This is a genomic window from Fructilactobacillus sp. X7R4C1 (assembly GCF_059901115.1).
Window position 1 is genome coordinate 115344 of record NZ_JBWXVD010000003.1, and the last position, 57671, is coordinate 173014.

The window sequence follows — 57671 nt, forward strand, 5'->3', positions numbered from 1 at the left end:
CTTTATTGGTGAAACTCATCCATTAAGCGAAGATTATGTCAGAATGCAAGTCAGCGCTGACATTCACGGTGAAAATGGGATTGGCGACGTTGACCTTCCCGAACCAAGCGGTGCGGTCCAAAGTAAAAACGGGGTCGACTTCATGATTGAATCCGCTAAAAAGTACGGTAACGATCTAACGATTGTGCCAACTGGTCCTCTTACTAACTTAGCCAAAGCAATCAAACAAGCTCCAAAAACCATGGAGAAGGTTGGCAATGTGACTTTAATGGGTGGTGCTTTAACCGTTCCGGGCAATGTCACCCCCGTCGCCGAGGCCAACATCAACCAAGATGCCATTTCAGCAAACGAAGTTTTTACCAGTAACCTCCATATCAACATGGTCGGCCTTGACGTTACGTTACGAACCCTTTTGACCAAGCAAGAAACCCAAAAGTGGCGTGAATCTGGGACAATGGCTGGAAAGAAAATGGCTGACATCGTGGATTTCTACATCAACATCTACGCTGATATGTATCCTGAACTTGGCGGCTGTTCCTTACACGACCCACTCGCCGTTGGTGTAGCGGTCGACCCCAGTTTCGTAAAATTCATTGATATGAATATGATCGTTACCACCAAACCCGACGCATACTATGCTAGAACAATCGGTGATAAGAATCGATTAGATGATCCTAACACCAACGTTAAGGTGGCTGTAGCGGTTGACTCCAAACGCTACTTAAAAGAATTTATGAAAAATATGAATAATGCGTTTGAGACCATGTAAAAAACCATATAAAAATGAGCTAAACATAATTGTTTAGCTCATTTTTATTTGATTGTATTTATATTTATTGATCAGCTTTAAAATACTGCTTTAAAAAAACTGCCACGCCATCATCGTCATTAGATTTAGTCACATCCGTCGCAATTTTCTTGATTGGTTTCTGAGCATTCGCCATCGCAACTCCAACCTTGGCCTTCTTAATCATTCCGGCATCGTTTTCAGCATCACCAAATGCCATTAGATTAGAAAAATCATCACCATAGTGACTAAGCAATGCTCCTAATCCATAGGCTTTATCAACACTGGGTGCCAAGAATTCTAGGATTTGGGGTTGCGAACGAACAATGTGATACTGCTTTTTCACATCTTCAGGCATGTCACTAACAACTTTATCAAGAACGTCTGGTTCGGCTGCGATAACAGCTTTAGAGTAGCTTTTGTCTGGCATCTCAGAAAATTTAGTTGGTACAAACTGCATGTCAGCATTCAACATTTGTTGATAAATCGATGGTTTTAAATCGGAGATTGGATAGACCTGGGTAAAATCAAGAATATCTAACGGGAGGCCGTTTCTTTGAGCGTATTCATAAAGTAATTTGAACGCATCTCGATTCATCCCACGCTTAAATAATTCATACTTATCGGCATTTCGAACCACGAGCCCACCATTAAAGGTGATGGTATAGTCATCTGGCTCATCAAGGTCTAGTTGTTTAATGTACTTCCAAATGGCATTGATTGGCCGTCCAGTACAGAGCACCACTTTGATTCCCTGTCGGTGTAACTTTTTTAACTCGTCTTCGTTTACTTTACTGATCTTCTTATCACCTGTAAGCAGTGTGTTGTCAAGATCGAGTGCGATCATTTTAATCATATTAATTCCTCATCATTTAAATTATTCATAAAAAAACGCCCATACCGGGCGTTTTCATATCTTAAGAAGTTAACTTCGACTCTAATTGTCTCAATTCTGCTTCACGAACATCTCGCGGTAAGAACCGTCTAATTTCTTCTTCGTTATAGCCAACTTCAAGACGTTTGTCATCAAAAATGATCGGACGCTTGATTAGGTCAGGGTACTTTACTAATAGGTCAACTAACTCGGTTAAAGATAAGTCATCTAAGTTCAAGTGCAGTTTCTTAAAAACATTTGATCTTGTTGAAATAATATCCTCACTGCCATTTTCGGTTAAACGAAGAATTTGTTTTACTTCGTCAGCGTTAAGTGGGTTTGAATTGATGTTTCGTTCCTTAAATGGAATATTATGGTCTTTCAACCAAGCACGTGCTTTACGACTTGATGCGCTGCTTGGTGCAACATATAAATTCAACATGTAATAACCTCCTCATGTCTAACATTTAACATGACTTGTTTAAATTAGTACGAATGTACTTATTAAACAACTAAATTGTATCATATATTATTACTTCGTCAACGTTATTTTAAACTTAAATAAAGCCTGATTTCTAGCTTTTATTTACACTTTCCTTAATAAATATTATAATTTGTACTATATAAGAGGGAGAGGCCAAACTATGAAACTCAAAATACTATGTACGAGCGATATTCACGGTTATTTAGCGCCAACAAATTACGTTAAACCAAATGAAAACATGCCCTTTGGTTTAGAAAAGGCAGCAACCACAATTAAGCACGAACAGGAAGGCTTCGACCACACCTTAATTTTAGATAATGGTGATTTTTTAGAGGGGTCTCCTCTCGCCTACTACACGGCCGAAGTTTTAAAGCTTCCGAGTGCTAAGGCGATTAATAAAGCATACGATACGATTGACTATGACTTTGGATCACTCGGGAATCACGAATTTAACTACGGACAAAGTTACTTAAAAAATACCATCAAAAACACCAAGCGCCAGTTTATCTGCGCCAACATCCTAAACGAAAAAGATGAGCCAGCCTTTGGGTCGGCCTATGCCATTAAAGACTTTGGGGATCTAAAGGTGGGAGTATTAGGTCTTACCACTCAGGCCATTAACCAGTGGGAGAATAAGGCCAACGTTAAGGGGCTTAAGTTTAAATCTGGCTTAGAAACGGCCAAAAAATATGTCCCAATTCTTCGCCAAAAAGCTGACGTGGTGGTTATTTTGTATCACGGGGGGTTTGAAAGAGACAAAGTAGGTAAACTTAGTGAAAAATTCACTGGTGAAAACGAAAGTTATCAAATTTTAAAAGAAGTTCCCGGAATTGACGCTTTAGTGACGGGTCACCAGCACCGAAAGCTCGCTAACCATCTCTTTGGCGTTCCGTACGTTCAACCCGGACATCGTGGTGATTACGTAGGCCAAATTACCCTTGATATTAATGATAACGATAAAACGGTGGTCAACAGTAACGCCAAACTAATCTCAACGGCTCAAAATAAGCCATTTCAACCGACCAAAAACGTCGTTGATCCAGTCGACCAAGATGTTGAAAAATGGCTCTCAAAACCACTCTCAAAGATTAAAGGTAATCTCAAATATAAAGATCCCTTCGAAGTTCGAACCCATGGATCGGCCTTTATCAATTTTATTCAAAGGGTCCAAATGGAAACAATGGGAGTTGATATTTCGGCAACCGCGCTCTTTACCGACGAAGCCCATGGATTCGAAAATCCAATCACCATGAGAAACATCATCACCAACTACGTCTATCCAAACACATTAGCAGTCTTAAACATTACTGGAGCGGACTTAAAAGCTGCCCTTGAAAAAACTGCTGATTATTTTGCCTTAAAGGATAATAAAATCATTGTCAACCCCGTATATACTTATCCGAAACACCGGGACTATAACTATGACATGTACGCGGGCATTGATTACACTATTGACGTCTCCCGGCCGATTGGTTCCAGAATCGTTAACTTAACCTATCACGGTCGCCCAGTTCTGGACCATCAGCCCTTGAAGATCGTCTTAAACGCATACCGCGCCGTTGGTGGTGGCCACTACCCCATGTACGATGAAAGTAAAATTATTTCCTATAACACCATTACCATGAGTAATTTGATTGCGAAGTACCTTCAAGATCATCCCGTAGTCGACGCTAACAACCAGCAAAACTTCAAAGTCATTAAATAAAAAAGTTCCTCACCACGTAAATACCAATGGTGAAGAACTTTTTTTATCCAGCTTTTTTCTTTTTATTGTTTTTCGGTTTACCGCCCACGTACTGAACGGCTTGCAACTGTCGAATTGTAGTAACCTTAATTTTACCAGGATAGGTCAATTCGTTTTCAATTTGGTCCTTTACTTCATTGGTTAACTCACTACTTTGCGTATCGTTAACCTTCTTTGGATCAACCATGATTCGAATCTCACGACCGGCCTGAATGGCGTAACTATCCTTAACGCCGGGATGTTCATTCGCAATTTTTTCCAAACTCTTTAATCGATTGATGTACTCTTCGACCGATTCGCTTCTGGCACCTGGTCGAGCTCCTGACATTCCGTCAGCCACTGCGACCAAAATAGCGTATGGGTTATCTGGTTCAACGTCGCCATGATGAGACGCAATCGAGTTTATGACAATTGGATCTTCACCATAAGCCTCAGCTAACTTCACTCCCAGTTCAACGTGTGTTCCGGAAACTTCTCTGTCAATCGCTTTACCAATGTCATGGAATAATCCAGTCCGTTTAGCCATCCGAACATCTAAACCAAGTTCAGCAGCCATCACAGCTGATAGTTCGGCAACTTCAATGGAATGCTCTAAGACATTTTGACCATACGACGTTCGAAACTTTAAGCGTCCCACCGTCTTCATTAGGTCCGGATGAACCCAACCAAGGTGCAAGTGACTAACGGTCATCTCACCAGTCTTTCTTAATTCATCCAAAACTTCCTGTTGGGTTTGATTGATTTCATTTTCAATTACACCATTATTAACCTGCTTAACGGCCAACAGATCGTTAATGGAATTGCGCGCAATCTCTCTTCTAACCGGATCACTGGTACTAATGATTAACGTTTCCGGGTGTTCTGGATCAAAAATTAAATCAACCCCGGTAAGGGTCTCAATCAATCGTAATCGTTGGTCATCTTTGCCAGCAATCTTGGCGCGCATTCCAGCATCCGGAATAATCACTGAGCGCTCAATGTGGTCACGAGGAACATCAACTGGCCCATCTTGAACTGCCTCAATCATAAGATTACGGGCCTGTTTGGCAGCATTAAATGCCATTAAGTCATTATTTTCCTTAACGGTAGTATCAAAGTCACGTTTTAAATCAGCTTCAAGAGTGGCCAAAACGAGCTGTTTGGCTTGACCTTCAGTTAATTCACCCCGATCGTGGATGATTTGTTTTCTTTGCTTCTCAAGTTCTAAGACGTCATTACGAGCCTTTTTGAGGTTTTCAACTAGAAGGTGATTACTGTTCTTTTTAGTTGTTAGAGCGTCCTCTGATTTGTCCAAGCGGGCAACGGAAGTCTCCAAGCTTTTTTCTCTATGATCAATTCGCAGTTTGCGGCTCTCGTTTTCTTGAACTTGGGCATCGAGTTCAATTTCTTCTTCTTTACGATAATTTTCAGCTGCTGTTTTACTTTTATCTTCAAGTTTTCTTTTAGTATCATTAATCTTAACTTGGTTATTATCTTTAATCTTACTAGCAGCAGTCCTGGCGGCTGTCAGTCCCTTGTCGACGTGGTTTTTTCGTACGTAGTAGCCACATGCTGCTCCAAGTAAGAGTGCAATAATAATTGCAATGGAAGCTATCAATTTGACACTTCCTTTCTTTTCAATTCATTTTAATCTATTTAAATAATAACATTTAAATCTTTATTTTAAAATAAGTCACTCGTGCTTTTTGATGATATCATGAAGTATAATGGTATTAAGGAGTGATTCTATGTTTCCTGAAAGACTCAGAGCTTTACGAACTGGTCAGAAAATCACATTGACTGACCTTGCAAACGGATTAAACACAATGTTTCCCACTGACAAAGAGCATGAGAATACCGCCTCACAGATCGGCAATTGGGAACGTGGAATCCGTAATCCTTCTTACATTGAAGTCAAAAAATTAGCTGAATTTTTTGGGGTGTCAATGGACTATTTGAGTGGCCGAGTTGACCATGAAGAATCCGATCTTTCCAAGTTATTTATCTCTGGAAAGCAACTCTTCTTCAACGGCGAAGCCATTAATAACAACGATCGGTACGAGATTTTTCAACTTATCAACGGCTACCTTCACGGTAAACAAAACAGAGACGATGACCACAAAAATCACCAAGAATCGCTTGACTTACACTACTAAGGACATCAAATGGATAAACGTAAACTCAGAAAAAAACTCAAAAAACGTCATCAGTTGAAACAGGCGACTCCACCTTACATTCATCAAATGGAACAGTATCGTGACGAGTATCGGGAGTATCCTGAGATTAAATACTTAATTAACAACGTCTTAGCAGCCAATCAATTACTTACGGCTGGTAGACTTCCGCAGGATTTGCCCAAGCTGATTCTTCCTGATGACATTCAGGACCAGATTTATCAAAAAATCAATTCCAAGTACGCCATGAATGATAGTAGCGGTGATTCCGAATGGAACCGGCTTTCAGGCGATCTTTCTGACCTTGACAAGCACTTGCGTGACTTTCGTGATTATCTCGAAAATCAATACGGGATGTGGGCATACATCTCCTCATCGTTTACCTACCATCTTGCAAAATACTTAGATGGTCATGCTGCCCTTGAAGTAATGGCGGGTAACGGCTACATCTCAAAGGGACTCCGTGATAACCACGCAAACGTCATCGCAACTGACAGTTTAGATTGGCAAAACGAGAACGAAACTGGCAGACATCCCGTCACTAACGTGGAAAAGTTATCAGCTCTCGACGCATTTCACAAGTATCAGGACCAGATTGACTATGTAATTATGTCGTGGTCTCCAGATGGCATTCCAATCGATAATGAACTTCTTGAAGCAATCAGAAAGTCAAATCGTGATATCAAATTAATCGTCATTGGTGAGAAAGACGGGGCCACCGACTCCAAAGAGTTCTGGCAAAACGCACAACTTTACGATGACGAGGGCATTAAGAACCTGAATCAACACTATTCAAACTTCGATTTAATCCAAGATCACGTTTATTTAGCAAAATAAAAAAGCTTCCAACAAAAGTTGGAAGCTCTTTTTGGCATCTGAACAAGTCAGACGGACTAACTAGGTGTTCACATCACCTGCTAATCAAACCATCTGCAATCCGGCAGATAAACATGGTTCCCACAATCAGACTAAAAAGTCTGCTCGGCTCTTCGCATGCTTATATTTTACCATAATTTGCAATTAAAAGCTATTTGGAACTTGCATCATCCTGTTCATTAGCCGCAATCTGATCTAATTTATCCTGAGTCCAGTCAACGAACTGCGCCAAATAAGTTCCATCGGGCTCTTTTTCAAAACTAGTTGAATCCGCCAACTCATCAATTCGCATTTTAGAACGGTTGACGTTGGGAGAAGCAATGATCATGTACACATTGACTGATTTTATCCCGTCTCCCACCGTTATTTTAGCAATGTTTTTAGCGTAGTCTAGCGGTAAATTAATGACCGAGGTCTGCAGTTTCAGCTGAATGTCATGATCAGAAACGGTGATTTCCGCGCTGGCAATCCTGTCTTCTTTCAGATTACTTGCGATAAAATCAGTCATCTTCTTCAAGTTTCCCTTTAAGTCAGATTGCAACTTTTTAAGGGACATTTCCGACACCTGTTTCTGAAAATCATCATTTCCAGCTGCTTCAACAAACTCTTTTTCATCAATTTTCATTTCATTCACCTAACTTTATTTTCTAAACTTCATATAATGAGCCACACGTTCTTTCGTCGTTGCCTTTCGGACCTGATAAGCAATCATGAACCAGTAAATATTTACACCAATGGAACCAATTACCAGCACAATGACGGCAATTCGAAGTGGCCATGTTGCATGACTAATGGTAATCATCGCAATAATCGCTGCGATTAACCCAATCGTGTAAATAACCTGAACGGCTGCCAACAAATAATATCCTAAACGACTTTTAAACGCAACCAGAATCATCGGAATCAAATACATAATGGCTGCAATGGCTGACGTGCGAACTAGGCCACTGACACTCGACTTGACCGTTAATTTCATGATTGGCATCGTCATAACAATGTTTACAATCCAGAACAATATCAGTGAAATAAACGCCCACGTTAACGTCTGTTTTCTTTTCATTTTACTCATCCTTTTAGCTTCAGTATAACGAACTTCTCAATTTGATACCAACAATTTTTGTTTTAGCTAAATTCGTTACGTAAATTCTTAAAACATGGTATAGTTAGTGTATAAGAAAACAAATGAGGTGAGCTAAATGGCCAAGAATTACAAGAGGATTTTAGCACCGGTGGATGGTGCTGAAGATACAATGCCTGTTATGAGTCGTGCAATCACAATGGCTAAACAAAATGACAGTCACTTAGATATTTTAAATGTAATTGAAGTTAACCAATTCAACCGTAGTTACGGGGATGCAATTACCGCCGACGCTGTTTACCAGTTAACTGACAAGACAAAGAAGATTCTTGAAACTTTGAAACAACAAGCAATTGACGCTGGGGTAACCGACGTATCAATTCATATGCGTTTTGGTAATCCCAAGAAAGTCATTGCCAAGGAATTTCCAAGCGATCACCATGATGACCTGATCATCATCGGTGCTACTGGTCTTTCAGCCGTTGAACGTTTGATGGTTGGCTCGGTCACTAGCTACGTCACACGTGCTGCTACTCAAGACGTCTTAGTAGTCAAATAGTCACAAAATCTCTACCCACTTATTGAGTGGGTTTTTTATTTTGAGGAATTTTATGAAGAAATGGAAATATGAATTAACCGTCCCCAAATCATTTGATCAACAAACCGTTCGGGAGTATCTGCACGAATATCTTTTAATTCCCAAGCATTTGATTTTCTCACTAAGAAAAAATCATCGCGTGTTAATTAACGGTCAGTACCTGCCCATGAACTTTCTGGTTAAGCAAAATGATCGAGTCACACTCGAGTTTATTGCTGCCGATTTTAAAGTCCCGTTCCCACACGTTCCATCAGATTCATCGAAACCACTAAACGTTGTCTACGAAAACTCTGACTTTTTAATTGTTAACAAGAATCGCGGCGACAAGACTCATGCCAATCAACCTCACGAAATGGGATCCACCCTTAATTTTGCTGCCAACTACCTTCAACCCCAAAACGACGCTTACATGGTTCATCGCTTAGATCAACAAACCAGTGGTGCACTTATCATCGGCAAGAATCCATCCGTGGTCCCCATCTTAGTCAAAATGATTGAAATTAAAGCAGTCAAGCGAACTTACTTGGCCTGGGTTCATGGTCATTTTAAAAATCAATTGGGAGTAATCAATCAGCCAATTGGTTTTGATCCTTACGACCAGCGTAAACGCAAAATTAACGGACCAAATTCTAAATCAGCGATCACAAATTACAAGGTCATAAAAACGGATCCAGACAAAACCCTCGTGGCCCTTCAACTTCAGACCGGTCGAACCCATCAAATCAGGGTGCACTTGGCTTCCACTGGTCATCCGATTATTGACGATCCCTTGTACGACCCGAACGGTTATCCTAATCATCCCATGCTGCTTCATTCTTGGCGGGTCCAAATGATGACACCGTTCTACCATCAACCACTTGAAGTTATTGCCCCACTACCGCCTGAATTCAATATGTAAACAAAAAGAGTGAACTCATATGAGTTCACTCTTTTCTAATTAATTAGTTACATTAATTATTTCTTAGCTGGTTTTTTAAGTGGTTCCCATTTCCAGTTTTCAACTTCTGGCAAGTCAGTACCGTACTCTCTAATGTAGTGGTCGTGCTTGTCGAGCATGTTGTTCATTTCTTGGATAAATCCAGTACCCTTAAGGGCGTATTCTGGAATATCAGAAACAACTTCCTTAGACAAATTGAATCGGTCTAATTGGTTCAAGACACGCATGTCAAATGGTGTAGTAATGTCACCATTTTCACGGTATCCATGAACGTGAACGTTCTTATTGTGACGATCAAAGAAGATGGTTCTGATAATATCTTCGAAACCGTGGAATGCGAATACAACCGGTTTGTCCTTAGTAAAGAGTTGATCGAATTCCTTGTCACTAATACCACGAGGGTCTAGTTCTGGGTTACGTAACTTAAGCAAATCAACAACGTTGATGTATCTAATCTTCATTTCAGGGAAACGCTTGTGCAAGATTGAAATTGCAGCAAGGGTTTCAAGAGTTGATTCAACACCAGCAGATGCCATAACAACGTCAGGTTCTTCACCATTGTCAGTTGAAGCCCAGTCAATGTAGCCAAGACCGTTCTTAACAAGGTTTGAAGCTTCGTCAATGTTAAACCATTGTGGACGTGGGTGCTTTGAAGTAGTAATCAAGTTAATTCTTTCGTAACTATCAAATGCTTCGTTACCTACAGCCAATAATGTGTTTGCATCAGCTGGGAAGTATTCACGGATAAACTCAGGTTTCTTTTCAGACAAGTGGGTAATCATACCTGGATCTTGGTGAGTGTAACCATTGTGATCTTGTTGGAATACAGTTGATGAATCGATGAAGTTCAATGCAGGATACTTGTTTCTCCATTCGAGTTCAGAAGCTTTTCTCAACCACTTGAAGTATTGAGTAAGCATTGAATCTACAACTCGACCGAAGGCTTCGTAAGTTGCGAAGAATCCATGACGACCAGTAAGGGTGTATCCTTCAAGCCAACCTTCGTCTTGGTGTTCTGATAGTTGTGAATCAATCAAACGACCATAGTGAGCCATGTACTCATCATATGGTGGGTTGATATTTGGCAACCATTGACGACGAGTAACATCGAATAAGTGCCATAATCTGTTAGACCATGTTTCATCAGGGCCGAATCCACGGAAGTTATTAGGATTTCTCTTAGTAACGTCACGTAGCCATTCGGACCAAACAACCATGTCTTCGTTTTCAGTAGCACCTGGAGTCTTGATATCAAGAGCGTAATCACGGTAGTCAGGTAAGTCTAATGGCTTAGGATCGATACCACCGTTAGTGATTGGGTTCGTTGACATCCGTTTGTCACCCTTAGGAGCTAATTCTCTAAGGTATGGCTTTAAAGTACCATTTTCATCAAATGATTCTTCAGGTTTGTAACTCTTCATCCATTCTACGAATTCATCAGCAGTACCCATGTCATCTGCTGATAGTGGAATTGGAACTTGGTGAGCTCTAAATGATCCTTCAATTGGAAGACCTTCAGCGTTCTTCTTAGGGCCAGTCCAACCCTTAGGTGAACGGAAGATGATCATTGGCCATTTTGGTTCTGTAGCAGTTTCTGCAGTTTGGTTCTCACGAGCGTTCTTTTGAATGGCTTTAATTTCTTCAATTGAAGCATCCATAACTTTAGCAAGCTTTTCGTGAGTTTCCATTTGGTCGGTACCGTAAGGCATGTTGGTTTCAACGAAACGAGGCTTCCAGCCCATACCTTCAAAGTATTTAGTAATGTCTTCGTCAGTCATACGAGCTAAGACAGTTGGGTTAGCAATTTTGTATCCGTTTAAGTTAATGATTGGTAAAACAGCACCATCAGTAACAGGGTTGATGAACTTACTTGACATCCATGAACCAGCCAAAGGACCAGTTTCTGATTCACCGTCACCGATTTCAACGGCAGCGATAACGTCAGGATTATCAAAGATTGCACCAACACCATGTGAAAGTGAATAACCTAATTCTCCACCTTCATGAATTGAACCTGGAGTTTCAGGTGCAGCATGTGATGCAATTCCACCAGGGAATGAAAATTGCTTGAACAGGCGAGCCATTCCGGCTTCATCTTGAGAAATCTTAGGATAGATTTCTGAGTAGCTTCCATCCATGTAAGAATTTGAAACCATAACTTGGCCACCGTGACCTGAACCTTCAATATAGAACATATTAAGATCATACTTGTTGATGACACGGTTCAAATGGGTGTAAACAAAGTTTTGTGAGGCAATTGTTCCCCAATGTCCAATTGGCTTAACCTTTACATCTTCAGAAGTCAAAGGCTTCTTAAGCAAAGGATTAGCACGTAAAAATAGCTGACCTACTGACAAGTAATTTGCAGTATTCCAGTATTGTTGCATTTTTTCAAAATATGATTTGGAATCATAATCTACTGCCATGCTATAACACTCCTTTTAAATAATCGGCAGCTCGTTTTCGAGCTGGATCTAATCTGTTTTTGAAAGCGCCAAACTTATTGGCTTACCTACAACAACTATGATAAAGACTTTTGGTGAAATGTCAACCATTTCGACAATTGATACGAACCAATTTTAAGCCCTTAAAAACCCTAATTTCAAGCAATTTTAAGCACTAAAAAAGTCTCCAATTTTTCAATTGGAGACTTAAAATATTTTATTCAATTCCACGAAGTGCTTTATTAATTAATGCACTGATAACTGACGGTGAAAATAGTCCCATAATCTGCGCAACTTGGGGAGCAGATGTGTCACCAGTAAAGATGACGTTTAGTGGGAAGTAAAGCTGTTTACCCTTCATCCCCGTTTCTTTGCCAACCTCATTAACAATTGGACCATAATCAAGTCCTTTATTTTGACCGTTTTCACTGGCCTCATGAATCTTGTCTTCTAAAGCATTGAATAACTTTTCCAAATCATCGTGTGAAAAGTCGCTGAGTTTTGAGTAATCAATGTTTTGACCCAAAATATTGTAATAGAAATCCATGTATTCCATGATTTCAGTCAACTTAAACACACTGTGTTTGTAAATATCAATCACCTGTTCAGCGTAATCGTGCAGGTTGGGAATGTCATCTTCTTGAATCTTCTTGGCAATGTCAGTCTGCCCTTCATCAACGAGTTCGACCACCCGATCGGCAAGTTCACTTGATGGCATGCTTTTTACGTATTGCGAGTTAATCCAGTCTAATTTGTGTTGGTCAAAGAAAGCTGGCGATTTTGACATTCGCTTTGGATCATACGCCTTAATCAGTTCGTCCTTTGAAAAGATTTCCTTTTCACCAACCGGTGACCACCCAAGAAAGGCAATGAAGTTAAAGATTGCTTCACGTAAGTATCCTTCACGCTTATACTCACTGATGAACTGCAAAGTATCCTTGTCACGTTTACTTAACTTCTTACCAGTCTTCGGATTATAAATCAATGAGATGTGACCAAAGTTAGGGTGCTGCCATCCTAATGCATCATAAACGGCCATTTGCTTAGGGGTGTTAGCGATGTGATCGTCACCCCTTAAAACATCAGTAATGTCCATTAAGTGATCATCGACCACCACAGCAAAGTTATAGGTTGGTAATCCATCACTCTTTTGAATGATAAAATCGCCACCTAAATTGTCAGAATTAAATTCAACCTTACCTCTCACAATGTCGTCCCATTCGTAGGTATGATCCTTTGGTAAATGTAAACGAATTGTGTAAGGTAATCCCTTATCTTCAGCGGCTTGAATATCAGCTTCAGAAGCACCATACCAACGTCCATCGTAATGTGGAGCCTCTTTATTTGCCCGTTGCTTTTCCCGCATCTCTTTTAGTTCGTCTTCAGTGGCAAAGTCCTTGTATGCCAGACCCTTGTCCATTAATTCACTGATGTATTTATCATACAAAGCTCTTCGCTCCGTTTGATGATAGGGAGCATACTTCGGATTAGGCTTATCAGGGCCTTCATCCCAGTCAATCCCTAACCAGCGTAAGTTGTCCATCTGGCTTTTTTCACCACTGTCAACGTTACGCTTTAAATCAGTATCTTCGATTCGAAGAACCATCGTTCCGCCGAAATGTTTTGCAAACAGATAATTAAATAAAGCAGACTGTGCATTTCCGATGTGTAAAAAACCAGTTGGGCTTGGTGCATATCTAACTCTAACGTTCTTTTTCGCCATCTTAATACTTCCTTTTTTGCCAGCATTGGCACTCTTTTAAATCTCTTCGTACATTCTTACATTACGTTAATTCCGAACCAATGTACGTGCTTACAACAATTCCATTATATCACTTTTAAACTAACTCAAAAAATTGAGTAAAAGTCGATTCTAGTTATTCAAATCAACAAACGTGTTGTAATTAAAGTACTTATAATGAATGCGCATGTTGGAAATTTCAAACGGGGTTCCATCGTCTAAAAAGAAAATCCCACCCATGACCACGACTGGTTCATCAGGCTTTAAGTTCAATAGTCTTTGATCATCAATCGTGGACGGTTGGGCTTCAATCGACATGTAGGATTTGGTTCCCGTCTTGTTTAGCTTTTCCTCTAAGTAGTTAAAAATCGAACCCTTAACCACTCGCTTACTCATCTTGGGCGCCACTTTAACCGGAATATAACCAGACTCGATAATAATAGGTGTCGAATCAACCGAGCGGAGCCGTTTAATCTCATACACTTCATCACCTTGATTTAGAAACAGATCTTCTAAAATCTCAGGGGTGGGGGCAACAACTTTAAATTCCAGTAAATCAATCTTTGGATCGTACCCCTCAACCTTCAGATTATTGGTAATTCCAAGGTTAGATCCCTCGTAACTAAAAATAGATTTATTCTTCAAATAAAGTGGATTAATAAAGGTCCCAGAGCCACGTTTCTTGAAAATAATTCCCTGTTCCGCTAGGATACCTAAAGCTTGCTTAACCGAGCTCCGACTGACGTGATACTTTGAACTTAAAGTCCGTTCATCCGGTAAACGATTATTATTGAAATAGTTGGAATCAATCTTCTTTTTTAAATCATCCATTACCCGTTTATAAACTAGATCAGCCATTCAATACTCCTTATTAGACGTTTCTTACCCATCATTTTAACATATTAAAAATAATAAATTTTGGCTAAAAAAATAGAGCTCCGATCAAATCGAAGTTCTATTTTTCTAATTAATTATTCGTACTGATCGACTTCTTTTTTCGCGTTCTTATGTTCCTCCATGAACCGTTTATTACTCTTGTACAAGTCCCAAACGACCCAAGTCAAGAGGGCCAGAACTAAAACAATCAAGATGTAGGCAATCCAGTTCCCCATATCAGTTTGAGCTGGAGTTGGATTATCACCAAAGAAGCTGACAATCTGACTTGGCAAACCATACAGATTCAAGAAAGTCAAAGCAATCACAGATGCCCAACCAGCAATTTTAACCCAAAGGGCATTAACGAACCGTTTTCCACGCATTTCAAACTTACTATCGGTAAAGATCAGAAGCGGCAACATGGAGAATGGTAAAGCAAACGCCAAGAAGACCTGTGAGTTGTTCATCAGAGTATTAAGCGCTTCATGCTCTTCAATGGCCGGTTTTCCACTACTCAAAAGGACACAAATAACAACTGGGATGATTGAAATGACACGGGTTACCAAACGACGAGCCCACAAAGGCATTCTCATATGGATGAAACCTTCCATAACAACCTGACCAGTCAAAGTACCAGTGATAGTGGAGTTTTGACCAGAAGCAAGCAAGGCCACGGCAAACAGGATTGAAAGGACTCCGGTTTTGGCAACACTTGCTAGTAATGGGTTGGTCATAAAATCAGGATTCTTTAAGGCAGCAAACAAACCAAAGAATGATGGGTCTTTAACGGCACCAGACTTGAAGACCGCCACCCCCATAATCAATAACAATGCGTTAACAAAGAACGCCATTGTCAATTGGATGTTGGAATCCCAAGCTGAAAATTTAACTGAGCGTGCCACTGAATCCTCGTCGTTATTATCAGTCTTACGGGTTTGCGAAATGGCAGAATGTAAGTATAGATTATGCGGCATAACGGTGGCTCCGATGATACCTAAGGCACCACTTAATGGAGTTTGACCACCTACAAATGGATGGGTTTGAACGGTTTTGATGTTTGGAACTAAGTTTAAGAAAACCTTTGACCACTGTGGGTTTGAAAGAGTTACTTCGTAGGCAAATACCAAGAAAATAACACAAATCAAACAAACAACAATGGCTTCAATCTTTCTAAATCCAATACTTGTAAGTAGTAACAGTACCAAAACATCAAGAACCGTAATTAAAACGGCAATCAACAATGGAATATGGAATAGCAAGTACAACGCAATCGCTGCCCCGATAACTTCCGCGATATCGGTCGCCATAATTGCTAACTCAGTTGTTATCCAAAGGATAACCCCTAATGTCTTACTACTTCTTGCACGAATCGCCTGCGCTAAATCCATTTGTGTCACGATACCAAGTTTAGCCGCCATGTATTGAAGTAACATCGCGATCAAACTTGAAATCAAGATAATTGACATCAGCAAGTATCCAAAGTTCTGACCACCGGTAATTGAAGTTGACCAATTTCCGGGATCCATGTACCCCACCGCAACTAACGCTCCTGGTCCTGAATACATGAATAATGTTTTCCAAAATCCTAATCCTTCAGGGACATCAACGCTTCCGTTAATTTCTTGGAGGGATTTACCATTCGCATACTCAATTAGGGCATGCTTTTTCTTTGGTGCTTTTTTTTCATCTTTCTCACTCATTTTCCTTTGCATCTCCTTCCACGTTGATTCTACATAAATAAGAATTAAAAGTAAATGAAATTTTTACTTATATTTTATTAATATGATAAAATACCTTCGAGAGGTGAGCCATTTGTCAAAGAAAAAAAAGAATCAAGTCCACAAAACCTTAGTCGAACAAATCCTTGAAAAACACCAAATTCCTTTTCAACAGATGATTTTTGCCACCCATCAAGAGGGAGACGTTCAACAGATTACCACGAACGAAGCTGACGTTGATCAACATTTAATCTATAAAACGTTAGCACTGACTGGAAAAACAACTGGTCCCGTCATTGGAGTGGTTCCTTTAGATGAACGCTTAAGTTACAAAAAGTTAGCCAAAGCTTCTGGCAACAAAAAAGTGGGCATGGTTCCCCTAAAAGACTTAGTTAATACGACCGGATATGAGCACGGTGCAAATACCCCCATCGGAATTTATGAACAAAAGGGTTATCCCATCTACATCGATGAAGAAGCCCAAAAACAGGGTGACATCATTGTGTCATCCGGTCAGATTGGTCGTTCTGTTAAAGTAAATGCTGAAGACGTCAAACAATTAGTCAACGGAACCTTTGCTGATATTACCGAATAAACTAAAAACGTCGATCCCTTCGGATCGGCGTTTTTTATCCATCCCATTCGTTTTTAAATTCAGCAACAAATTCACGCATGTACTGAGTTCTCTTCTTTCCAATTTGTTTAGCAGCATCGGTATTTAAATCGGAAGCAATCTTAAACAACTTTTCGTAAAAATGATTAATGGTAGTATCGTCAGTTGCGTTGCGATAATCTGCTTTAGTAGTTAAAGTCCGTGGCTTAATCATCGGATCATAAATGGTCCGATTATGTGCCCCGCCATACTGAAAGGCCCGCGCAATTCCAATCGCACCCAGAGCATCTAATCGATCAGCATCTTGAACGATTTGACCCTCTTTTGATAACGGTTGTTTGTGTTCAATGTTGTCACTAAAAGACATGTGGTTGATGATGTCCATCACCTGCAAAATCTCATCAGGACTAAATCCAAATTCTGCTAACCGCTCTTTGACTTCCTCCCTTTTAGCGTCCGGATCATCCACCAATTTATCGTCAAAAACGTCGTGTAAATAAGCAGCTGAAAGGGCAATCTCACCGTTAGCTGGTTCGGTCCCCATCAATTGTAAGACCATGTTTGCGACCCGTTGGATGTGGTCAAATCCGTGTCCACTCTTATCCTTACTCATGTTCTCTTTGGCGTATTCTTTTACCCTTGCAATTTTATCGTTCAAGTCTCTCACTCCTACTAAAATAATTTCCCACATTATAAATATATAACTAAAAAAGAAGCCATCCAATAGCTTCTTTTACTTACATAATAAAATTAATAATTTCCATCAGGATCGGAACCACGATAACAAACAACACGGTGCTGGTTACCACTAAATTAGTGGCGTAGTCCACGTCCCCGTGGGATTGACTAACTAAAATCGGCAAAACCGCTAGTTCGGGTGTTGCCGACTGAATTACCAACGTCCCAAACTCTGGAAGGGCCATGTTCACGCCAAAATGCATAAACGCTAAGAGGGTTCCAATCATGATTGCTGGCGCAACCACAAATCTTCCTACCAGTCCGGCAATGGTATCCTTATCAAAATGAATTGAAGATAAGCCGGCATCGGCTAAAATGATTCCAATGTAGATCAATGCTAACGGTGTCACTAATCCACCAATCATGTTGCAGGTCTTATCAATCCAAGCTGGCAATTTGACGTTCACGATCAAAATCCACGCCAAACCTAAGATAAATCCAACCAGTGGCGGCGGTAAAATCTGTTTGAGGGTAACCTTCTTTTTCTTTTTTCCCCTTTGTTTCGTTGGGTCATCTCCTGAAATGAAGAAGATTCCGATCGCCCAGGTTGAGACGGTGTTCATCACATAGTAGACCAAGAAATACGTCATCCCGGCGTTTCCAAACAACGCAATGTTTAAGGGTAATCCCATAAAAATCGTGTTGGCGTTGACCGACATGTTGATAAAGGCCCCTCTTCGACCCCTTCTGATCCTTAAAACAAAAACCAATGCGATTGCGATTACATAACCCAGGGTAAAACTAATCAACGTGTATAGTAGTCCGCCAACTAGTCCAACTAATTTTCCCCGATTCAAATTATCCAAAACGGAAATAAAAATCGAAACTGGTAAGGCAATGTTCATAATTAAGAACGAAACATTTCCCTTAAAACCATCCGTCATTTTGTTGGAACGACGAAGAAAATACCCTAAAGCAATAATAATAACAATCTCAGCGACACTCTCTAGTGAGGCAATAAATGCGGTCACTGTTTAATCCCTCCAATTAATTAATAAATGAAATTGTGCATACTTCTACGTTACCACTTTCAAACCGGGACCGTGGCATGGCACACAAAAAAGAAGCCAGATTGAACGTCTGACTTCTTTATTAATTACTTATCTATACGATAAAGTTGATAATGGCCATCAAGATTGGAACCACGATCACGAACAGAATCGTGCTGGTTACGACCAAGTTAGTAGCGTAATCAACGTCACCATGGGACTGACTAACCAGAATTGGAAGCACAGCCAAACCAGGGGTGGCAGATTGAATTACTAAGGTGCCAAATTCGATGTTTGGAATCCCAGCGCCGGTGTGCATGAAGACCAGTAAGGTTCCGATCATAATTGCCGGAGCAATCACGAAACGAGCAAGTAGTGCGGCAATGGAATCTTTATCAAAGTGAATTGATGAAAGACCAGCATCGGCCAAAATAATCCCAATGTAGATTAAGGATAATGGTGTTACAAGACCACCAATCATGTTACAGGTCTTGTCGATCCACATTGGCAACTTAACGTTAACAATCAGAATCCAAACTAACGCAACCAAGAAACCAATCAGTGGAGCTGGAAGCAACTTCTTCCAGTTAAAGTTCCCCTTGCTTTCACCCTTCTTCTTGGTGGGATCGTCTCCTGAGATGAAGAAGATTCCGATGGCCCAAGTTGAGATGGTGTTCATTACATAGTAAATCAGGAAGTAAGTCATCCCAGAAGTTCCAAACAGTGCCAAGTTCAAAGGCAGCCCAATGAAGATGGTGTTGGCGTTCACCGCCATGTTAATGAAAGTTCCCCTACGACCCTTTCTAATTTTTAGGATGTAGACTAGGGCAATTGCGACAATGTAACCTAACGCAAAACTAATTACGGTGTATAACAGTCCGCCAGCTAGCCCAACTAACTTTCCGCGGGTCAAATTATCTAATACTGATACGAAGATTGAAATAGGCAAAGCCACATTCATGATTAAGAATGAGATGTTTCCCTTAAAACTGTCGGCAAACTTGCCTGACTTTCTCAAGAAATATCCCAGTGCAATGACAATGACAATCTCAGCGACACTTTCTAGTGAAGTAATAAACGCTGCCAATGTAACATTCCTCCAATTATTTGTTTAAATTAGTTAAATCTGGGTATTTTGGATACCATTTTTCGTCATCAACGGCTGACTTAACGTCCGTAATCTTTTCTATAGTAATGTTTTGATCAACTGCGCTTTGAGCAACAGCAATCGCAACGGTCTCAGAGAATTCAGTTAACTGGTCAACTGGTGGCAAAATGGCAGCCCCAGGAACCGTTGAATCCACAATGCCACCAAGGGAATGAGCAGCAGCACTAATCATGTCGTCGTTAAGTTTAGTGGCGGTGGCAGCAATGGCACCTAACCCAATTCCTGGGTAGACTAAGGCGTTGTTAGCCTGTCCAATCTCATACTTAACTCCGTTGTATTCAACGGGTGCACTTGGAACACCGGTAGCGACTAAGGCACGACCATTAGTCCATTTGATCAAATCGGAAGCAGTTGCTTCAGCCAACTTAGTTGGGTTTGAGATTGGCATGATGATTGGACGGTCAGTATGAGCGGCCATTTCCTTAATAACATCTTCAGTAAATGCGCCGTGTTGAGTAGAAGTTCCAACCATGATTGATGGATGAACAGCCTTCACAATTGAGAGTAAGTCGGTCAGGTTTTCTGAGTCAGAGAATTCAGAACGACTTCTCGCAAACTCTTTTTGTCCAGGAGTTAGGTCGGACATGTCGTCAAACAAGAGGCCTTGCTTATCAACCATGTAGAAATGCTTCTTAGCTTCTTCCTCGGATAAGCCAGCTTGCACCATCTCTTCACAAACCCGCTCAGCAATTCCGACGCCGGCAGTTCCGGCACCAAAGCACAGGTACTTCTGATCGGTCATCTTTTCACCAGAAATCTTAAGGCCACCTAAGACACCAGCGAGGACGATAATTCCAGTTCCCTGGATGTCATCGTTAAAGACCAAGTAGTCATCCTTGTACTTATCAAGGATGTTTGAAGCGTTGGCACGCCCAAAGTCTTCAAAGTGCAAGTATAAATTAGGAAATAAGTCTTCTGCTTCTTTTACAAACTTGTCAACGAAGTCGTAGTACTTTTGACCGTAGTCGCGATCCTGGTGATTACCAAGGTAGAGTGGATTGTCGAGTAAACTCTTGTTAGTAGTTCCAACGTCTAAGACCACTGGTAGGACCTCAGATGGGTCAATGCCAGCAGCGGCACTGTAAACCATTAATTTACCAACTGGGATATCAATTCCTTGAGTTCCCCAGTCACCAATTCCAAGGATTCCTTCGCCATCAGTTACAACGATCAACTTGATGCTGCGTCCAGAAGCAGTGTTCTTCAAACTTTCACGGATCGTTTCAGGGTCATCGTGATTGATTGATAAAAACGCCGCGTTTTGTGGGTTAACGTACAGTCTGGAGTAATTTTCAATTGAGTCAGCGATCGTTGGGTCGTAAACGACTGGCATGAATTCAGTGACATGTTTAGCGAAGGTTGCATAGAATAGAACCCGGTTTTCGTTAAAAATACTCATCAAGTAGATGCGTTTTTCAAGGTCACTACCCTTGTGTTGGTATTCGTCATAAACGTTTTCAACCTGTTCGTCCAAAGTTTGAACGTTTGGTGGAAGCATCCCCACTAGTCCTAATGTCTTTCGTTCATCATCAGTAAATGCAGTCCCTTTATTGATAAAGGGATTGTTCAATATTTCTTCACCTTTAGCCATATTTTAAGACTCCTTTTTGTAGTAAAATAGTCTGTAATTGATTCTTTTAAATACTAATTCACTATCAAAAAGATAGTCAAACGCGATTTATTCATAAATTTAATTTATATGAGGCCATCATGAAGCTAAAAGATTTAATGTACTTCAACAAATTAACCGAGCTTAAAAATTACACCGACGTTTCCAAGTATTATCACGTTAAACAACCCACAATTACCATGGCCATTAAACGCCTAGAGGATAACTTCAACGTCGAATTAATTAATCGAAATCAGGCCCACCACCAAATTAAACTCACTAAGGCCGGCGTCGACCTTGAAAAACACGTCCAGGTAATTATGAAGGAAGTAGACAAAATTAACAACGAAATGGGCAACATCAGTGACCATGTCATTCGCTTTGGTCTTCCACCAATCATTGGGAACTACTATTTTCCCAAGCTGGCGTCTAAACTATTTTCACTTGGAATCCTAAATGATCTTGATAACTCAGAGAGTGGTTCCAAAAAGCTTTTAGGGGAATTAAAAGACGGTCGAATCGACTTAGCACTTCTAGGATCATCCAAACCGCTTGAAAGTAATGAGATCGACGCGACGATTTTAACCAAAGACCACTTCATGCTGGTCGTTAATCGACAGTCACCACTGGCAGACGCTCACTCCGTTAAATTTGCCGACCTCAAAAACGAAGAGTTTGTGGGCCTCTCCAGTGACTTCGTTCACACTCAGGTCTTTTCGGATCTGTCTAAGCTTCACGCCATTCACCCCAAAATTAAGTATCGTACGTCTGACATTGAGCTAGCCAAACAATTAGTCTCTGAAGACGTGGGGATCACCTTTCTGGTTAGTAAAGCCATTAAACCTTCTGACAACCTCGTTTCTATCCCCATTGACGATGAAGATTTACCCCCGTTTTATGTTTCGGTGGCCTTTCGTAAAAGTCACGTTCTTTCACCCGAAGAGCAAGAATTAATCAACGTTTTAACCAAATCAATTGCACAAAAAAAGTAGGAATTCCGTTTGGAATTCCTACTTTTAATTTTTTAATGACTTAGAAACTAAACTTCTTTGTCAGTTTGAGTCTCAACCCCAACACCTTCGTATTCGTCAAGAATCATCTTCTTGAGATCTGCGATTAGTGGTTCTTTCGGGTTAGCAGTTGTACATTGATCCGCATATGCCAGTTCGGCAAGATGATCGGCAGCTGCTTCTAACTCTTGTTTGCTTACACCTTGTGACTTCAGATCAAGTTCAACTCCAACCGAGTGAGCTAATTCGATGAAGCGGTGAACCAAGGCTTCCTTCAATTCTTCATTGGAGTTTCCAGGAAGACCAAGGTAGCGAGCGATGTTAGCGTAATCGTCGTCGGCTCTAAATGATTCGTACTTAGGCCATGTGGCAATCTTCTTTGGTTTCTTGAAGTTATATCTGATAACGTGTGGCAAAGTAATGGCGATGGCAAGCCCGTGGGTGATCCCAAATTGTCCACCAATCTTATGAGCAATTGAGTGGGTAATTCCAAGGAAGGCGTTCGCAAATGCCATTCCGGCGATCGTTGAGGCGGTATGCATCTTGTCTCGAGCTTCCATGTTACCGTTGTACGAGTCAGTCAAGTTATCAAAAATCATCTTGATGGCCTGAAGTGACATTGGACGAGTGTAATCTGACGCCATGGTTGAGACGTATGACTCAATCGCGTGAGTTAAGGCATCAAGTCCTGAGGCAGCAATGGTGCCCTTTGGTACCGTCTTAACAAACTGTGGATCAACAATGGCAACGTCAGGTGTCAAAGCGTAGTCAGCTAATGGATACTTAACGTGAAGCTTTGAATCAGTAATAACTGAGAATGGCGTTACTTCTGAACCAGTTCCAGAAGTACTTGGAATGGCAACCATTTGTGATTTTTCTGGTTTGTTGTATCTGTAAGCACGTTTTCTGATATCTAAGAACTTCTGTTTTGCACCGAAGAAGTCAGTCTCAGGGTTCTCGTAAATTAACCACATCATCTTAGCGGCATCAAGTGGTGATCCTCCACCAAGGGCGATGATGGTGTCAGGCTTAAAGGCGTTCATTTGGGTAACCCCAGCATTCACCATGTCAGTTGTTGGTTCACCATGAATGTCATCGAAGATGTAGTATTGGACGTCATCTTCTCTTCGGTTCAATTCATCTAAGACTTTGTCAACGTAGTGATATTTAACCATAGAAGGACTAGTAACAATAAAGGCCTTCTTAATACCAGGCATGTCGTGGAGGTAGCGAACTGAGTTCTTTTCGAAGTAGATTCGAGGTAGTTTAATCCATTGCATATTATTTCTTCTCTTTGCGATAGTTTTAATGTTCAACAAGTCATAATCAGTAACGTTATGGGAGATTGAGTTTTTACCCCATGATCCAGTTCCAAGCGTAAGTGATGGGGTCATGTTGTTGTACAAGTTACCAACTCCAGCAAGACCAGATGGTGAGTTAACGATCACTCTCGAAGCCTTAACGGCCACCCCAAAGTCAACGGCCAATTGATCATCTGAGGTTTGAATTGCTGCGGTATGGCCTAATCCACCGTAGTTTAGAAGCTCAGCACAAATTCTGAAAGCATCCTTGTGGTCTTTTGACTTGTAGACCGAAAGAACTGGTGATAATTTTTCCCCTGACATTGGGTACTTAGGACCAATTCCGGTCATCTCAACGGCAAGCACTTGAGTGTCTTCTGGGATCTTGATCTTAGCCATGTCAGCAATTTGTTGCGCAGTGGCACCAGCAATTGGACCCTTAACACTAAGACGCTTGCTGTCAAACATGGCGTCAGTTAATTTTTGTTTTTCTTTTTCTGGAACAAAGTAAACCCGGTTTAATTCGAGTTGTTCTTTTACATCTTTATAGATATCGGCATCGATTACCGCACTATTTTCAGTGGCACAGATCATCCCGTTATCAAAGGTCTTTGATAAAACGATATCGTTAACGGCACGTGGGATGTTGGCGGTTTTTTCAACGTAAACGGGACCATTACCAGGACCAACTCCTAAAGCTGGTTTCCCAGCGGAGTATGCGGCCTTAACTAATCCAGGACCACCAGTTGCAAGGGTAATGTCAACGCCAGGGTTCTGAATCAAAGCGTTCGTAGCTTCTCGACTAGGCTTTTCAATCCATTGAATGGCGTCCTTAGGTGCACCAGCTTTAACCGCAGCATCACGCACGATTCGAGCAGCTTCAATTGACGATTGAAGGGCTTGTGGGTGCAAACTAAAGATGATGGCGTTTCTAGTCTTCATTGAAATAATTGCCTTGAATAAAGTAGTTGAGGTTGGGTTAGTAACTGGAGTGATTCCAGCAATAACACCGAGTGGTTCAGCAACTTTAATCAGGTCATTTTCAGAATCTTCTGAGATGATCCCAACGGTTTTATCATTACGAATATCGTGCCAAATTTCTTCGGTGGCAAACAAGTTCTTAATGGCCTTGTCTTCTTCAACACCACGTCCGGTTTCTTCATAAGCCATCTTAGCTAATTTTTGGTGGGCGTTAACCCCAGCAAGTACCATGGCGTGGGTAATCTTATCAACCTTATCCTGGTCGAAATTACTCATCTCATCTACGGCAATGCGTGCTTTTTGAACTTTGGCATCAATATTCTTATCGATCTCTTCAACATTGGGTTGTTGCTTTGCATCTGTCATACTTCCAGCCTCCAATATTTTCTTGTTATTTTCTTCACAACTAATATCATATCATCATCTTTTTCAAAAAGCAATGGTTCATTGTTATTTTTATCACTTATTATTCTGACGGTTATTAAACTCTTAAAAAATAATTAATTAATTTGACGAATGCTATTGTTAAATAATGCACTAACTGTTAATTAAAAAGACAAATAACGCCCTCATGACGCTATCTGTCTAAATCCTTATTTGTTAAAAGTTTATGTCTAACTAATCTGACACACTTTTGCACCCCAACAAATGTGAAATCAGTTGTAAGAGCTAATAATAATCCAATTCCTCCGACTGACCACGTAAAGATCGTGACCAACGAGAAAATTTTACCAAGAAAGATGAACACCGCCAAAAAGAGTGTGATACTCAAAACGACGATGGTTAGTTTGTAGCGGTTAAATGGTCGACAAACCATTGTCAAAGCCAACCAACAAATGACCCCAGTAATCAAAACACTCAGTGATGAAGTAATTGAGGTGAATAGTCCAAAAATATCGCCAATCACACCAATCACTAAAATGTAGAAAACGACACTTAGTGCGGCTGGAAGTGAAATTTCATAAATGTTAGAAGCAAAGCGGTCCTTTAAAGCTCGATAATTCGGTTCAAGCGCCAAGAGAAACGATGGGATTCCGACCATTAAGTCATTAATCGGAGTGAGTTGAATTGGTTGAAACGGATAGTTTCTGGCAAAAAACAGAAAGAGCACGCTGAGCATGACCGAGAACATGGTCTTAATCAGGTACAGGCAGGCGATGCTATCAATGTTGTTAATAACCCTCCGACCTTCGTTTAACACTTTAATAAGGGCGTCGAAGTTGGAATCAATAATCACAAAATCGGCAATACTCTTGACACTTTCAGATCCTGATGCCATTGCGATTCCACAGTCTGACTGCTTTAAGGCCAGTAAGTCGTTGACCCCATCACCAGTCATGGCAACCGTCCGACCGTTTTCTTGTAGCGCCTTAATTAGCCGTTGTTTCTGGTCGGGTTTGACCCGTCCAAACACCACGTACTGCTTGACCAAATCACGATAGTTGGCGTCGTCTTCAATCGTCGTCATGTCAATGTAATCGTAGGCATTGTGAATGCCGACCCGATTGGCAATGCTTGAAACGGTGACCGGATCATCGCCAGAGATGACCTTTAAGTCCACCCCCTGGTTATAGAAAAACTGCAGGGTTTCAGAAGCGTTCGGTCGAATGACGTCTGTAATCAAGATTAAGGCAATCAGTTCACTACCAGCGATACTATCCTCGTTTAATTGGTCCACTTTTGCGAGCGCAATGACCCGAAAACCCTGTTCGGCGTAATGCTTAACTTCTTGTTGTTGCTTGTCAGTTAGATCCAAAATGAACTGAGGTGCTCCGAAGACGTATTTGCCTTTGTCGTCTAACTCGGCCCCACTCCACTTTCTCGCTGAAGAGAACGGCACGATCATACTAGCAGCGTACGGGTGCTGCTTGAACTCATTTTTAAGCGCTGAAGCGGTCTCGTTATTGTCATCAATTTCATGGACCAAAGAGCCCATGATTTCGGCAATTTGTTGATCAGTGTAATTAGGAGCTTCTTTCACCATCTGTTTAAATTTCAATTCGCCACTGGTAATCGTCCCGGTTTTATCCAGGCAGATCGTGTTCACCCGTGCCAGAGTTTCAATGGAAGAAAGGTCTCTGACTAAGACCCGTTTTTTTGCCAGGTGATAGGCAGAAATTGCGAGGGTCACTGACGTCAAAAGAACCAACCCTTCCGGAATCATCCCAATCATGGCCGCCACGGTTCCCAGAATGGCATTATTAACGCTCACCCCGTGCATCAAACGGGAAACAAAAAGTGCTACTCCAAGTGGAATGATAATAAAAGTCAGAATTTTGATGATTTTTTTAATCAGCGAGATTAAGACACTGTTCTTACTCTTGTCGGTCTTAGCCTGGTTTGTAATCGTGTTAACAAAGGTCTCATCGCCAACTTTAGTTGCAAGCATGAAGGCTTTTCCACTAACCAGAAAACTGCCAGACGTCAGTTCATCTCCGGTGGTTTTCTCAATTGGATTGGATTCACCGGTGATTTGAGACTCATCAACCTCAATCCCCTTGGTTTGTTTTACGACTCCGTCAACTGGTACCTGGTCCCCACGATCCAGTTCAACGATGTCTCCTAAAACAATCTGGTCCGGTTGAATAAGTTCAATTTTTCCGTTCCGTCGAACTTTGATCTTGTTCTGAGACAACAACGCCATTTTGTCAACCTGGCGCTTAGAACGAATCTCCTGAAAGATTCCGATGGTAGTGTTCGCTATGGCAATCACCAAGAACAACATGTTGATATAGCTACCAGTATAGAATACTAGCGCACCAAGAACTACGTTGATTACGTTAAACAGCGTAAAGATGTTTTCCACCAAGATCTGTTTCACAGACTTCGTTAGTGGTTTAGGCGCCGTATTCTTATAACCGTCTGCCACCTGTTGTTTAACTTCCGTACTCGTTAGTCCCTCACTCGGATTCACGTTATTAATATCGATCTGGTCACTTGCCACAGTTACACCTCCTTATGTAATTAATTCATTTCTAATTAATATTGTATAAGAAGGAATTAAATTTTGCACCACTAATGAAAGAAAAGCGCAAAGCTTTAAAAATAGTTAAAAAAAGAGATGGTCCAACCGGATCATCTCTTAACACTTAGTCTAAATTAAATTAGTCAATTTCAACGTGATGGTTTTGGGTTTCATCATCTTGTGATTTTGGCAAAGTAATGGTCAAAACACCGCCATCGTAATCAGCTGAAATCTTGGTCTCATCAACATCAGGGATGTAAAACGAACGGTTAACGTCACTTGATGAACGTTCTCTACTTAAGATCCGACCATTGTCACCCTTATTTTCCTTGTCAATGTCATGAACAGCATGAATTGATAGGGTATCGTTATCATAACTAATGTCAATATCATTTTTTCTAAAGCCAGGTAATTCTGCCTTTACGACGTAGTCATCGCCTTGGTCTAAAACATCAGTTTTCATTCTGTTGCTTCCAGCAACTGAGTTTAATAAACTCTTGCCAAAGTCGCCAAAAAAGTCATCCATTGGATCATAACTAGCTTTTCTTAAATCGTTTGCCATAACTAAAACCCCTTTTTATTATTTTATTTGCTAATCTCTTAGCACCCTCTATACTAGGATGGATCGTCCCTTTCACACAAGAAATTAGCTCATAATTGGGGGAAAAAGTGCTACTTACAAAATAACTTTCGTATTAACCGTTAATTTTTCCTCGAAACCGTAAAATCAAACATTTTTCGTAACATAATAAGGAATTTATTTTAATAAATTGCTTCCATTCAAACGGCTTTATGATAAAATCAATTAATTATGCCGCTCATCTTAAATACTTAAAAAAATGGATAAGTACGTTATAATATATTTATTGTTTAAAATTTTGAAATGAGGAATGAAATTTGAATACCGGTCAGATAATACTTGATCTAATAATTATTTTAATAACGTTCTTCTTTGCTGCATTCTTTGTCGCGTGTGAGTTCTCACTGGTCCAATCAAGGCCAAGTGCCCTCCAAGAAAAACTGGATGATGAAGATATCAGTGACAAAAAGAAGAAAAAAGTTAATCGTGAAATGAAAATGGTAACCAACCTTAATGAGTATCTTTCGACAACCCAAGTAGGTGTTTCACTTGCGGGAATCATTCTTGGTTGGATTGGTGAATCATTCGTGATTGAAATCCTGGTTTCCATCATGGAATTAAAGGATTTCAGTGTTAATCCTGCTACCGCTCACAGTGTTGGTGCGATTGTTGGGGTACTTTTACTTACCTATTTAGAAGTGGTCTTTACCGAAATTGTACCTAAAAATATTAGTATTGACATGCCACTAAAAGTTTTGAGCGTGATTGCTGGTCCGCTTCACTTCTTTCACATTTTATTCTACCCATTTGTGTGGTTACTAAATGTGTCAGCAACTGGCGTAGTTAAGTTACTGGGAATCCCCGTGGCAAACGAAAACGATGAGGCCTTCTCGCAATCAGAGATTTTGAGTCTTTCAAAGGATGCCGTTAAAAATGGTGACCTGGAGCGAAACGACTACTTGTACATGCAACGTTCGTTTGAGTTAAACGACAAAGTGGCCAGGGACATCATGATTGACCGAACCCAATTGGTAACGATTGACATCAACGATACGGTCCAAGATGCTATCAACGTCTACATTCAAAAGAAGTTTAGTCGAATTCCCGTTGTTAAGGACAATGATAAGGATAACATCCTTGGCTATGTTTACAGTTACGATTTGGTCAGACAATCGCAGGTCGATTCCAACGTCAAGGTCGGAAAGTTAATTCGAAAGATTAGTACGACTCCCGAAACTACACCCATTACGATGGTACTTCAACAAATGATTAAGATGCATCAACCAATTGTTGTCGTAATCGATGAATACGGTGGAACTTCGGGATTAATTACCGATAAGGATATCTACGAAGAGTTGTTCGGGACCGTCAGAGACGAAATCGATCCGCAGGTTAACGAATACATCTTCAAGCAACCCAATGGCACCTTCCAAGTCAACGGAAAATTAAACACGTACGACTTTGAAAAGTACTTTGACGTTGAAATGCCCGCTTTTGACGATTCTGACATTGTCACGATTGCCGGTTTCATCATCGAACAAAATCCTCACATTAAAGTGGGTGACGTGGTTACCATTGACGGCTTTCAGTTTAAGGTTCTTGACTACAAGAACTCGTTCATTAACTGGCTAGAGGTCAATAAATTGGAACCAACTGATGATGAATCAGACGCAGATGACGACCAAAAAGACAAATAACTAATATCAATAAAGCCGAGGCTGTCCCTCGGCTTTACTAATACATAGGGGTAATAGAAACAATGAAAACAGTTTTAAAAAAATGTCCGGATTGGCTTTTTTACAGTCTAATTTTTCTGATTATTATCATGGCCTACATCTGGACGTTTTACTTAACCGGTAACTCACTAATTTGGGGAATGGACGGAATTGCCCAACACTATCCCATTCTCGTAAACTTTAAACACATGCTAACTGAATTTCTTGCCCATCCCAGTCACGGCTTTACTAACTGGTCGTTTAACATTGGCCTCGGTGCTGATCAGTTAACCAGTTTTTCGTACTACGTAGTCGGTGATCTCTTCAACTACCTGATTGTTTTATTCCCAGACCACTTACTGGAACTCGGGTACGGCCTTCTGGTAATCCTGCGACTGTACGTTGCCGGATTGGCCTTTTTATTATTCATCAAACAATTTCATTTTAAAAAATACAGTGTTGTACTCGGAACTTTGACCTATACGTTTGCGGGTTACGCCCTTTATTCTGGGATGCACCATCCTTTTTTTATTCTACCGATGATTTTCTTCCCACTGATTTGCTACGGCGTCGAACGCATCATTTCTAACCATTCCTTCATTCCACTGATGCTGGCTGTTTCCTTAACTTTTTTAAGTAACTTCTACTTTGCCTACATCATTGGGCTTGGCAGTATTATCTACGTCATCATTAGGTATTTCAGCATTCGTAAAAATCCTGATTTTCATTTTGTGAGTTCACTGGTCAAAATGGTTGCGGCCATTCTAGCGGGAATTTTGATTAGTGCCGTCATTTTCGTTCCAACCCTCTTATTTGCCCTGAGTTCCACGAGGACCACATCGACCTTTGCGAACGGCTATCTTTTCTATCCTCTCTACTATTACCTTTCCATTCCAAGTAAAATTCTCGGAAATGGCTACCTGGCCATTAGCTTCTGGCTCATTGTTGGGATTAGTGGACTCGGATTTTTGGGCATTGTTTACACGATGACTCACTTCAAGAAATACCTTTACCTAAACATCGGCCTGTTGGTGGTTTTCATTGGTGCCTTGATTCCGGCTTTTGGAGCCGTCTTTAACGCCATATCGACCCCATCAAACCGGTGGATGTGCTTAGGCTTACTTCCAATTGGGATGGCTGCCACAATTCTTTCAGATCACCTCACTACGTTAACTAAGCGTGACGTGGAAGTCATGATTTTCGCAATTATCACCCTAATTGTGCTTATTTGGGCTTCTCGCGGATTCATCATGAAGCTAAGCGCGCATGACTACGGTGAAATCGTTCTCCTGTTGATTTTAATGGGAGTCATCCTATGTAGTCAGCTCTTCCATTTAAAGCCAGTGACAACCATCGGAAGTGTGACCGCGGTTTTAATCGTTAACCTCATCTCACTTGGAATTGGCTATTACAGTCCTAACGTTGCCGGCTTTTCAAAGGGCATGCTTAATAAGCACGTTGCCACTAACTTCATCAATAATTTCTACGACGGAGCCGATCAGTACGTTGAACCACGGTTAGGTGGATATCGGACCTCACTTGGTAATCGATACCACTATGCTGGTCGAAATGACGTCAACTTATCGAACTACTCTAACATCAATACCAACATCCCGATGTTATTTTCGACCCGCGACATTTCATCATATCTGACGGTGGAAAATGGGGCCATTGGCCAACTTGAAAATTCCGTTCAAAATAACCAACGGACCTTTAACGCTCCGGTCGCTCAAAATGACTACCGCACCACTCTCGATAATTTAATGGGCGTCAAGTACCTCTTTATTCGCACGGGCCAACAAAACAAATCACAACCCTTTGGCTTCAAGATGGTCAAGGGTAAGGACAAAAAGCCGCTCCTGTTTGCGTCTGATAACCCGCTCGTGAACCAAAAGGACCCCGATGGAACCTACGTTTTAAAAAACAAGAACGCACTTCCAATTGCTTACACCCAGGATCAAACGATCTCAAACCGGCAGTACCAAAAACTATCCCCAACCGAACGTGAACAAGCAATGATCAGTGGGGTCCACGTTGATTCGCCAATTAAGGGCATCAAATCAGCCAAGCTAAAACAGAACCAAAAACAACTTAGTTATGAGGTGCAACCGGACTACGAAAAGACCCTTGATAACTACGATAAATTAACGGCATTCACTAACAATTCTAAGAGTGTTGAGTACAACGAACCAACCATTAACCACACGTCTCAAAAAGAAGCTTTAAAAATCCTTTTGGAAAACGCCCAACTGGAAAATGACACCAAGAAGCAAAATCAAGACGGTCTCCGCGTGGTAACTAAGGATGTCCTCGGTAAATCAGTCCCGTATTTCCTTAAGATTAATCAACCTAGCCGCACCAAAAATGCCGAAATTTACTTACAATTAGAGGGTATTCAGAGTCACGATTACTCGTCGGCTTCAAAGGAAAGCATGACCAAAAGACAGCACGCTATCAAAAATCAACCGTACACGAAGATGATGAAACTAAACGAGAAACGAAAGAACCTTCACACTCCGTTTGTCGGTCAGTACTCCTTAAATGCTGCAACGAAAGGAATGAAGAACGGTTACTCACAGTATGGACGCGACAATCTCTCAAACTACACGCAAAAGAAAAACGCTTTGATTAACCTAGGGTATTCCACCAAACGCCGCAATCAAATTAAATTGACGTTTGATGGTGTCCACCAGATTAATTTTAAACGCGCCAAGATTATTGCCGTTCCGTTTGGCAATTCGTATGAACAACGGATTCAAAAACTTCAACGTAACCGTCTCCAAAACCTTCAGGTTAAAAAGAACGAAGTCAAAGGAATCAGTAATAACCCGAAGAAGTCCGTCTTAACCACTTCCATTCCCTATTCAACGGGATGGAAACTCTTCGTCGACGGCAAACAGGTGCCCACTAGTCGGGTCAACACTGGCTTTGTCGGAGCACCCATTAAGGCTGGCAAACACCAGATTGAACTGAAATACCAAACTCCGGGACTGCTATTAGGAGCAATTGCGAGCGCCTTCGGAATTTTAATCCTCGCTATCAGTGGGATCGTCATCTGGATCGTAAAGAAACGAAATTAAATTAAAAACGTACGGATAACTAATTCCGTGCGTTTTTTGGCTGCTTTGACTTCTAAGATTCTGTGCATTTAAACTTGTTAGAGGTTACACTAATAGTGACTATTTTTCATATTTAAGGAGGTAGTAATCATCAAACCCATTCGCATTTTATACATCTCAATTGCCGGTAACACCCGCAACTTCGTGCAAAATTTAGAGGACTACGCGGAAACCGAGCACCAAAAAGATGCTAGTAACCCACTAATTGAACCAACCGAAATCTCAGATCAAAGTGACTTTGCTGACGAAACATCACCGTACTTTGTTTTCGTGCCGACCTACCTTGACGGTGGAAATGGAATCGATAACGGGGTCAAAGAACTCATGACCAACACCATGGGCGAATACGTTGCTTACAACCATAACGCCGACTACTGCATGGGAATCGTCGGCAGTGGTAATCGCAATTTTAACGTCCAATTTTGTCTCACAGCCAGAAGATATGCGGAACGTTTTAACGTCCCTGAAATTGCAGAATACGAATTAAGGGGCACCGATCGTGATGTCGTTCGCATTTATCAAACCATGTGTGAAAGAGCCAGAGAATATAGTAATGAAGTCGCTTTCAAAAAATAATAAATAAGAACCATTTTATGAGTGTATTGATTAGCATTTCACAATTTTATCTGGTAGGATAACCTATAATTCATGAATATTGTTTCACACTAGGAGGTAAGTTGCATCATGAAAATTATTGTTGTTGGTTGTACCCACGCGGGAACTTTTGCGGTTAAACAAATCTTAAAAGAGCATCCCGATTATGACTTAACTGTCTATGAAAAAAATGACAATATCTCATTTCTATCATGTGGAATCGCCCTTTATTTAGGTGGCGAAGTTAAGGATCCAAAAGGCCTGTTCTATTCTGATCCAAAGGAATTAAAGGGACTTGGCGCTGACGTGCAAATGAAGCACGAAGTCACTAACATCGACTCGAATAACAAAGAAATCACCGTTAAGGATTTAGAATCTGGTGAAAGTAAGACCGAACATTACGACAAGCTCGTAATGACCAGTGGTTCCCTTCCGGTTGTTCCTCCAATCGAGGGCGTTCATAGCGATCACGTCAAGCTTTGTAAGAACTGGACCGACGCTCAGGTACTTTTCGATGACGCCAAGGACGCTAAACGGATCGCTGTCATTGGAGCTGGATACATCGGGGCCGAACTAGCCGAAGCCTATTCCAAGACTGGCCATGAGGTCACTTTGATTGATGGAGTTGACCGGGTTTTAAGTAAATACTATGACCCTAAGTTTACTGACATCGTTGAAAAAGACTACAAGGACCATGGGGTTAAATTCGAAGGAAACCAAATGGTGCAAAAGTTCATTGATAACGGTGATACAGTCTCAATTAAGACCAGCAGTGACGAATTTACTGCTGACCTAGCTATTTTGTGCATTGGTTTCAAACCCAACACGAGTCTACTCAAGGGTCAAGTTGACATGCTTGAAAACGGTGCAATCATCACCGATGATTACATGCATGCTTCTAACAAGGACATCTTCGCCGCTGGTGACAGTGCCGCCGTTCACTACAATCCAACCCACAAAAACGCCTACATTCCGCTTGCAACCAATGCGGTTCGTCAAGGAATCTTGGTTGGAAAGAACATCGAAAACGACACCGAAAAATACATGGGGACGCAATCCTCCTCCGGTTTGAAGTTGTACGACCGAAACCTTGCCTCAACCGGATTAACCATGAGTGCTGCTAAGGCTCAGGGCATTAACGCTCATCAAGTAATTGTCGAAGACAACTACCGTCCTGAATTCATGCCTACTACCACTCCTGTGCTGATGTCATTAGTCTACAGCCCAGACACCCGCAAAATTTTGGGTGGCGCATTGACCAGTCTCTACGACATTTCGCAGTCCGCTAACGTACTTTCCGTCGCCATTCAAAACGAAAACACCATCGACGACCTGGCCATGGTTGACATGCTGTTTCAACCAAACTTTGACCGTCCGTTTAACTACCTCAACATCTTGGGGCAAGCGGCTCAAGAAAAAGAGGCCAAAAACAAGTAATTGTAAGTAAAATAAAATGCACCGCAAAAGAGCCCTTAACTATCGTAAGTAGTTAAGGGCTCTTTTAATTATTTATAACAAATAATGTAATTACCTATGATAATTACATTAAATCAATTCAACTGATATTTCATTATCGATTTTGTTTGCCATCTTCTTCAAAGAATCAGAATCATCACCCGCTAAAATATAATAACCTAGTCGATCATCTGAGTTTTGTGGGGCTTGAACTTTTGATCCTTTATCCACATTAATTTTAAACTTTTTAACATTTGGCGTGTTTTTTAAAACTTCAACATTTTTAATTCTCTTAAAAATACCACTGTGATCAGCAAAAATATATCTAATTAACGCAGCTCCATTCTTAGCCCTCTTGATATTAATATTTTCACCAAGATATAATTTCACTGTTTCTTCAAAAATATCAATCCCATACGCGTCTTTAATCAAATCAGAGGTGATATTATCTCCCCCAGGTCGACCATTGACTTCAACAATTCTAGGACCATTCTTAGTAAATTTAACTTCAACATGAGTAGGACCATCACTAAAACCTAAAGAAAGAGCTGCTTCAAATGCAGCATTTATAATTGAATCTTTTTTACCAACATCAACTGTAGTCGGAAATACATGCATTATTTCACTAAAATAAGGCGGTTTAGTGGTGTGTTTTTCTGTCACTTCAGCAAATGCAATTTTGTTCTTATACAAAAACAATTCAACACTAAATTCAGGACCACTTAGAAATTCTTCAATTAAAAATTCTGGTCTAACCTTAAATCCCATATAACTCTTTTTAAATTCCTGGATTTCTTTAAATCGTTGTTTTAACTCGTTAGCATTCTTAATATAAAAGACATCTAAACTGCTGGCAGCATTCGTTGGTTTTAAAATAATTGGATATCCAATTCGCTCACTTTCTCTAATAGCATTTTCCACATTATTTACAACGGCATACTTAGCCGAGGGAACCCCTTTTTGTCTAAACGCTTTTCTAGCTCGGTCTTTGTTCCTAGCATTTTTAGCCGTCTCAACACTGGTTCCAAATTTATTAAAATGCTTAGCAACTTCAGCAGTAACCGCTGTAACATAATCAGTTGCTGGAATGATAGTATCAAAATCTTTATAAGGACTGTTTTCAATAACTTTAATAATTGAATTTGCATCATGAATATCCGCTATTAATAAATCATCAAAATAATTTTCATAATTATATTTTTTAGGGTCGTTTTCGTCTTGAACAATACTAACAACTTTTAAGTCAAGTTTCTTAGCTGCCTTAGCGAAGCTAACCCCATAAAAACTTGGTTCAACTAATAAAACAGTTTTTCTTTTATCCATTATTAAGACCCCTATTTTTAAGTATCAAACTACAAAATAAACCAACCAGCATAATTAGAAACATACAAAAGAATCCATAGTTGGATCCGAAGCTATCATTTAATTTGCCAATGAATGTGGAAGAAAAAATTTCTATAAATTGTGCTCCACCTGTCCAAATAGAAGTGGTTCTTCCCATATATTTTTTATTAACTTTATTCATTAGGATAGTATTAATGACTACTCGCAATGCAGAATTAGAAAGTCCAATTAAAAAAGTAGCCACAAATGCTAACCCAATAAATTGGAAAATAAATAAGACAAACAATGCCACACTAGCAAGGGCAAAGAAATTTACTAACAAACTCTTCCTGCGAAATTTCTCTAATAGTTTCCCAGTAACTAAACCTGCAACTAAACCACCAATGCCATAGCACATATCAGTAAATCCATAGATGGTACTATTGGAATGCAATATCGTACTGACATAACCTGGCATCGAAACGTTAAATAGTTGGGTAACTAATAATGGTAAAATTGAAAGTAACCCAATTATTAAAATCATTTTATTTTTAAAAATATATTTAATGACTGAATTATCTTCTTTTTTACTATGATCATTTGAGATCCCAATGACATCATAATTATCCGCTGGAGCATTTAACATCAGTATGATCGCAATGGCAAACAAGAACACGTTAATGATTAATATAGAAATAAAGCCAATATGACTAATCAAAATTCCAGAAACTCCACCTGCCATGAACATTCCTACTTGTAATGACACTTCAATAAATGAATTGGCACTTCCAAGAAGTTCTTTAGGAACAGTTGCTTGAATATATCCACGAGACGATGCCATATAAGTTACCCATCCGATTCCTGTTACGATCGCTAATAGATACATAGCCAGCAAATTAAATTTAAAAAGATACAACCAGATTGCAATAATTGCAATGGGAACCGCACGAAATAAAAATGTTGATATGACCACGTTTCTTCGAATGAATTTATCCGTTATATATCCTGCAATGGGTGCAATCAGAAAACCAGCTAACACGTTAATAGCCAAAAATGTTCCCACGACACTATCTGATTTAGTTTGTTGTAAAACATACCAGTTAGCCCCAACGGTTGTCATCCCAACTCCAAACCCAGAAATGATGTCAGAAAGAAAAAAGTTTCTGAATTCTTTTCGCCTTAACAAAGTGAATTTCATTACTCAACCTCCATAACTATTCTTTTTGAGATTCATGTTGATTCTGTGAGCATTTTGAATGGCATTTGAATCATCAAATATTTCGCCATACTTATTCGCTTTACCAATGACAAAATCAATCAATTGCATATTTAGAAAATTACATATATATCTAAATTGCTGAATAATGATCTTTGCTTTTCGACGAGGTTTATCTCCACCAACCAAAACTAATATTATTTTTTTGTTTCTCATATTTTCTTTAAACAATGAATCAATTTCCAACATTTCCGACCATCGATCAATAAAAAGCTTTAATTGAGAAGAAATTGAGTACCAATAAATTGGTGATGAAAAGATAACTAAATCACTAGTTTCAACTTGATCAATAACATCATAGAAATCATCACCAGAGTTTGGCCAATTACCTTTAAATCGATAGTCTTTAATTGGTTGAATGTTTTTATCTCTCAACCTTATACCTTGATATCCAATGTTCTTTAGTGCTAATTTGGCTAACATTTTCGAATTTGATGGATTCCTACTAGAAGAATCGATTAAAACTATTTTTTCCACGTTCATCACACTTCCCCTTAAATGAGTTAAACATAGTTTACAGCAGGACCACATGGAGAGTACCATTATGTAAAGTGTTTCGTCATAATTCATTCTATGTACTGATATGAAAGGAAAGTGTTACTCATGACTAATGGAGAATTAATTCGGAAATTACGTAAGGAACGTGGAATGTCTCAAATACAACTTTCCTCAGGTATTTCTACAAGAACTACTCTTTCCTCTTTTGAAAACAACCGATCCCGAATTTCCAGTGACATTTTATTTTCTTATCTACAAAGAATGAATATCACAGTTCAAGAATACACATTCTATTTGAATAACAGCTCAAAAACTGAAAAGGAATATGCTCTTCAATATTTCAACGAAAATATTTATAAAGAAAAAGACCATGAGATCCAAAGTCGAATTGTAGATTATCAAACCAAGTATAAGGATTATCATGACTTTTTCTTCTGTTGCTTATCAATTGAACTAAAACTGTTTATGAATAAATCTCATAAAAAGGAGATTTTTGACGTAAATGAAGATACGGAATTAATCAAAAACTATTTAAATGGTATCCAGCAATGGGGACATTTTGAAGTATCATTATTTTCCAATTGCTTGTACATTTTTAACAGTGATTATATTCGTGCCACATTCAATACATTATTTAAAAAGACTAAAATATTGAGTCAAATTGACACTTATAAAAATGACATTGCTATTTTTGTAAATAATTGTATTATCTTATCCTTTGAAAGAAAGGAATACAAAAATGCTAATTTCTACATTGGATATTTAAGCAGTATTTCTCGGAATTCACCAAGAAAAATGTATGATAAACTGATGTGTAATTATTATATCGAACTCCTGAAACAATTAGTAACGGAACATTCATCAGTAAATAATGCTATCTTAGAATTTGAAAAATTAGGCTTTGACGAACATGCCAATAGATTATTAGAGTTTAAAGAGAAAATGCAGTTTATGAATACAGGAAAAATATATAAATAAAAAAGTTGTCATTAATGAAGTGCTATATGAAAGTTAGACATTTTATACTTTCAAGGATTCATTTCGATATTCAATCGGTGTGAGTCCTTTTTTATTGCCAGAAATTCTTTTGATATTCAACCACTCAACATATTCATGAAGCGTTTGCTTTAATGTAGTTAAAAACAATGATTTAGTTCGGTTTAAAAATTCTCGTTTTTAGAAGATTAAAACAACTTTAGATTGGGCATTATCGTAACAATTCACTGTTGATACTCACTAACTCATTGGACTTTAAAAATATGTGAATATTTAACCATAAAAATACAACATAATGAAAGACTCCAAATCGGTTAGTTTTTACCTAACTTTTTTGGAGCCTATTAATGTCTAACAATTATGGTTCACTTCACTTTGGTGTCACAACTATTTTCCCTTTTTTCGATATACTGACTAATTCGGTCCATGGCTTCTTTTAAGTTTTCCATTGAAGTAGCATAACTAATGCGAACGTATCCCTCGCCGCCTGGGCCAAACGAACTTCCGGGAATGACGGCCACCTTAACTTTACGGGCTAAGTCATAACTAAAGTCCATACTATTTTGAATTAAGCCAGCTGGGATTTTAGCGAAAATGTAAAAAGCGCCATCGGGATTGGCCATCTTAAAGCCCATCGCATTCAATTTCTCGTAAACAAAATCACGTCGCTTTCGGTACTCCTTTTTCATGGCATCAGTATCATTCATTCCATTTCCAAGTGCTTCGGCGGCCGCAGCTTGTGCGTTTGTGGTGGTCGAAGTGATCGTAAATTGATCGATTTTTTCAAGTTGACTGGTGATGTCTTTAGGGGCTGCCATGATTCCAATTCTCCATCCGGTCATCGCGTGTGACTTTGAAACCCCATTCAATAAAATGGTTTGTTCGGGAAGATATTTAGCGATTGAGGCGTGTTTGCCATCATAAGTCAGTTCGCTGTAAATTTCGTCAGAAATCACAAAAATATCATGCTTTTTAATCACATCGGCCAGTTTTTGGAGTTCGTCAGGATGATAAGTTTTGCCAGTGGGATTAGTGGGAAAATTCAAGACAATCGCCTTGGTTTTGGGGTGATCCCTTAAATTTTGTTCTAATTGTTCTGGAGTAAGGACAAAGTCAGTTTTAGAGGTGTCCATAAAAACCGGGGTGGCTCCCCGTAGTTTAATAATCGGAAAGTAGAGTGGAAAAATCGGCGTTGGAATTAAAACCTCATCCCCAGGATTTAAGACCGATGTTAACGCCGTATAAATTCCACCGGTAGCTCCAGCAGTCATAATGATCTCCGTCTCCGGGTCGTAGTTTAAATCGTATTTACTTTGTAAAAAGTGCGCAGCTGCATCCCGCAGTTGTTTGGTTCCCTTGGTAGGAGCGTAGTGACTCTCATTTTGTTGAATACTTTTAATTGCCGCGTCCTTAACGTGTTCGGGAGTATTAAAGTCTGGTTCTCCTAACGTTAACGGAATAATATCAGGAATCTGACTCACCTCATCATTAAATTTTAAAATCGACGATGGTGATAGCTGCAACATTTCTTGATTCATTTTACTTATTAATGCTTTTGACATTCTAATTCTCCTTTCGATAGACAAAAAATCCCAGTTAACATTCGATGCTAACTGGGATTAAAAACACATTCGTTATTAGGAATATCCAACGATAATCTGTAATTAGCCTAGTTAGTATCCTTACGGTATCTAATTAGGCCCTCAAAACAACCTTACTTAGATACGCACTTGTACCAAGTAAAGTAAGTATAAAGGTCGTTTTGATGATCAATATGATTATTCATGGAATATTCCTCCTCTTCTTTAATTGCCACTAATTAAACAACTCAAATCACTTTCTGTCAATCATTTTTAAAATATTTATTTCAAAAACGCCATAAAAAAGAGAGCTAACACCAAGGTGTCAACTCTCTTTACACTTAATCTTATTGTTCGTTAAATTGTAAGTCCAAGCTAATGTGCTTACCATCTTTACTATCAATAACACGTGAATCAACAAAGACACTGTTCTTCTTAGTCTTAGTGATGTTGTCCGTTGGGTCAACGTCAACTAAAGTTTGAAAAGCGGCATCAGTTAATTTTGATAGTGGAACGTAAGGGATGAATGGAACACCCAAGTATGAGTGTAATGTTTCATCGTATTGGTCACGCAAAACGTTCATTTGATCTAAAACATCTTGAAGGTCTTTCCCAAAATCAGTTACATCCAAGAAGTAAACGTTTCGAACTTCATCAGTTTGTTCCCAAGGTTGGTCGGTCAAGATTGCTGATACTAAATCAGCCATTTTGTCTTCGTAATCTTTAATGTCATCGAGTTTTTCAATAATCTTTTTTTCGCTCATGTCATTCTTCCTCTCAATATTCAGTCTGATAGTTAATGACTATCACTTACAGTAATCATGATATCACATTTAAAGCGACTAATCGACACCTGATCTCCCATTAAGGTGCGGGAAATTGGGTTGGATTCTTTTTGTGAGATTGAGAAATAATGGTAAGATAATGCATATAAACTGATTAAAGGAGCACTCAATCAATGAACAATGAAACAGTTGGTAGTCGAATGGACCGCAATGTCGGAAACGTAGTTATTAACGTTGTTGATAAAAACGGTCAAAATTTGACTAACCCATTAAAATATTTGCAAACTCCCGGGGAAGCATTTTCAATCGAAGTCCCTGACCTAAAGGGATACGTCGTTCAGGGACTTAGTGGCGATCAGAATGCCGTCAGTTACCTCACTAACGTCACCTTTAAACGAAACGTTGATTATCCGGCAAACATGGGTCGGGTCGTGGCCGTCAATCCGAACGAGAATATCAACGGAACTTTTGCAAGAGGAACGCTCACTTACAACTTGGTGTACGCCCCAAGTGCGCAGGTGGTTTCCCCTGGTGTTGATAGAACAGCACCCAATCAAACGCAGTACCAAAGTGCTCCTAAAAAGAAGAAACACCACTGGTTCCGCTGGATCGTAATTATTTTTCTAATTATCATTTTGTTGGGAATCTTTGGCTTATACCGTTCAGGAAAGAGTGCCCAGCAACAGGTTAAACAAAATCCGCCCGTGGTGGTTAAAAATTATAACAATAAACCTGAGAATAATGCTGATAATGGTGGCAACAATGGCAGTAATGCAGCTAACCAAAAAACTCAAGATGCTATTGAAAAAGCCAAACAAGAAATCGAACAGAATGCTAGTGAACGGGATAATAATGCTCTTCAACAAATTATCATGACCATCCAAGATGGTATCAATATGATAAAAGCCAACATTGAGTCTTTCATCGGATTCTAATTCAAACAGAGATCATCACTGATATCAGTGATGATCTCTGTTTGTTTATCTTTCTTTATAAGGCAACATGTACTTTTTAAGGGCTTTTCCGGTAAATGATTGGGGAACTTTTTCCGATCCCTCAGGAATCCCACTGTACAGGACGTTTCCACCGTACGTTCCGGCTCCAGGTCCCATGTCAATCAACCAGTCAGCCTGACTGATTACATCAAGGTTGTGTTCAACGATAATAAGAGAATCGCCATCAGCAACCATTCGTTTAAATAGCTTCAGCAATCGTTGCGTATCATTCATGTGCAGACCAGCCGTGGGTTCATCAAGAAAGTAAATCTTGCCCTTCTCTTCTAGCATCTGGGCTAATCGTAGTCGTTGCAGTTCACCACCAGATAGCGTGGTCAAAGCCTGATTTAACGCTAAATAATCCAATCCGACTTCGCTCATCTGTTTCAACGGATTAGCGATTTCAGGAACATCCTTGAAGAATTCAGCCGCGTAAGCAACTGACATCGACAAAACGTCGGCGATGTCTTGACCGTGATACTTATATCCCAAGGCTTCCTGACTGTAGCGTTTTCCGTGACACAACTCACAGGTCTGAACGACCGGATCCATGAAAGCCATGTTGGTAATTGTGACCCCTTTCCCCTTACAACGCGGACAAGCACCCTTGCCGTTGTAACTAAAGAGCTGGGTTGAAACGTTGTTGGCCTTCGCAAAAAGCCTTCGAATTGGGTTTAAAATGTTGAGATAGGTCACGGGAGTGGAACGAATACTGATGCCGGCTTGCTTTTGCGTTAGATCAACGTAATCGCCATTTAAATGGTCCTTCATGGCTTCAGCCAGTGAACTCTTACCTGACCCGGCAACTCCCGATAGAACGGTCATAATCCCGGTTGGTACCTTGACACTCACATCATCAATATTATGCATGTGAACATGCTCCAAGTCTACAAATCCCTTAGGTTGAAGTGGTTTGGCGAAGTGATGAGGTGCCCTTAACCATTTTCCGGTCAGAGTGTCAGAATCCAACACTTCTGGATAGCTCCCGGTAAAGGTAATCTTTCCACCATCAGCCCCAGATTTTGGTCCCACTTCGACCACGTGATCGGCAATCGACATGATCTCAGGATTGTGGTCAACGATAAAGATGGTGTTACCCTTCTTCTTTAGATTAATCATAGCTTTTTTAATCAAAGCGATGTCGTGAGGATGAAGACCCACACTTGGTTCGTCAAAAACGTACAGAATATCTGATAATGAATTGGTTAGGTGTTTAGCAATCTTAATTCGTTGAACCTCACCACCTGATAACGTGCTGGTGGTTCGATCGAGAGTCAAGTACCCTAATCCAATGTCAATTAACGGCTTAATCTTGGACTCTAAGCCCCGGATGATTTCATCTCCAAGGTTATCTTTAATGGACTCCAAAAAGTCTAAGAACTGCACCAAATCCATCCCAGAAACGTCGTTAATGTTATATCCGTTAATCTTAACGCTCAATGATCTGGGGTTAAGTCGAGCTCCCTTACATACCGGGCAAACTTCACGGGTCACAATCTCACTAATGGCTTCTTTGTGGTGCTTACCCTCACGACTGTTGATGATTGAACGTTTGATTCTAGGAACCACCCCCTCGTACTGGCTTGTTTTGTAGTAAGCGGGCGCATTGGACAGTTTTTGTTGCGGCGCGTGCATCAACAGGTCGTACTCTTCAGGAGTGTAATCTTTAACTGGCTTGTCGTTATCAAACAAACCGCTGTAGCCGTATCCCCGCCAACGCCAGGTTCCGGGTCCAAAACTAACGAAGGTAATCGCTCCGTCATTAAGTGACTTCTCTGGATCAATTAACTTCGACTCATCCACTTCATCGACATAACCTAGACCTTGACAGTACGGACACATCCCTTGAGGCAAATTAAACGAAAAGACCTCCGAGTACCCCACAAACGGCTTTCCAACCCGTGAGAACAGGAGCCGCAGTAATGAGTAAATTCCCGTATAGGTGGCAAGCGTCGACCGGGCGTTGCCGGTTAGTTGTTTCTGTTCAATTGCAATGGCAACTGGCAAATTTTTGATGTCACCAACGTGCGGCTGCCCGTACTTTGGGAGATACTGTTGTGAAAAACTAGGAAACGTTTCGTTTAGTTCACGACGTGACATGGCCGCAATCGTGTCGAATACTAACGACGATTTCCCCGATCCGGACTCACCGACAAAAACGGTGATTTCGTGTTTAGGGAGTTTGACGTTAACGTGCTTTAAATTATTTTGGTGTGCGTCAGACACATCAATTGAATCTTTATAATAAGTGTCGACCATGGTTTACCTCACTAATCTTGACGTGTTTTACTTAACTTTCTTGATTCGCTCATCACACAGAACAATGCGAATAAAATCAGTCCGCCGGATACGATAAATAAAGCGGGATAGTTGAAAAATTCAACCATTAATCCACCAAAGAGTGGGCCCATAGCCCTTCCAAGTGACATAAAAATATTAAATAGTCCCTGAAACTTTCCTTTTTGTCTGGGGTCCGCTAACGTATCAATCCACGCCGGAATTCCCGGCAATCCGTTCATCTCACCAAAGGTCAAAATAACCATGATAATTACGAAAACGGCGTACTGTCTAGCAAATATTAACATAAAGAAGCTTAGCGCGAAAATGATTACCCCAAAGGCAATCTGACGACTCATCTTAAACCGAGCCCCGATTTTATTAATAATCGGTTGAATGAAAACAATCAATAACCCATTAATCGTCCACAAGAAACTGTAATTTTCAAATGAGATCCCTAGTTGAGTCATGTGGACTGACATGACACTTTCCCAGAGCGTATAACTCATATAAATACAAAAAACCATGATGCAGATTAGCCAAATCAGTTTTAAACCGCGACTCTTTTTCTCAGAAACATCGTCGTCATCTTGTGAACGCTTAACGGCCGTTGGAGCTGGCCGATGTAATTTAATGTTAAATTCAAAAATCGTCATTAGTAACAACACAATGTAAAAACCAGTTGCCACGATGAAAACAATCGAAATCCCGTACTTCATCAAGAAACCAACCAACGCGGTTCCGACAACGACCCCCAGATTAAGCCCTACGTACAACGAATTAAAAACGTATCGCGTACTTTTAGAGGTGATCATTGAAGCATACGAATTTAAGAGCGTCATGCTGGACCCATTGCCTAGTCCGTACAGCAGTAACATAATTCCAAAGATGGGCCAGCCGTGAAAGAAGATCAAAGTCACAATCGAAGTCATCGTAATTAGGACACTGATGATGGCGGTCTTATATGGTGACCAGCGATCGAAAAGATAACCACCTAGATAGTTCCCAATAATCATGAACATTGACATGGCAAACAGTACGATGCCGGCCGTTGTCAGAGATTCATGAAGGTAATTATGCATGTAGACCGTGGTTAGCGGCCACATAAAGGATGACCCGGTATTTAATAATAACGAATAGATTAAAACGGTACTCAACCTTAATTCTTTTTTTCTTCCTTTTACCATTTGCTTGCCTCACTTCATTATTCATTTTAATTTTTTCTTTAATTTCAACGCTTACACGATCGACCATAATAAAAGGGGAAACCCAACCGTAGTTGAAATCCCCCTAATAATCAGCAATGCTTACTTTTTTGTCGCATGCTTCTTTTCGTTATCACGCTTTTTGGCAACCAATCCGGCTACCATCGAACCCGCTACCAGCACCGAAACAACACTGGTTAACAGGATTTTCATTTTATTTTTCATGATGAAACTCCCTGCTTTTCTCCCTAATATAGTTATATCTTGTTTGCGACAAAAAAGCTACTTCTTTCTCTAATTTATAATTTTTATAATGTGATTGCCGACCGGTTACACCATCCACACTGTGTAACCGCACTTTCAAAGATGAAGTTACCTGTCCCACGCTTAATCAAACTCTCTACTAAAATTAAATCCAATTTTAACTGGGAAAAAACCGATCCTTCTACTATAATTAAGGTCCATAAGGCAAATTAACGAAACGTTAATTGGAGGGAGAAACACATGATTCATATTGTTACTGATTCAACTGCTCAATTAACCCCAGATGAAATTCAAAAAAATAATCTCACGGTCGTACCACTTCAGGTTACCATTGATGGTAAAACTTATGAAGATGGTGTTGACATTACCAGACAAGAATTTTCCGATCATCTTGCAAACGACAAAGAATTTCCGAAGACCAGTCAACCTTCTCTGGGTCAATTCATTCAAGCCTACGAAAAAATTCAAAAAGAAGATCCAGACGCTTCAATCATCTCCATTCATTTAACCAAGGTTTTAAGCGGAACGGTTGAGACGGCTAGGACCGCTGCCAAACAAGTGGGCGGAGACATCTCAGTCCTAGACAGTGATTCCACTGATAGTGGTCTTACTTTTGCCGTCATACGCGCTAAAAAATTGGCCGATCAAGGCAAGTCTGTTAACGAAATTATGGACAATTTAAAGGCTTTTGTACCAACCATCATGACCTACGTTTTCATCAACAGTTTTGATTACATGGTCAAGGGTGGGCGTGCTAGCCGGGCGGTTGGCTTTATTTCCTCACTAATTCAACTAAAGCCCGTAATTCAACTGACTGAGGGAACTTTAAAACTGAAGTACAAGTGCCGTGGCATCAAGAAAATGACCAAGATTGCCAATCAGGTCACCGATGAAATCATTAATAATAAGGATATTTCCGAAGTTGGTCTTTCATACGTTGATGACGGAACGGCCCCAAAGAAAATTGCCGCTAAGATCAAGGAAGCTAGACCTGACATCGACGTCACTTGCCGTCTGACAAGTCCCATCGTTATGACGCACGTTGGTCCCGGTGGATTTGGCTACATCTTCGCATAACTTAATCCTAACAATTAAGATCGGACATTTATGTTCGGTCTTTTATTATGAAAAGAGGAAATCATGGAATCATCGCTTGTTTATTCGGACTTTTAATGAGCCAATTATGATAAATTAGCGGTTAACACCGTGTCAACATGTGGGTATAATTAAATTATTACATAGAAGGAAGGATTTTTTATGCCATCATCAACTTTTTTAAACCTCCCCCAGGCAAAAAAGGACCGCATTAACACAGCCCTTTTAAATGAATTTTCCGCTCATCCCTTCGCTGACGCCCAAGTTGCCAGGATCATCAAGGATGCCAAAATCTCACGTGGAGCCTACTACAAATACTTCATTACCTTAAAGGGCGGCTATGATTACACGCGCAGACTGGTTTTATCAACCATTCATCGACCTTTCACAAATAAAAAGCTTGATGAACTGAAACCAAGCGACTACGTTGATGCCGCCCGTTCCTTTCTAGAAGATAGTGCTGAAAGTGAATACTTTGAATTTATTCAGATGGACATCCTGCATAATCAGAAAAACATTGATGATTCGGCAATCATTAAGCTGCCAGCCAAACGGTGGGCCATCACCGTTCTGTGCCACCAGACGATTAAAGAGGCCATGGAATCTCCCAGTGATTCCGAAAAATTACTCCATCGGCTTCAAAGAGTCCTTGAAATTATTTATTAATTAATCCGTACAAAAAGGAGACCCAGAAGTGGGCCTCCTTTATTAATTGATTTCAAGCATTAATTAATCTAAAATTCTTCGTAAGTGGCTGGATCTTGATTATGAGTTCGACCATCTGGCTTGGTTAACGAATCAATCGTTTCCATATCTTCAGGAGTAATCTCAAAGTCAAAGACGTTCAGGTTACCACTCTGTCTACCAGGATGAGCTGACTTAGGAATTGGCAGGGTTCCTAACTGAATCTCCCAGCGTAAAATCAATTGACCAACGTTTTTATGGTACTTAGCGGCCATATCAACCAGAACTGGGTTCTTTAACATCTCACTCGCACGACCAAGTGGGCTCCAGTCTTCGGTTAAAATCCCGTGTTCTTCATCATAGTGACGCATATCAGCCTGATTAAAGTAGGGATGAAGTTCAATCTGGTTGATTGACGGCATGACACCAGTTTCATCAACTAACTTGTCCAAGTAGTCTGGTAGAAAGTTGCAGACTCCAATCGTCCGAATCAAACCATACTGTTGGGCATCGATCAGTGCTTGCCATGCTTCAACGTAGTTCCCCTCTTTGGGATTAGGCCAGTGCAACAAGTAGATATCAAAGTAGTCTAGACCAGCCCGATAAAGTGACTCTTGAATGGCATTAATGGCACTCTTTCGGTCGTAGTAACGACCTGGCAACTTTGAAGTTACCAACAAATCAGAACGGCGGACGTTCGAATTTTCAATTCCACGACCAACGGCCCCTTCGTTTTCGTAGTTGTAGGCAGTGTCGATTAACCGATAACCCTTATGAATGGCAGAAGTGATCGCCATTGCACCTTCAAAACCCTTTAAAAGATAGGTCCCAAAACCAATCTTTGGAACCTGCATTCCGTTATTTAACGTGTAATACTCATATTCCATGATGAGAACTCCTCTCAATGTGTTTCTACGATTAGGATAAGCGGAATGAATATTCGTTTCAAGCAAGTCGATTTGTGATAGGATAGTAGTTACGATTTAAGGAGTGATAACGTGAAAAAGAAAAACCAAAAAAATAACGGATCCTTTAACTTTCGGGGATTCTTCCATTTAATTCGACAAACTAAACCCCACTACTGGCAACTAATGGTCGGACTGATCCTGGGACTAATCGCTACCGGAGCCCAACTAACGGTCCCAAAGATTGCCCAGGTCATGGTGAACGACTTCGCCAAGGGCGTGAGTCTAGTCCTGATTTTTGCCATGGTTATTTTATTCGTCTTGAGTGCCCTCATTAACGCAGGCTCAGGAACGCTCCTGGGTTTCTTCGGTGAAGACGTAGTGGCTAACCTTCGAGAACTACTATGGGAGAAAATGGTGAAGTTAAACGTTCACTACTTCGATAGCGTGAAGACCGGAAAAATGACTTCGCGGCTTGTGAGTGACACGGATCAGATTAAAGACTTACTGTCAGTTTCATTTCCCAACACGATTACATCGATCTTTCAACTAATTGGGGCTTTAATAATCATGCTAATCATGGACTGGCGAATGGCCTTAATCATGTTTATTGCCATCCCCATCGTCATGACCGTGATGCGACCCATTATTCACAAGTCGAGTCAGATTGGGAAGTCGCGTCAGGACCAAATGGCTGATTTCAGCGGAAAGGCGCAGGAAACTTTAAACGAAATTCGCTTAGTCAAATCATCAAATGCCGAACCGTACGAAACCAACGCTGGTTCTAACTTGATTCACAATCTGTATCGAATCGGCCTCAAAGAGTCGGTCTACGATTCCATTGCAGGACCAATCCTGAACACGGTCATGATGGCTATGATTGTTGGAATCTTGGCATATGGCGCTCATCGGGTTGCCATTGGAGCCATGACCATCGGAACCATGTTTGCCTTTCTAATGTACCTGTTTCAAATCATTGGTCCCGTTAGCATGCTGGGTCGTTTTGTCACTGACCTCTCGAAGGCCAATGGTTCTACCGAACACGTCCGAGAACTCCTCATTGAACCCGAAGAAGACTTTGCGTCAGGATTCTCGGATGATATTGGAGGTAAAACGTTGCGTCTCAATGACGTTAGTTTTGCCTACGACCCCGACGAACCGGTCCTAAAAAACGTCAACGTTGCCGCCAAGCCCAATCAAACTACGGCCTTCGTTGGACCTTCTGGAAGTGGAAAATCAACCATCTTCAGTTTGATTGAACGTTACTACCAACCAACGTCTGGCACCCTTACAATTGGCAAGGAAAACATCGAGGACATTAACCTCTCCAACTGGCGGCATCAAATCGGACTGGTTAGTCAGGATTCAGCCATCATGGCGGGGACGATTCGCCATAATTTGACCTATGGACTAGACGAGCAGTTTACCGATGACCAACTCTGGCACGTCCTAAGCCTGGCGTACGCGGAGGGCTTTGTGAAAGAGATGCCCGACGGACTTTCCACTCAAGTTGGTGAACGAGGAATCAAGGTCAGTGGTGGCCAAAGGCAACGACTCGCGATCGCTCGGGCCTTTTTGCGAGATCCAAAAATCTTGATGCTTGACGAAGCCACGGCCAGTCTTGATTCACAATCAGAGGCCATGGTTCAAAAGGCGCTTCATCAACTCATGAAGGGTCGTACTACCCTCATTATTGCTCACCGATTGAGTACCATCGTTGATTCAGACGACATTTACTTTGTTGACCACGGTGAAATCAGTGGACACGGGACTCACGAAGAGTTAATCAAGACTTTGCCCAAGTATCGCGAATACGTTAAAATTCAATTCAAAAAATAAGGAATTCAGCAATGAATTCTTTTTTTGTGTCACAAATCGGGATTTTCCTGTTATACTTTAAGAATTATTTAAGAAATTGGAGGTTACATTTGATGGACAATAAAAAGTTATCATTATTTGCGTTAGTCTTAATGATCTTTACATCCGTCTTCGGATCAGCGAACATTTCCAGAGCGTTCTATCTAATGGGGTATGCCTCAATCATCTGGTACATCCTGGCAGCGCTCTGCTTCTTCATCCCGTTCGCGTTCATGATTGCGGAGTTTGGTGCGGCTTTTTCAGAAAAGCACGGTGGCATCTACACTTGGATGAGCGAATCAGTTAATCCTAAATTCGCCTTCACGGGAATCTCCATGTGGTATGCTTCCGCCATCATCTGGATGGTCAACACCAGTTCCGCCATCTGGGTCCCACTTTCAAATGCAATCTTCGGCGTTGATAAAACGTCAGATGCTCATCTCTTTGGACTTTCAAGCGTTGAAACCATCGGCCTTTTAGCCGTCCTTTTAATGGTCGTAATTACGTTCATCGCTACCCGTGGAATCAGTCAAATTCAGAAGGTCACTTCCATCGGCGGGTTCGCTGCCATGCTAACCAACGTAATCCTCATTGTTGGTGGGGCCATCATCCTTTTAATTAACGGACATACCTTTCAGCCACTTTCCTGGAAAGCCGTCTTAGTATCACCCAATCCGCAATACGATTCATTAATTAATGTCCTCGGATTTATCGTATACGCAATCTTTGCCTACGGTGGACTAGAAACCATTGGGGGCCTCGTTGATCAAACCAAGACTCCCGAAAAGACTTTTCCTAAGGGAATCACCATCTCGGCCATCACTATTTCCGTTGTCTATTCGATTGGCATTTTCATGGTCGGAGCTTTTACGAACTGGAACCAGATCTTGGATTCAAAACACAACATTAACTTAGTCAACATCCCTTTCGTTATCATGAATAACTTTGGTTATCAACTGGGGACCGCCCTGAACTTTCCTCATGGCGTCTCCGTTCAAATCGGGATGTGGGTCAGCCGTTACGTCGGGGTTTCCATTTTTCTTGCGCTAAGTGGGGCCTTCATTACCCTCGTTATTTCGCCAATCAAGACGATCGTGGAAGGAACACCCAAAGAAATCTGGCCGAAGTTCTTTACCAAAATCAACCGACACAACGTACCAGGCAATGCCATGGTGATTCAGGGACTCTTAGTCATCTTATTCATCCTCGTAATCTCGTTTGGAGGACAAAGTGCCAAAGCTTTCTTCAACATTTTGGTTCAGATGACCAACGTGGCCATGGTAATTCCGTACCTGTTCATTGCCTTCTCGTTCATTGGTTTTAAAGCCAACCAGAAAATCAAGAAGCCCTTTGTCTTCTACAAGAATTCACTGGTCGCCAAATTAGCGGTCTGTGTCGTAATGCTAACGGTCGGGTTTGCGATTATCTTTACGATTATTGCCCCCGCTTTGAGTGGCAACTATGTAAGTAGTATCTGGATGGTCGTAGGACCAGTACTGTTTGGTATTGTGGGTTATCTTTTATACCACCACTACGAAAAGAAATATCTAAGTAAATAAGCAAAAATGAGACGTCCCTTTGGTGAGGGGCGTCTCTTTTTACGTTTGAACTGTTCGATCTCCCTTAGCTTGAACTCGGTGACTCATGTATAATAGTTACAAGACATCGTTTACCGCAAAGCACTAAGAGGAGAAAACATTATATGGAATTATTAGTTTCAATGTTTCCGATACTAGTCCCAATAATTCTGCTGGGCTTTTTAAACATGCCAGCTTTAAAGGGAATGAGTGTAACGGCAATACTTGTTATTTTAGCTAGTTTATTGGTTTGGAAGATGCCAATGAAAGCTCTGGCAGCCTCAGCCATTCAGGGAGTCCACAAAAGTCTGACGATTGCTTGGATTCTCCTTGGGGCACTGTTATTACTAAGAGCACTGGAATACACCGGATCAGTTGACCGGATTAACGCTGGCTTCACCAATTTAACCACCGACATGCGCCTGCAAGCCATCCTGATTGTATTTCTGTTTGGGTCCCTAATTGAGGGAGTCTCGGGCTTCGGTGCTCCAGCCATGGTCACTGCGCCACTGCTAATCGCTCTGGGATTTAAGCCCCTATCTTCAATCGTTTTGGCCCTTGTCGCCGACTCAACGGCCGCCTCGTTTGGAGCCGTCGGGACCCCGCTAACGGTTGGTCTAAGTAACACCGTTAGTACGGCTGAGATGGGAAAAGTCGGGTTAAAGATTGCTAACCTCGAGTTAATCAGTGGGACCCTGGTTCCGCTGATCCTAATCGTGATGCTGGTTTTCCTACTTCCCAACCAATACACCAAGCACCGCTTCAAATCAGTTTTACAGGTTACTCCATGGTGTCTTGCCATTGGTTTAATCTACTCGACTTCAACCATTATCAGTCAATTATTACTGGGATACGAATTAACATCCGTTATCAGCCCAATCATTGCGCTGATTTTTGCCATCTTAAGTATTAAGTTCAACATCTTACTACCAAGGGATGTTAAGAAAAATCCATGGCAGCAGTCCGAAAAAGTAACCATCAAAGAGCCCCGAACCGATATTTCACTAATTAGAGCATGGTTACCATACGTCCTCGTAGTCGTTCTATTAGTGATCCCTAAACTCGTCAAACCGGTTCATAACTGGTTAAACAGCCACGTCAACCTATCATTAACCAACATTCTTGGCTTTAAGGCAATTGACTCAAGCTGGCTCCTTTTAGCTTCACCGGGAACCGTCCTCTTGATTGTTGCCCTACTAACGGTCCTGCTTCGTGAAGAATCATTTCGTTCGTTTTCACACGAAGCGTGGGACGTGGTGAAGTCAATGAAGACCACGCTTCTGACTCTAATTGTGACTTTAATCATGGTTCAGGTCTTTACTAACACCAACTTTAACGGCGCTAAACTTGACAGCATGCCCGGTTACTTAGCATCGTTTATGGCTACGCACCTGCATGGCGTCTGGTTAGCAATCGCACCAATCCTAGGCGCAGTGGGATCATTTGTCACCGGGAGCACGACCGTCTCGACCTTGACTTTCTCATCAATTCAGGCTGATGTCGCCGTGGACGCTGGCTTAGACAAATTTCTCATCCTTGCCGGTCAAGTCATCGGCGCCGCCGTTGGAAACATGATTTGTGTCTACAACATTGTTTCCGTTAGTGGAGTAGTTGGCTTGAAAGGTCAAGAGGGCACGGTGATGAGAAAGACTGCCATTCCGGCGGCGGCCTATCTCTTCTTCCTCATTATTTCCATCTTCATATTCAAATAATTACAGGTAAACAAAAAATCCATCCCAATTCAACATTGGAATGGATTTTTTTCAGATTTAATTATCAAAAATTTTAATCTTTAAACGTCCATACTTCGTTAAGTAAAAAGCCAATAAACCCTAGAATCAGGATTAAATCAGTCCACATGACGGAAAGATGAGAAATTCCAATTATTACCAAAAGAAACACAAGCAGGGTCACAATTCCACCCCAAATACGTTGCTTTGGAGTAATTTCACCCGCAATCTCCATTGCTGGATTCTTAATAAATAAAGTGACAGCCCAAATAATGATACAGAGGGCACTTAAAATAATTAAAATCCAGTCAATGAAACCAATGGGAAAACCATAGATAATCTCTTGGATGCCTTCAACCACACTAGTGCCAAATAAAATCATGGCCATGGCCGTCCACAGTAAACTGATACGACTAGTAAATGCGTTTTTCTCCATATTTAACACCTACCTTTAGATAAATTTTAACATATATTTAACTTTGAAAGAAAATGTTGAAGAAAAAAGGGACTGACATCGTTTGTTCATTGACATCAATCCCTAAAAATATTTTATAGCAATGCTTTAAGTTTTACCTCTGATCAGCGGCCCACTTGGCAAACTGGGTCCAAATCTCATGCTTTTCTTTCTCATCATCAGTACCCTTTGACGCCTTAATCGTCGAAGCTAACTTGGCTTTTAAGGATTTTTTCTGATCAGCTGTCAAATTTTTAACCGACTCAGTTAAATTAACCTGGCCCTCTTCCATTCCTTGATTAGCCAAGTTCAAGGTCCCGTGCTCGTGGCTGTTTTCAATAAACGACCAAATTGGGATAATGATAAATAAAGTCAAAGCAATTCTAGGAAAGAAAAACGCCAAAATAATCAAAATGACGTACGCCGCAATTGAATAGTTAAAGTTTCTGGCAAAAATATAGTTGAAAACTTCATGTTGCTTGGAGTGCTTTCGGTACTTGACTTCAGCAATTTGCGACACAATGATGCGAAAGGCCACCAATAAAATTAGTGAAAGAGTGCCATAAAGCATCACCGTGATTTGCGATGTATCGTCGGTCATAAGCTTAGTAAAAGTTGGAATTAACGACATGAAAAAGAGGAACACCAGGTCCATGACAACCGTCTTGTTGGCGACTTTTTCGGTATCATTGAATACTTGTGCATGCTGATACCACAAGTTCCCAACAAAACAAAAACTAACGGCATAGATTCCAATGGCACGAAATAGAACCAGATACTCAACGTTTCCACCCATTTTCTCAATCGGCAGTTCCAACACCATCACGGTAATAATGATGGCAATAATGGCATCACTGAAGGCATCAAGTCGATCTTTCATTTTTTTCTTGATTTCACCCATAACGTTTCCTCACTTTGATAGACTTACGCTAATTATAGCACGCCATTATGGAGATTTTAAACACATCAAAAAAGCGTTTCACAATTACCAACTTCATGATTAAATTTATCTACAACCAAAAAGGCTATCAAGTCCTTGATAGCCTTTCATTTGGCAAAACATATCATAACCGCGATCACTGATTAACCGTCTTTATGGTGTTCCACTATCTTTTGAACCATACTTGATGCTCCAGTTAAGCGTAGCGTCATATCCTCCGGTACTACCGACGGCACTTCCACTCTGGTTCATCCTTAAATCAAGACCTTGATTAGCATTCCATTTAATTGGAGTCGTAATCTTACCATCTTCCTTTTTCCCAGGATAGTTGTAAACCTGAACGTTGCCAGTTCCTGGATTCAAAATGGTTGGTTGCTTGCTGTTTAAGGCAAAGTAAGCCAGTGAAAATGGTGACCCGGGTCTCCCAATCTCATGCGGATTTTCAGGAGTATTCTCCTGAGAGAGCCAGACACTGTACGGACTCTTAACACGACGATCATCGGTTAAACTAGCAATCTCGTATCCTTTGTTGATGTCAATCGGGGTCTTTTTCTTACCGAGGTTTCTCGGTTGCATGTACTGATCCTTAAAGAAGTAGTCATTTTGAAAGCCGTAGTCTAAATCCTGCGGTTGATTCAAAACAACCGATCCATTATAGAAATTATAGGTCTCTTTTCGTCCTTGAAACTTAAGTGAATCCTGGTTGCGATCGGTTCCCGTCAATTCAGGGATTGAACTCATATTATCAGGATTATTGTCCCCGAGTTGAAGGTCAGCGGTAATATTAGTTACCTCTCGACCATTCATGTCTGGAAGATTCTTAATCGTAATCTTCTTAGCGTTCTTAAAGTTAGAGTTGGAGTCTTTCCCACTAATCTCATAATCGGTGGTGTCACTTACCGTATAATCACTATTACTAATTGGTTCTCCGTTAACATCAATGTTCTTGATGTCTTTAATACTTGGAACCACAAATGAATACGAACCATCTTTAAACTGCGTGCCTTCAATCATGTTATGAAGGGAAATCTTGTACTGAACCTCACTTCCGTCTTTGACGTCGGTCAGATTATTGGTCCAAGTATTACCACCGTCATTTGACATCTGGTTTTGTAAAATAACCCGTGGTTTAACGTTGTCGTACGGGTTATTCGACATTTCGACAGTCGCCTGACTTGACTTAACCACTCCGTCATCCGGTGCCGTAAAGTTACTTCCCTTAGCGGTTACCGTATTCTGCTTAGTATTAGGATCTGGATCAGTAATAATCGTTCGAAATCCAACCGAGTCAGGTTTCCCATCATCGTCGATGGGTTCAATTCCGTTGGGGTATTCCGCCACGATTTGATCGTTATCGTCCAGACCACGCATCCCTAGATTGGTCATGTCATCCGTAACCTTAACGTTATCCCAGGTATTTCCTAAACCATTATCTTTGTAGTTGTAGGTATCGACCTTATAAAGCATCACGTCTCCAACCTTAGCGTTAGTGACAAGGTCCTTAAATTCACTTGGATCGATTTCCTTAATCATGTCATTTGCGGCACCGGTATCACTATCATAGGGATTAATATCCTTATACTTCCCCTCACGTTGAAGTGCACTTAAATCACAAACTAATTTTTTAACTCCAGGAATCTGAGGAATTTCGGTATTGGCAATGGCACTGACCATGTTCAACGCACCAGTTGCACCAGTAAATCCCCACCAGGCGTAGTTACCGTTAAATTGACTTAAAGGAACATTTTCAGTAGTGGTATGCTGATCAATTCCGTCAATTGAGTGACCAGACTTGGGATCATTATAAGTAACCGTTGCGGTGGCATGATCCGACCTGGCGTTACTATCTGGTTGCCAGTCATTAGGCATCCACTTGTAAGTCACCGGGATCCATGTTCCCTGATTAGCCGTTAAAGATGGCGTCTGACTATAATCATGGTGATTGATTCCAATATGATCTTTATTGTGCCAGTCAAATGGACCAGTGAATTCATTTGGGTAAATGAACGCCGTATGTGGAATCTTTCGCGGCAATTTATGGTCACTATAATCTCCGTTGTAGTATGGATCAAACTCAAACGAT

General features: G+C 40.6%; 47 protein-coding genes and 1 pseudogene (2 of these 48 cut by a window edge). 19 read left to right on the top strand and 29 right to left on the bottom strand.

The window, feature by feature from the left end:
- On the top strand, window positions 1-769 hold the 3' portion of the coding sequence (locus AC6UC9_RS04515; RefSeq protein ID WP_500701267.1) for a nucleoside hydrolase. Its footprint begins 191 nt before the window's first position; the window shows 769 of its 960 coding nt (coding positions 192-960); its start codon lies off the left edge, out of view; its stop codon occupies window positions 767-769.
- Window positions 770-833: 64 nt separating this feature from the next.
- Here AC6UC9_RS04515 and AC6UC9_RS04520 read toward each other — a convergent pair whose 3' ends face one another.
- Together AC6UC9_RS04520 and spx are read right to left on the bottom strand one after the other, a co-directional pair.
- Window positions 834-1643, bottom strand: a complete 810-nt coding sequence (locus tag AC6UC9_RS04520; protein ID WP_500701268.1) for a Cof-type HAD-IIB family hydrolase — start codon at window positions 1641-1643, stop codon at window positions 834-836.
- A 61-nt stretch (window positions 1644-1704) separates the two neighbouring features.
- A complete protein-coding gene (spx, locus tag AC6UC9_RS04525; RefSeq protein ID WP_010022968.1) occupies window positions 1705-2103 on the bottom strand; it encodes a transcriptional regulator Spx in 399 nt (132 codons plus the stop codon).
- Between the two features lie 202 nt (window positions 2104-2305).
- On the opposite strand from spx, the gene AC6UC9_RS04530 reads away from it, so the two are divergent.
- Window positions 2306-3850 carry a bifunctional metallophosphatase/5'-nucleotidase gene (locus AC6UC9_RS04530; protein WP_500701269.1) on the top strand — a complete coding sequence of 515 codons (1545 nt, stop codon included), beginning with the start codon at window positions 2306-2308 and terminating at the stop codon, window positions 3848-3850.
- A 43-nt stretch (window positions 3851-3893) separates the two neighbouring features.
- On the opposite strand, the gene rny is transcribed toward AC6UC9_RS04530, so the two are convergent.
- A complete protein-coding gene (gene rny / locus AC6UC9_RS04535) occupies window positions 3894-5486 on the bottom strand; it encodes a ribonuclease Y (protein WP_500701270.1) in 1593 nt (530 codons plus the stop codon).
- Between the two features lie 130 nt (window positions 5487-5616).
- On the opposite strand from rny, the gene AC6UC9_RS04540 reads away from it, so the two are divergent.
- Both AC6UC9_RS04540 and AC6UC9_RS04545 read left to right on the top strand, forming a co-directional pair.
- Complete coding sequence (locus tag AC6UC9_RS04540; protein ID WP_500694080.1) at window positions 5617-6024, top strand: helix-turn-helix domain-containing protein; 408 nt, start codon at window positions 5617-5619, stop codon at window positions 6022-6024.
- 9 nt (window positions 6025-6033) lie between these two features.
- Window positions 6034-6879 carry an SAM-dependent methyltransferase gene (locus AC6UC9_RS04545; RefSeq protein ID WP_500701271.1) on the top strand — a complete coding sequence of 282 codons (846 nt, stop codon included), beginning with the start codon at window positions 6034-6036 and terminating at the stop codon, window positions 6877-6879.
- Window positions 6880-7069: 190 nt separating this feature from the next.
- Here the strand turns inward: AC6UC9_RS04545 and AC6UC9_RS04550 are convergent, their stop codons facing one another.
- On the bottom strand, window positions 7070-7543 hold the full coding sequence (locus AC6UC9_RS04550; protein ID WP_500694082.1) for a hypothetical protein: 474 nt from the start codon (window positions 7541-7543) through the stop codon (window positions 7070-7072).
- Between the two features lie 15 nt (window positions 7544-7558).
- Window positions 7559-7978: a hypothetical protein gene (locus AC6UC9_RS04555; protein ID WP_500701272.1), complete on the bottom strand. Its 420-nt coding sequence runs from the start codon at window positions 7976-7978 to the stop codon at window positions 7559-7561.
- Window positions 7979-8114: 136 nt separating this feature from the next.
- On the opposite strand from AC6UC9_RS04555, the gene AC6UC9_RS04560 reads away from it, so the two are divergent.
- A complete protein-coding gene (locus AC6UC9_RS04560; protein ID WP_500694084.1) occupies window positions 8115-8555 on the top strand; it encodes a universal stress protein in 441 nt (146 codons plus the stop codon).
- Window positions 8556-8607: 52 nt separating this feature from the next.
- Window positions 8608-9492: an RluA family pseudouridine synthase gene (locus tag AC6UC9_RS04565; protein WP_500694085.1), complete on the top strand. Its 885-nt coding sequence runs from the start codon at window positions 8608-8610 to the stop codon at window positions 9490-9492.
- A 56-nt stretch (window positions 9493-9548) separates the two neighbouring features.
- Here the strand turns inward: AC6UC9_RS04565 and AC6UC9_RS04570 are convergent, their stop codons facing one another.
- The 4 genes from AC6UC9_RS04570 to AC6UC9_RS04585 form a co-directional block, all read right to left on the bottom strand.
- Window positions 9549-11957: a phosphoketolase family protein gene (locus tag AC6UC9_RS04570; RefSeq protein ID WP_500695833.1), complete on the bottom strand. Its 2409-nt coding sequence runs from the start codon at window positions 11955-11957 to the stop codon at window positions 9549-9551.
- 235 nt (window positions 11958-12192) lie between these two features.
- Window positions 12193-13698: a glutamate--tRNA ligase gene (gltX, locus tag AC6UC9_RS04575; RefSeq protein WP_500694087.1), complete on the bottom strand. Its 1506-nt coding sequence runs from the start codon at window positions 13696-13698 to the stop codon at window positions 12193-12195.
- A gap of 150 nt (window positions 13699-13848) precedes the next feature.
- Window positions 13849-14574, bottom strand: coding sequence for a GntR family transcriptional regulator (locus tag AC6UC9_RS04580; protein ID WP_500694088.1), 726 nt, complete (start codon window positions 14572-14574; stop codon window positions 13849-13851).
- Window positions 14575-14687: 113 nt separating this feature from the next.
- Window positions 14688-16292, bottom strand: coding sequence for an Nramp family divalent metal transporter (locus AC6UC9_RS04585; RefSeq protein WP_500696980.1), 1605 nt, complete (start codon window positions 16290-16292; stop codon window positions 14688-14690).
- A gap of 112 nt (window positions 16293-16404) precedes the next feature.
- On the opposite strand from AC6UC9_RS04585, the gene AC6UC9_RS04590 reads away from it, so the two are divergent.
- Window positions 16405-16905, top strand: coding sequence for an aminoacyl-tRNA deacylase (locus AC6UC9_RS04590; protein WP_500701273.1), 501 nt, complete (start codon window positions 16405-16407; stop codon window positions 16903-16905).
- 34 nt (window positions 16906-16939) lie between these two features.
- Here the strand turns inward: AC6UC9_RS04590 and AC6UC9_RS04595 are convergent, their stop codons facing one another.
- The 4 genes from AC6UC9_RS04595 to AC6UC9_RS04610 all read right to left on the bottom strand — a co-directional run bounded on the left by AC6UC9_RS04595 (window position 16940) and on the right by AC6UC9_RS04610 (window position 21409).
- Entirely contained in the window at window positions 16940-17581 is a 642-nt protein-coding gene (locus tag AC6UC9_RS04595; RefSeq protein ID WP_500701274.1) for an HD domain-containing protein, read from the bottom strand.
- A gap of 79 nt (window positions 17582-17660) precedes the next feature.
- Window positions 17661-18632 carry an AEC family transporter gene (locus AC6UC9_RS04600; RefSeq protein WP_500701275.1) on the bottom strand — a complete coding sequence of 324 codons (972 nt, stop codon included), beginning with the start codon at window positions 18630-18632 and terminating at the stop codon, window positions 17661-17663.
- Window positions 18633-18765: 133 nt separating this feature from the next.
- A complete protein-coding gene (locus tag AC6UC9_RS04605; RefSeq protein WP_500696983.1) occupies window positions 18766-19737 on the bottom strand; it encodes an AEC family transporter in 972 nt (323 codons plus the stop codon).
- A 16-nt stretch (window positions 19738-19753) separates the two neighbouring features.
- On the bottom strand, window positions 19754-21409 hold the full coding sequence (locus tag AC6UC9_RS04610; protein ID WP_500701276.1) for a malolactic enzyme: 1656 nt from the start codon (window positions 21407-21409) through the stop codon (window positions 19754-19756).
- A gap of 119 nt (window positions 21410-21528) precedes the next feature.
- Here AC6UC9_RS04610 and AC6UC9_RS04615 point away from each other — a divergent pair, with 119 nt between their 5' ends.
- Window positions 21529-22419 (top strand): LysR family transcriptional regulator, encoded by an 891-nt coding sequence (locus AC6UC9_RS04615; RefSeq protein ID WP_500701277.1) that lies wholly within the window; start codon window positions 21529-21531, stop codon window positions 22417-22419.
- A gap of 47 nt (window positions 22420-22466) precedes the next feature.
- Here AC6UC9_RS04615 and adhE read toward each other — a convergent pair whose 3' ends face one another.
- The 3 genes from adhE to AC6UC9_RS04630 form a co-directional block, all read right to left on the bottom strand.
- Window positions 22467-25085, bottom strand: a complete 2619-nt coding sequence (gene adhE / locus AC6UC9_RS04620; RefSeq protein ID WP_500694096.1) for a bifunctional acetaldehyde-CoA/alcohol dehydrogenase — start codon at window positions 25083-25085, stop codon at window positions 22467-22469.
- Window positions 25086-25296: 211 nt separating this feature from the next.
- Window positions 25297-27663 (bottom strand): HAD-IC family P-type ATPase, encoded by a 2367-nt coding sequence (locus tag AC6UC9_RS04625; protein WP_500701278.1) that lies wholly within the window; start codon window positions 27661-27663, stop codon window positions 25297-25299.
- 160 nt (window positions 27664-27823) lie between these two features.
- Window positions 27824-28246: an Hsp20/alpha crystallin family protein gene (locus AC6UC9_RS04630; RefSeq protein WP_500694098.1), complete on the bottom strand. Its 423-nt coding sequence runs from the start codon at window positions 28244-28246 to the stop codon at window positions 27824-27826.
- A gap of 335 nt (window positions 28247-28581) precedes the next feature.
- On the opposite strand from AC6UC9_RS04630, the gene AC6UC9_RS04635 reads away from it, so the two are divergent.
- The 4 genes from AC6UC9_RS04635 (at window position 28582) to AC6UC9_RS04650 (ending at window position 35129) form a co-directional block, all read left to right on the top strand.
- The gene (locus tag AC6UC9_RS04635) at window positions 28582-29961 is read left to right on the top strand and encodes a hemolysin family protein (protein ID WP_500694099.1); all 1380 of its coding nucleotides are present in this window, start codon (window positions 28582-28584) and stop codon (window positions 29959-29961) included.
- 62 nt (window positions 29962-30023) lie between these two features.
- Window positions 30024-33059: a YfhO family protein gene (locus AC6UC9_RS04640; RefSeq protein WP_500701279.1), complete on the top strand. Its 3036-nt coding sequence runs from the start codon at window positions 30024-30026 to the stop codon at window positions 33057-33059.
- A 129-nt stretch (window positions 33060-33188) separates the two neighbouring features.
- Window positions 33189-33674 carry a class Ib ribonucleoside-diphosphate reductase assembly flavoprotein NrdI gene (gene nrdI / locus AC6UC9_RS04645; protein WP_500701307.1) on the top strand — a complete coding sequence of 162 codons (486 nt, stop codon included), beginning with the start codon at window positions 33189-33191 and terminating at the stop codon, window positions 33672-33674.
- A gap of 108 nt (window positions 33675-33782) precedes the next feature.
- Window positions 33783-35129 carry an FAD-dependent oxidoreductase gene (locus AC6UC9_RS04650; RefSeq protein ID WP_500699579.1) on the top strand — a complete coding sequence of 449 codons (1347 nt, stop codon included), beginning with the start codon at window positions 33783-33785 and terminating at the stop codon, window positions 35127-35129.
- Between the two features lie 108 nt (window positions 35130-35237).
- Here the strand turns inward: AC6UC9_RS04650 and AC6UC9_RS04655 are convergent, their stop codons facing one another.
- Genes AC6UC9_RS04655 through AC6UC9_RS04665 form a run of 3 tightly spaced genes read right to left on the bottom strand, consistent with a single transcriptional unit; the run spans window position 35238 to window position 38229 of the window.
- Window positions 35238-36470 carry an ATP-grasp domain-containing protein gene (locus AC6UC9_RS04655; RefSeq protein WP_500701280.1) on the bottom strand — a complete coding sequence of 411 codons (1233 nt, stop codon included), beginning with the start codon at window positions 36468-36470 and terminating at the stop codon, window positions 35238-35240.
- Window positions 36463-37668, bottom strand: coding sequence for an MFS transporter (locus AC6UC9_RS04660; RefSeq protein WP_500701281.1), 1206 nt, complete (start codon window positions 37666-37668; stop codon window positions 36463-36465). Before AC6UC9_RS04660 ends, AC6UC9_RS04655 begins: the two co-directional genes overlap by 8 nt.
- Window positions 37669-37671: 3 nt before the next feature.
- The gene (locus AC6UC9_RS04665; RefSeq protein WP_500696991.1) at window positions 37672-38229 is read right to left on the bottom strand and encodes a flavodoxin family protein; all 558 of its coding nucleotides are present in this window, start codon (window positions 38227-38229) and stop codon (window positions 37672-37674) included.
- Window positions 38230-38349: 120 nt separating this feature from the next.
- Here AC6UC9_RS04665 and AC6UC9_RS04670 point away from each other — a divergent pair, with 120 nt between their 5' ends.
- On the top strand, window positions 38350-39222 hold the full coding sequence (locus tag AC6UC9_RS04670; RefSeq protein ID WP_500701282.1) for a helix-turn-helix domain-containing protein: 873 nt from the start codon (window positions 38350-38352) through the stop codon (window positions 39220-39222).
- Between the two features lie 42 nt (window positions 39223-39264).
- On the opposite strand, the pseudogene AC6UC9_RS04675 reads toward AC6UC9_RS04670, so the two are convergent.
- The 3 genes and pseudogenes from AC6UC9_RS04675 to AC6UC9_RS04685 form a co-directional block, all read right to left on the bottom strand.
- Window positions 39265-39408 (bottom strand): annotated as a pseudogene (locus AC6UC9_RS04675) (IS3 family transposase); the annotation flags it as partial.
- Window positions 39409-39605: 197 nt separating this feature from the next.
- Window positions 39606-40802 (bottom strand): aminotransferase class I/II-fold pyridoxal phosphate-dependent enzyme, encoded by a 1197-nt coding sequence (locus AC6UC9_RS04680; RefSeq protein ID WP_500701283.1) that lies wholly within the window; start codon window positions 40800-40802, stop codon window positions 39606-39608.
- Window positions 40803-41167: 365 nt separating this feature from the next.
- Entirely contained in the window at window positions 41168-41584 is a 417-nt protein-coding gene (locus tag AC6UC9_RS04685) for a hypothetical protein (protein WP_500694103.1), read from the bottom strand.
- Between the two features lie 194 nt (window positions 41585-41778).
- Here AC6UC9_RS04685 and AC6UC9_RS04690 point away from each other — a divergent pair, with 194 nt between their 5' ends.
- Window positions 41779-42540 carry a hypothetical protein gene (locus tag AC6UC9_RS04690; protein ID WP_500701284.1) on the top strand — a complete coding sequence of 254 codons (762 nt, stop codon included), beginning with the start codon at window positions 41779-41781 and terminating at the stop codon, window positions 42538-42540.
- A 45-nt stretch (window positions 42541-42585) separates the two neighbouring features.
- Here AC6UC9_RS04690 and AC6UC9_RS04695 read toward each other — a convergent pair whose 3' ends face one another.
- From AC6UC9_RS04695 to AC6UC9_RS04705, 3 genes are all read right to left on the bottom strand, one after another.
- Complete coding sequence (locus AC6UC9_RS04695) at window positions 42586-44859, bottom strand: ATP-binding cassette domain-containing protein (RefSeq protein ID WP_500701285.1); 2274 nt, start codon at window positions 44857-44859, stop codon at window positions 42586-42588.
- Between the two features lie 11 nt (window positions 44860-44870).
- Window positions 44871-46064 carry an MDR family MFS transporter gene (locus AC6UC9_RS04700; protein WP_500701286.1) on the bottom strand — a complete coding sequence of 398 codons (1194 nt, stop codon included), beginning with the start codon at window positions 46062-46064 and terminating at the stop codon, window positions 44871-44873.
- A 120-nt stretch (window positions 46065-46184) separates the two neighbouring features.
- Window positions 46185-46307, bottom strand: coding sequence for a hypothetical protein (locus tag AC6UC9_RS04705; RefSeq protein ID WP_500694107.1), 123 nt, complete (start codon window positions 46305-46307; stop codon window positions 46185-46187).
- A gap of 279 nt (window positions 46308-46586) precedes the next feature.
- Between AC6UC9_RS04705 and AC6UC9_RS04710 the strand changes: the two genes are divergently transcribed.
- Both AC6UC9_RS04710 and AC6UC9_RS04715 read left to right on the top strand, forming a co-directional pair.
- Entirely contained in the window at window positions 46587-47423 is an 837-nt protein-coding gene (locus AC6UC9_RS04710) for a DegV family protein (protein ID WP_500701287.1), read from the top strand.
- Window positions 47424-47603: 180 nt separating this feature from the next.
- The gene (locus tag AC6UC9_RS04715) at window positions 47604-48107 is read left to right on the top strand and encodes a TetR/AcrR family transcriptional regulator (RefSeq protein ID WP_500701288.1); all 504 of its coding nucleotides are present in this window, start codon (window positions 47604-47606) and stop codon (window positions 48105-48107) included.
- 68 nt (window positions 48108-48175) lie between these two features.
- Here AC6UC9_RS04715 and AC6UC9_RS04720 read toward each other — a convergent pair whose 3' ends face one another.
- Window positions 48176-49012 carry an aldo/keto reductase gene (locus AC6UC9_RS04720; protein WP_500695847.1) on the bottom strand — a complete coding sequence of 279 codons (837 nt, stop codon included), beginning with the start codon at window positions 49010-49012 and terminating at the stop codon, window positions 48176-48178.
- Window positions 49013-49123: 111 nt separating this feature from the next.
- Here AC6UC9_RS04720 and AC6UC9_RS04725 point away from each other — a divergent pair, with 111 nt between their 5' ends.
- From AC6UC9_RS04725 to AC6UC9_RS04735, 3 genes are all read left to right on the top strand, one after another.
- On the top strand, window positions 49124-50869 hold the full coding sequence (locus tag AC6UC9_RS04725; RefSeq protein WP_500701289.1) for an ABC transporter ATP-binding protein: 1746 nt from the start codon (window positions 49124-49126) through the stop codon (window positions 50867-50869).
- A gap of 92 nt (window positions 50870-50961) precedes the next feature.
- A complete protein-coding gene (yjeM, locus tag AC6UC9_RS04730; RefSeq protein ID WP_500701290.1) occupies window positions 50962-52446 on the top strand; it encodes a glutamate/gamma-aminobutyrate family transporter YjeM in 1485 nt (494 codons plus the stop codon).
- A gap of 143 nt (window positions 52447-52589) precedes the next feature.
- Window positions 52590-54176: an L-lactate permease gene (locus AC6UC9_RS04735; RefSeq protein ID WP_500695851.1), complete on the top strand. Its 1587-nt coding sequence runs from the start codon at window positions 52590-52592 to the stop codon at window positions 54174-54176.
- Between the two features lie 73 nt (window positions 54177-54249).
- Here the strand turns inward: AC6UC9_RS04735 and AC6UC9_RS04740 are convergent, their stop codons facing one another.
- The 3 genes from AC6UC9_RS04740 to AC6UC9_RS04750 all read right to left on the bottom strand — a co-directional run.
- Window positions 54250-54630: a hypothetical protein gene (locus tag AC6UC9_RS04740; protein WP_500695852.1), complete on the bottom strand. Its 381-nt coding sequence runs from the start codon at window positions 54628-54630 to the stop codon at window positions 54250-54252.
- A gap of 133 nt (window positions 54631-54763) precedes the next feature.
- Window positions 54764-55549 carry a TMEM175 family protein gene (locus AC6UC9_RS04745; RefSeq protein WP_500701291.1) on the bottom strand — a complete coding sequence of 262 codons (786 nt, stop codon included), beginning with the start codon at window positions 55547-55549 and terminating at the stop codon, window positions 54764-54766.
- Window positions 55550-55741: 192 nt separating this feature from the next.
- Window positions 55742-57671 carry the 3' portion of a lectin-like domain-containing protein gene (locus AC6UC9_RS04750; protein WP_500701292.1) on the bottom strand. Its footprint extends 518 nt past the window's final position, so 1930 of the gene's 2448 nt are visible here — the last part of the coding sequence; its start codon lies beyond the right edge, outside the window; it ends in the stop codon at window positions 55742-55744.

Excerpts from the sequence above, each read along its gene's own strand:
- AC6UC9_RS04580 (WP_500694088.1), bottom strand. The coding sequence starts at position 14,574 with ATGGCTGATCTAGTTTATAAACGGGTAATGGATGATTTAAAAAAGAAG.
- AC6UC9_RS04560 (WP_500694084.1), top strand. The coding sequence starts at position 8,115 with ATGGCCAAGAATTACAAGAGGATTTTAGCACCGGTGGATGGTGCTGAA.
- AC6UC9_RS04680 (WP_500701283.1), bottom strand. The coding sequence starts at position 40,802 with ATGTCAAAAGCATTAATAAGTAAAATGAATCAAGAAATGTTGCAGCTA.
- AC6UC9_RS04740 (WP_500695852.1), bottom strand. The coding sequence starts at position 54,630 with ATGGAGAAAAACGCATTTACTAGTCGTATCAGTTTACTGTGGACGGCC.
- AC6UC9_RS04555 (WP_500701272.1), bottom strand. The coding sequence starts at position 7,978 with ATGAAAAGAAAACAGACGTTAACGTGGGCGTTTATTTCACTGATATTG.
- AC6UC9_RS04615 (WP_500701277.1), top strand. The coding sequence starts at position 21,529 with ATGAAGCTAAAAGATTTAATGTACTTCAACAAATTAACCGAGCTTAAA.
- AC6UC9_RS04690 (WP_500701284.1), top strand. The coding sequence starts at position 41,779 with ATGAACAATGAAACAGTTGGTAGTCGAATGGACCGCAATGTCGGAAAC.
- AC6UC9_RS04735 (WP_500695851.1), top strand. The coding sequence starts at position 52,590 with ATGGAATTATTAGTTTCAATGTTTCCGATACTAGTCCCAATAATTCTG.
- AC6UC9_RS04520 (WP_500701268.1), bottom strand. The coding sequence starts at position 1,643 with ATGATTAAAATGATCGCACTCGATCTTGACAACACACTGCTTACAGGT.
- yjeM (WP_500701290.1), top strand. The coding sequence starts at position 50,962 with ATGGACAATAAAAAGTTATCATTATTTGCGTTAGTCTTAATGATCTTT.
- AC6UC9_RS04540 (WP_500694080.1), top strand. The coding sequence starts at position 5,617 with ATGTTTCCTGAAAGACTCAGAGCTTTACGAACTGGTCAGAAAATCACA.
- AC6UC9_RS04670 (WP_500701282.1), top strand. The coding sequence starts at position 38,350 with ATGACTAATGGAGAATTAATTCGGAAATTACGTAAGGAACGTGGAATG.
- AC6UC9_RS04640 (WP_500701279.1), top strand. The coding sequence starts at position 30,024 with ATGAAAACAGTTTTAAAAAAATGTCCGGATTGGCTTTTTTACAGTCTA.
- AC6UC9_RS04745 (WP_500701291.1), bottom strand. The coding sequence starts at position 55,549 with ATGGGTGAAATCAAGAAAAAAATGAAAGATCGACTTGATGCCTTCAGT.
- AC6UC9_RS04705 (WP_500694107.1), bottom strand. The coding sequence starts at position 46,307 with ATGAAAAATAAAATGAAAATCCTGTTAACCAGTGTTGTTTCGGTGCTG.
- AC6UC9_RS04700 (WP_500701286.1), bottom strand. The coding sequence starts at position 46,064 with ATGGTAAAAGGAAGAAAAAAAGAATTAAGGTTGAGTACCGTTTTAATC.
- AC6UC9_RS04610 (WP_500701276.1), bottom strand. The coding sequence starts at position 21,409 with ATGGCTAAAGGTGAAGAAATATTGAACAATCCCTTTATCAATAAAGGG.
- AC6UC9_RS04720 (WP_500695847.1), bottom strand. The coding sequence starts at position 49,012 with ATGGAATATGAGTATTACACGTTAAATAACGGAATGCAGGTTCCAAAG.
- AC6UC9_RS04565 (WP_500694085.1), top strand. The coding sequence starts at position 8,608 with ATGAAGAAATGGAAATATGAATTAACCGTCCCCAAATCATTTGATCAA.
- AC6UC9_RS04695 (WP_500701285.1), bottom strand. The coding sequence starts at position 44,859 with ATGGTCGACACTTATTATAAAGATTCAATTGATGTGTCTGACGCACAC.
- AC6UC9_RS04650 (WP_500699579.1), top strand. The coding sequence starts at position 33,783 with ATGAAAATTATTGTTGTTGGTTGTACCCACGCGGGAACTTTTGCGGTT.
- AC6UC9_RS04570 (WP_500695833.1), bottom strand. The coding sequence starts at position 11,957 with ATGGCAGTAGATTATGATTCCAAATCATATTTTGAAAAAATGCAACAA.
- AC6UC9_RS04585 (WP_500696980.1), bottom strand. The coding sequence starts at position 16,292 with ATGAGTGAGAAAGATGAAAAAAAAGCACCAAAGAAAAAGCATGCCCTA.
- AC6UC9_RS04665 (WP_500696991.1), bottom strand. The coding sequence starts at position 38,229 with ATGAACGTGGAAAAAATAGTTTTAATCGATTCTTCTAGTAGGAATCCA.
- AC6UC9_RS04655 (WP_500701280.1), bottom strand. The coding sequence starts at position 36,470 with ATGGATAAAAGAAAAACTGTTTTATTAGTTGAACCAAGTTTTTATGGG.
- AC6UC9_RS04685 (WP_500694103.1), bottom strand. The coding sequence starts at position 41,584 with ATGAGCGAAAAAAAGATTATTGAAAAACTCGATGACATTAAAGATTAC.
- AC6UC9_RS04530 (WP_500701269.1), top strand. The coding sequence starts at position 2,306 with ATGAAACTCAAAATACTATGTACGAGCGATATTCACGGTTATTTAGCG.
- AC6UC9_RS04710 (WP_500701287.1), top strand. The coding sequence starts at position 46,587 with ATGATTCATATTGTTACTGATTCAACTGCTCAATTAACCCCAGATGAA.
- AC6UC9_RS04660 (WP_500701281.1), bottom strand. The coding sequence starts at position 37,668 with ATGAAATTCACTTTGTTAAGGCGAAAAGAATTCAGAAACTTTTTTCTT.
- AC6UC9_RS04630 (WP_500694098.1), bottom strand. The coding sequence starts at position 28,246 with ATGGCAAACGATTTAAGAAAAGCTAGTTATGATCCAATGGATGACTTT.
- gltX (WP_500694087.1), bottom strand. The coding sequence starts at position 13,698 with ATGGCGAAAAAGAACGTTAGAGTTAGATATGCACCAAGCCCAACTGGT.
- adhE (WP_500694096.1), bottom strand. The coding sequence starts at position 25,085 with ATGACAGATGCAAAGCAACAACCCAATGTTGAAGAGATCGATAAGAAT.
- spx (WP_010022968.1), bottom strand. The coding sequence starts at position 2,103 with ATGTTGAATTTATATGTTGCACCAAGCAGCGCATCAAGTCGTAAAGCA.
- AC6UC9_RS04715 (WP_500701288.1), top strand. The coding sequence starts at position 47,604 with ATGCCATCATCAACTTTTTTAAACCTCCCCCAGGCAAAAAAGGACCGC.
- AC6UC9_RS04550 (WP_500694082.1), bottom strand. The coding sequence starts at position 7,543 with ATGAAAATTGATGAAAAAGAGTTTGTTGAAGCAGCTGGAAATGATGAT.
- AC6UC9_RS04545 (WP_500701271.1), top strand. The coding sequence starts at position 6,034 with ATGGATAAACGTAAACTCAGAAAAAAACTCAAAAAACGTCATCAGTTG.